Genomic DNA, 56,793 nt, shown 5'->3' with positions numbered 1-56,793 from the left:
CTCATGCTCATGATGGCCTCAGCGGTTGGCGTCAGAGTGAGTCATGGCGGTATAGAACAGCCAGGACACCAACAGGATGATCAGGAAGTACACCAACGAGAACGCGGCGGCCGGCCCCAGGTCGAACTGCCCGATCGCCATCTGCGTCAGGGTCTGGCTGAGGAAAGTGGTGGCATTGCCCGGCCCGCCCCCGGTCAGTACGAACGGCTCGGTGTAGATCATGAAACTGTCCATGAAGCGCAGCATCACGGCGATCAACAGCACGCTCTTGAGCTTGGGCAGCTGGATATGGCGGAACACCGCCCAGGCGGAAGCCCGGTCGATCCGCGCCGCCTGGTAATAAACATCCGGAATCGCCCGCAAGCCGGAAAAACACAACAGCGCCACCAGCGAGGTCCAATGCCAGACGTCCATCACCAGCACGGTGACCCAGGCGTCCATGGTGTTCGCCGCATAGTTGTAGTTGATGCCCATGGCCTTGAGGCTCGCCCCCAGCAGGCCGATGTCGGCCCGGCCGAAGATCTGCCAGATGGTGCCGACCACGTTCCACGGGATCAGCAAGGGGATCGCCAGGATGATCAGCACCACCGACGACCAGCGCCCCTTGGTCGGCATGGTCAGGGCAATCGCGATGCCCAGGGGGATTTCGATCAGCAGCACGCACGCCGAGTAGATGAACTGGCGCAGCAGTGAATCGTGCAGGCGTGGATCGAGCAGCACTTGTTTGTACCAGTCGGCACCGACGAAGTAGCGGCTGGACTGGTCGAAAATGTCCTGCACCGAGTAGTTGACCACGGTCATCATCGGGATCACCGCACTGAACGCCACCAGCAGGAACACCGGCAGCACCAGCCACCAGGCCTTGTTGTTCTGCACCTTGTTCATGGCTGCACCTCTTGGCTGGCATTGGCTTCGAGCAGGAAATCATCGGCATAGACCATCAGCCACTGCCCCGGAAAACTGATGTACGCCGTGCCTTCGGGCACCGGTTTGTCTTCGGCCAGGCGCACTTTCAGCGGCGCGCCGTCGAGGTTGAGAGTCATGATCTTGTAGGTGCCGAGGTCTTCGACGTGTACGACTTGTGCCCTCAGCGCGTCATCAAAAGGCTCGTCCCAGACATGGATGAACTCCGGGCGAATGCCGACTTTCAGGGTTTTCCACGTGGATTCGGCGATGCGTTTCTGCATGGCCTCGGACAAGGGCAGATGGGTCGAAGCAAAACCGACGCCACCCGGTTGCGGCCGGACTTCGATCAGGTTCATTCCCGGACTGCCGATGAAATAACCGACAAAGGTGTGGCTCGGCCGTTCGAACAGTTCCCGCGGCGTGCCGAACTGCACGATCTGCCCGCCGTACATCACCGCGATCTTGTCGGCGAAGGTCGAGGCCTCCAGCTGATCGTGGGTGACGTAGACCATGGTGATGTTGAACTGCTCGTGGATCTGCTTGAGCTTGCGCCGCAGCTTCCACTTCAGGTGCGGGTCGATCACCGTCAGCGGCTCGTCGAAGAGGATCGCCGAGACGTCATCGCGTACCAGCCCACGGCCCATGGAAACCTTCTGTTTTTCGTCGGCGGTGAGGTTGCTGGCTTTTTTGCTCAGCAGATTCTGCAGGTCGAGGACCTCGGCAATTTCCTGCACCTTGGTGTGAATCTTCGCCTCGGCCATGCCCTGGTTACGCAACGGAAAGGCCAGGTTGTCGAACACCGTCATGGTGTCGTAGACCACCGGAAACTGGAAAACCTGGGCGATGTTGCGCTTTTCCGGGGTCAGGTTGTTGACCGCCTTGCCATCGAACAACACATGTCCCTGGGACGGGCTGAGCAGGCCGGAAATGATGTTCAGCAGGGTCGACTTGCCGCAGCCCGACGGGCCGAGCAACGCATAGGCGCCGCCCTGCTCCCAGATGTGATCCATCTGGCGGATCGCGTAGTCCTCGGGACCGCTCGGCGTGCTGGTGTAGCTGTGGGCGAGGTTCTGCAAACGTATTTCGGCCATCAGGCAACCCTCGCGACGCGCCGGCCGGGCGCCTGGACCAGCCGCCCCTGCGCATCGAACACGAACAGTTTATGGGTCGGGATGTAGATGCGGATCGGCGCATCGACGTCGTATTCGTGAACGCCGGGCAAGTGCAGCACCAGCAGGAAGTGCTCGTTGCGCACGTGCAGGAAGGTTTCCGAGCCGCTGATTTCCGCGACTTCGACGGTCACCGCCAGTTCCAGGTCGTCGTCGTTGCTCGGCACCAGCGAGATGTGGCTGGGGCGCACGCCAAAACGGAACTCGCCCTCGCCCACCGGGCGCAAATCGACGTTGAGCGGGAAGTGCACGAAATTGGCGAAGCTCACTTCGTTGCCGGCAATGCGACCCGGCATCAGGTTGATCGGCGGCTCGGAGAACAACTCCGCCGCCAGCACGGTCTGCGGCTGGTGGTAGACCTCGGACGACAGGCCGCTCTGGATTACCCGGCCCTCATGCAGAATCGTGGTGGTGCCGCCCAGGGCCAAAGCTTCGTTGGGCTCGGTGGTGGCATAGATGGCGATGGTGTGGCGCGCCTTGAACAGCTCGCGCATTTCCTGGCGCAGCTCTTCGCGCAATTTGTAGTCGAGGTTGACCAGCGGCTCATCGAACAGGATCAGTTCGGCATCCTTGACCAGCGCCCGGGCCATGGCCGTGCGTTGCTGCTGGCCACCGGACAGTTCCAGGGGATAACGCTGCAGGAATTTCTCGATGCGCAGCATCTTCGCGGTTTCCAGCACCTTGCTCTGGATCTGCTCATTGGAGACACCGGCCTGGCGCAACGGCGAGGCGATGTTCTCGAAGACGGTCATGGTCGGGTAATTGATGAACTGCTGATACACCATCGACACGTTGCGAAGGCGCACCGGGCGCTGGGTGACATCGACGCCATTCATCAGGATGCGCCCGGTGTCGGGCTTGTCCAGCCCGGCCATCAGGCGCATGAGGCTGGTCTTGCCGGACAGCGTGCGCCCGAGCAGAACGTTGAAGGATCCGGGTTCGAAACGCAGGCACGCATCGTCGATCCAGGTCTGGCCCTCGACGGTGCGGCTGACATGCTCCAGGGTTAACGACATGGCTCGGCCTTTTTTATTTTTGGAGTCAAGCGACCTGGGTGACAGAGCGACTTTCGTGCCAGAAATTTCAAGCCATTGAGCGGATTGGAGTTTTTATAAAACCGCGAAGAACCGGCGTTCGTAGCTGAACAGAAATGAACAACCTGAAGTGAACAATTGAACAGCTCACCGATTGACAATGAACAATAGTGAACAACACTCTATGGACTGTTCACGACCCCTGTAGGAGCTGCCGCAGGCTGCGATCTTTTGATTTTGTTTTTCAAGATCAAAAGATCGCAGCCTGCGGCAGCTCCTACAGGGGATCGCATGCACCATAAAAACAATAAAAATGCTGATTCAGAGGCTGACTGTCATGGCCGTACCTGCCACCGCGCTATCCCACGACGCCATCATCCAGGACTCCTGGTCCCGCTGCCGCGCGTTCGGCCTCGATCACCAGAGCACCCCGGCGTTCGACCAACTGCCGGCTGAAGGCATCGCGCAGTTGCTGGAGAGCCAGCATTCGTTGGTGCAGACCACCCATCAGGAAGTGCTGCCGTATTACGAAAACATCCTCAGCAACTCCAACTGCCTGATCATGCTCGCCGACAATCAGGGCCAGGTGCTGACGTCCTGGGGCACCCAACGGTTTATCCAGCCGAGCCTGACCCGTGGCTTCAGCGCGGGCGCCAGCTGGATGGAGCGCTGCAGCGGGACCAATGCGATCGGTACCGCCCTGGCCTGCGAGCAGGCGGTGCACATCGAGCACGATGAACACTTCCTCAAGGCCAACCGCTTCATGACCGGCTCCGCCGCGCCGATTTTCGATGCCGAGCGCAAGGTCATCGCCGTGCTGGATGTATCCAGCGACAGCTACCTGCCGCCCTCCCATACCCTGGGCATGGTCAAGATGATGAGCCAGACCGTGGAAAACCGGCTGATCCTCAACCTGTTCCACGGCCAGCATTTTCAACTGACTTTCAACACCGGCCTGAACAACCTCGACAGCCAGTGGGCCGGCTTGCTGATTTTCGATGAGAGCGGCCAGGTGCTGTCCGCCAACCGCCGCGCCGACAACCTGCTTGGCGTGCGCCTGTCGCGGGTCAGCATCGAAAGCCTGTTCAAGGTCTCGCTGCTGGAGCTGCTGAACCAACCCGAAGGCCTGCCCTTCTCGCTCCAGGCCTCCGGACGCAATCGTTTCCAATGCTTGCTCAAACGTCCGAAACAGGTGCCGATCCAGGCCAGAGTGTTCGTTGAACCTGCCGTACAAGCACCGGCGGCGATCAGCCTCAATACTTTGCATTTTGGCGACAGCCGTGTAGAAAAAGCCGTACGCCAGGCCGAGCGCTTGCTGGAAAAAGACATTCCGTTGTTGATTCATGGCGAAACCGGGGTCGGCAAGGAAGTGTTCGTCAAAGCCCTGCACCAGGCCAGCTCGCGCAGCAAACAGGCGTTCATTGCCGTGAACTGCGCCGCGATCCCCGCAGAACTGGTGGAGTCAGAACTGTTCGGCTATGAAAAAGGCGCGTTCACCGGCGCCAACCAGAAAGGCAGTATCGGCCTGATCCGCAAGGCCGACAAAGGCACGCTGTTCCTCGATGAAATCGGCGACATGCCGCTGCCGACCCAGGCCCGTTTGCTTCGTGTGTTGCAGGAGCGATGCGTGCAGCCGGTGGGCAGCAGTGAGTTGTTCCCGGTGGACATCCGCATCATTTCCGCGACCAACCGATCGCTGCGCGAGCAGGTGCAACTGGGGCGTTTTCGCGAGGATTTGTACTACCGAATCGGCGGCCTGACCCTGGAACTGCCGGCGTTGAGAGAGCGCAGTGACAAGGAGGCGCTGTTCAAACGCTTGTGGGAACAGCACCGCGAGCCTTCGCAATGGGCGGGATTGAGCCGCGAAGTGCTGGAATTGTTCGTCCGTCATCCGTGGCCGGGGAATCTAAGGCAGGTCAGCAGCGTGATGCAGGTGGCGCTGGCCATGGCCGAGGAACAACCGGTGCGGCCGGAGCATTTGCCGGATGATTTCTTTGTCGATCTGGAGATGGAGCCGGTGGAGATGGCGGAGCCATTGGCGGTGGATCTCGATGATGCCGAGGCGTTGAATCGGCAGTTGCAGGCGGTCGGGGGGAATATTTCGCATCTGGCGCGGCGGTTGGGGGTTAGTCGCAATACCCTTTACAAGCGGTTGCGCCAGGCTGAGCGATGAGTTGGTCGGACGGGCCTCTTCGCTGGCAAGCCAGCTCCTACAGTGTCCGTGGTGTACGAAATGTTGGCGAACGACGCGACCCTGTAGGAGCTGGCTTGCCAGCGAAGGCGCCAGATCAAACACCACTGGAACCCGCCAATCTGCCCAAAAACAAAAACCCGCACAAGGCGGGTTTTGTCTGTAACGCAAGCAGCAATCAGTCAGCCAAACGCCAGGTCGTCCCGCCCTTGCCGTCTTCCAGAACCACGCCCATGGCGGTGAGCTGGTCGCGGATGCGGTCGGATTCGGCCCAGTCCTTGCCGGCACGTGCCGCCAGGCGCGCAGCGATCAGCGCTTCGACTTCAGCCGCATCCACACGCCCTTCGGCGCCGGCTTGCAGGAAGTCATCGGCTTCGAGCTGCAATACGCCCAACACGCTGGCCAGTTCTTTCAATCGGGCAGCCAGGCCGGCCGCTGCGTTGAGATCGCTCTCGCGCAGGCGGTTGATCTCGCGAACCATCTCGAACAGCACCGCGCAGGCTTCCGGCGTGCCGAAGTCGTCGTTCATCACCTGGGTGAATCGCTCGACGAAGGCTTCTCCACCAGCAGGAGCAACAGTCGGCAGGCCTTTCAACGCGTGGTAGAAACGCTCCAGGGCGCCCTTGGCGTCCTTGAGGTTGTCTTCCGAGTAGTTGATGGCGCTGCGGTAGTGGCTCGACACCAGCAGGTAACGCACGACTTCCGGGTGGTACTTGTCGAGCACATCGCGAATGGTGAAGAAGTTGTTCAAGGACTTGGACATCTTCTCGCCATTGATGCGGATCATGCCGCAATGCATCCACGCGTTGGCGTAGGTCTTGCCAGTGGCCGCTTCGCTCTGGGCGATTTCGTTTTCGTGGTGCGGGAACTCCAGGTCGCTGCCGCCGCCATGGATGTCGAAGGTCTCGCCCAGGCAGCAGGTCGACATCACCGAGCACTCGATGTGCCAGCCCGGACGCCCGGCGCCCCATGGCGATTCCCAGCTCGGCTCGCCCGGCTTGGCGGCTTTCCACAGCACGAAGTCCAGCGGGTCCTGCTTGGACTCGTCGACTTCGATGCGCGCGCCGATGCGCAGGTCTTCGATTTTCTTGCGCGACAGCTTGCCGTAGCCCATGAACTTGCCGACGCGGTAGTACACGTCGCCATTGCCCGGGGCGTAGGCGTAGCCCTTGTCGATCAGGGTCTGGATCATCGCGTGCATGCCAGGGATGTGGTCCGTGGCGCGCGGCTCCATGTCCGGCTTCTTGATGTTCAGGCGCGCTTCGTCTTCGTGCATCGCCGCGATCATGCGCTCGGTCAAGGCTTCGAACGACTCGCCGTTCTCATTGGCCCGGTTGATGATCTTGTCGTCGATGTCGGTGATGTTGCGCACATAGGTCAGGTCGTAGCCACTGAAGCGCAACCAGCGGGTCACCAGGTCGAACGCGACCATGCTGCGACCGTGCCCCAGGTGGCAGTAGTCGTACACGGTCATGCCGCACACGTACATGCGCACCTTGTTGCCATCGAGCGGCTTGAAGACTTCTTTGCTCTTGGTGAGCGTGTTGTAGATCGTAAGCACGTTATTTCCTTGAATCACTGGCCCCAGGAGTCACGCAGGGTCACGGTACGGTTGAACACCGGAGCGCCCGGTTTCGAGTCCTTGATATCCGCGACGAAGTAACCTTCGCGCTCGAACTGGAAACGGTCTTCCGGCTGTGCATTGCCCAGCGAGGGTTCAGCACGACAACCGGTGAGTACCTGCAGCGAGTCAGGGTTGATGTTGTCCAGGAAACTGGCGCTGTCTTCGGCCTTCTCAGGGTTGGCCGAACGGAAGAGACGATCGTACAGACGCACTTCGCACTCGACGCTGGCAGCGGCCGGCACCCAGTGCACCACGCCCTTGACCTTGCGGCCTTCAGGGTTCTTGCCCAGGGTGTCCGGATCGTAGGAGCAACGCAGTTCGACGATGTTGCCATCGGCGTCCTTGATCGCTTCGTCGGCGCGGATCACGTAGCTGCCGCGCAGGCGCACTTCGCCGTTCGGTTCCAGGCGCTTGTAGCCCTTTGGCGGCTCTTCCATGAAGTCTTCACGGTCGATGTAGATTTCCCGGGCGAACGGCAGGACGCGCACGCCCATGTCTTCTTTCGGGTGGCATGGCAGTTCGAGGTTCTCGACCTGGCTTTCCGGATAGTTGGTGATCACGACTTTCAGCGGACGCAGCACGCACATGGCGCGCGGGGCGCTGTGGTCGAGGTCGTCACGGATGCTGAATTCGAGCATGCCGAAGTCGACCACGCCGTCGGAGCGGTTGGTGCCGATCATTTCGCAGAAGTTGCGGATCGACTTCGGCGTGTAGCCACGGCGGCGGAAGCCCGACAGCGTGGACATGCGCGGGTCGTCCCAGCCGTTGACGTGCTTTTCATCGACCAGCTGCTTGAGCTTGCGCTTGCTGGTGATGGTGTAGTTCAGGTTCAGGCGGCTGAACTCGTACTGGCGCGGGTTGGCCGGTACTGGCAGGTTGTCGAGGAACCACTCGTACAGCGGACGGTGGCTTTCGAATTCCAGGGTGCAGATCGAGTGGGTGATGCCTTCGATGGCGTCCGACTGACCATGGGTGAAGTCGTAGTTCGGGTAGATGCACCACTTGTCACCGGTCTGGTGGTGATGCGCGTGACGGATGCGATACATGATCGGGTCACGCAGGTTCATGTTCGGCGAGGCCATGTCGATCTTGGCGCGAAGCACACGTGCACCGTCCGGGAACTCACCGGCGCGCATGCGGGCGAACCAGTCGAGGTTCTCTTCAACCGAACGGTCGCGGAACGGGCTGTTCTTGCCCGGCTCGGTCAGGCTGCCGCGGTATTCCTTGGCTTGTTCAGGGGTCAGGTCGTCGACATAGGCCTTGCCGGACTTGATCAACTCCACCGCCCAGTCGTGCAACTGGTCGAAATACTGCGAGGCGTAGCGCACTTCACCGGACCATTCGAAGCCCAGCCACTTGACGTCGCTTTCGATCGCGTCGATGTATTCCTGGTCTTCCTTGGCCGGGTTGGTGTCGTCGAAACGCAGGTGCGTGACGCCGCCGAACTCCTGGGCCAGGCCGAAGTTCACACAGATCGACTTGGCATGGCCGATGTGCAGGTAGCCGTTGGGCTCAGGCGGGAAACGGGTGACGATCTGCGTGTGCTTGCCCGAGTCCAGGTCTGCCTGGATGATCGGCCGCAGGAAGTTGACCGGCACGGCTGGGCCGGTCTTGGCATTCGAGGTAGGGTCGACAGTGGGCTTGCTCATAGGATCCTTGAACGTACTGGTGCGTGGCCGTAATGAAGGCCGGACAAAACAAAGCCGCTATCATAGCCGATGCCGTCAAGTACCTGACAGAGCGCACCCTGTAAACCGTCGTATTTAATAGGCCGTAAATGAAAAAACAGCCTCGAAATTCGCGCCTGTCACGCTAAACTGCGCACCTTGGCCGAGACTGGCTGAACCGGTTGCGGGACCCAATGTCCCAACACCACGAATTCCTCTTGATGAGTAACGATCATGACCCAAGTCAAACTGACTACCAACTTCGGCGACATCGTCCTCGAACTGAACGCCGACAAAGCCCCGATCACCGTGGCCAACTTCGTCGAGTACGTTAAAGCCGGTCACTACGAAAACACCGTTTTCCACCGTGTCATCGGTAACTTCATGATCCAGGGCGGCGGTTTCGAGCCAGGCATGAAAGAAAAGAAAGACAAGCGCCCAAGCATCCAGAACGAAGCCGACAACGGCCTTTCCAACGACAAGTACACCGTCGCCATGGCCCGCACCATGGAGCCGCATTCGGCTTCCGCGCAGTTCTTCATCAACGTGGCTGACAACAGCTTCCTCAACCACAGCGGCAAGAACGTGCAAGGCTGGGGCTACGCGGTATTCGGCAAAGTGACCGCCGGCACCGACGTTGTCGACAAGATCAAAGGCGTGGCCACCACTTCCAAGTCCGGCCACCAGGACGTACCGGCAGACGACGTGATCATCGAGAAAGCCGAGATCATTGAGTGATACTGCTGATTTCAGACTTGCATCTGGAAGAGGAGCGCCCGGACATTACCCGGGCGTTTCTGGATTTGCTCGCCGGACGCGCCCGTTCGGCGAGTGCTCTCTACATTCTGGGCGACTTTTTCGAGGCGTGGATTGGCGACGATGCCATGACGCCGTTCCAGCGTTCCATCTGCCAGGCCCTGCGCGAGTTGAGCGACAGCGGCACGGCGATTTTTCTGATGCACGGCAACCGCGACTTCATGCTGGGCAAGGCGTTCTGCAAACAGGCCGGCTGCACCCTGCTCAAGGATCCGACTGTCGTGCAATTCAATGGCGAACCCGTGCTGTTGATGCACGGCGACAGCCTCTGCACCCGCGACGAAGCCTACATGAAGCTACGTCGCTACCTGCGCAACCCGATCACCCTGTTTATCCTGCGGCACCTGCCGCTGCGTACCCGCCATAAGCTGGCGCGCAAGTTGCGTAGCGAAAGCCGCGCGCAGACGCGGATGAAGGCCAATGACATCGTCGACGTCACGCCCCTGGAGATTCCGCGGATCATGCAGCAATACGGCGTGAAAACCCTGATCCACGGCCATACCCACCGCCCCGCCATCCACAAGCTGCAGCTTGGCGAACAGGCGGCCCGGCGCATCGTGTTGGGGGATTGGGACAAGCAGGGTTGGGCGTTGCAGGTGGATGAGCAAGGGTTTGCGTTGGCGCCGTTTGATTTCGTAACACCGTAAAGATCAAAAGATCGCAGCCTTCGGCAGCTCCTACAGGTGTACACATAACCCTGTAGGAGCTGCCGAAGGCTGCGATCTTTTAGCAGTCAATGTCCTGCAGAAGCAGGCCCCGCCTTCGCCGCAAACGGCGGTTTCGCCAGCCAGACGATCACGATCAACCCCATGAACGCCCATCCCAGCAACGTGAAGTAATCCACGGTGGAGAGCATGTACGCCTGGCTGGTCAGCACATGATCGAGCTGCGCATACGCCTGGTTGCTCGCCCCACCCAATGAATGCAGGGCCTCGCGGGTTGCGGGCTCATAGGTGCTGATGCTCTCGCTCATGTACGCATGGTGCTGGTCGGCCCGGCGGATCCAGATCCACGTGGTCAACGACGCCGCGAAGCTGCCGCCCAGGGTCCGCAGGAAGGTCGCAAGGCCCGCGCCATCGGCGATCTGGTTCGGCGGCAGGTCCGACATCAGGATGCTCAGGGTCGGCATGAAGAACAACGCCACGCCAATCCCCATGAACAACTGCACCAGGGCGATGTGCTGGTAGTCCACTTCGTTGGTAAACCCGGCGCGCATGAAACAGCTCAAGCCGATGGCCAGGAACGCAATGCCCGCCAACAAGCGCAGGTCGAACTTGTGCGCGTATTTGCCGACAAACGGCGACATCAAGACCGGCAGGATCCCGATCGGCGCCACCGCCAGGCCGGCCCAGGTGGCCGTATAGCCCATCTGGGTTTGCAGCCATTGCGGCAGGATCAGGTTGATCCCGAAGAACCCGGCGTAGCCCAACACCAGCACCAGAGTGCCGATGCGGAAGTTGCGGTAGGCGAACAGCCGCAGGTTGACCACCGGGTGGCGGTCGGTCATTTCCCAGATCACGAACACCGCCAGGGCAATCAGCGAAATGGCCGCGCCAATGAGGATGAAGTTCGATTCGAACCAGTCGAGGTCGTTACCCTTGTCGAGGATGATCTGCAACGCCCCGACGCCGATGACCAGGCTGATCAAGCCGACGTAATCCATCGGCTGATAACTGGTCACCACCGGCCGCGCCTTGAGCTGCGAACGCACGACCATGACCGCGAAGATGCCGATTGGCACGTTGATGAAGAAGATCCACGGCCAGCTGTAGCTGTCGGTGATCCAGCCGCCGAGGATCGGACCTGCAATCGGCGCGACCACCGTGACCATCGCCAGCAACGCCAGGGCCATGCCGCGCCTGGCCGGTGGATAGACGGCGATCAGCAGCGTCTGGGTCATCGGGTACAACGGCCCGGCCACCAGGCCTTGCAGCACCCGGAAGCCGATCAGCTCCGGCATCGAGGTGGAAATACCGCAGAGAAACGAGGCCAGCACAAACAGCACGGTCGCCCACAGGAACAGCTTCACCTCACCGAACCGCCGGCTGAGCCAGCCGGTCAGCGGCAACGCGATGGCGTTGCTCACCGCAAAGGAGGTGATGACCCAGGTGCCCTGCTCCGAACTGACACCCAGGCTGCCGGAAATCGTCGGCAGCGCCACGTTGGCGATGGTGGTGTCGAGCACCTGCATGAAGGTCGCCAGCGACAGGCCGATGGTGCTCAGCACCAGGCTTGGGGGCGTGAAAGACGCGTTATTGCTCATCGCGAATCCTTTGAAACCTGTTGGGCGCTGCGCCTTTTACAGACGCAGCTGACCTTTGTGGGAGCGAGCCTGCTCGCGATGGAGTGTCAGTCGACGGTGATGTAGCTGACCCACCATCGCGAGCAAGCTCGCTCCTACAGGGGGGCGGGGTGATGGTGGATTGGCGAATCAGCGATGCACGGTCTTGCTGACCGCGGCGCTGTTGTCGTGGATCAACTGGGTGATCATGGCGTCGGCCTCGGTCAACTGGCGGTCATAGATGCCGGTGCTGAACGACGCCTTTTGCGGCGGCTGTTGCGCCAGCACCGGGCCGCTCTGGTCCCGCAGGTTCACATCGACCAGGGTCGACAGGCCAACGCGCAACGGATGCTCGGCCAGCTGCTGGGCGTTGATATGAATGCGCACCGGTACCCGCTGCACGATCTTGATCCAGTTGCCGGTGGCGTTCTGCGCCGGCAGCAAGGCGAAGGCGCTACCGGTGCCGGCACCGAGGCTGTCGACGGTGCCGCTGTATTTCACGCTGCTGCCGTAGAGATCGGCTTCGATGTCCACCGGTTGGCCGATACGCATGTCGCGCAGCTGGGTTTCCTTGAAGTTGGCGTCGATCCACAGTTGATCCAGAGGGATCACCGCCATCAGCGCCTCGCCCGGTTGCACCCGTTGCCCAAGCTGCACGCTACGCTTGGCCACATAGCCGGTGACCGGCGCGATCAGGGTGCTGCGGGCGTTGTTCAGGTAGGCCTGGCGCAATTGCGCCGCGGCGGCCATCACGTCCGGGTGCGAGGAAACCACGGTGTCATCCACCAGCGCGCTGGAAGTCTTGAGCTTCTGTTGCGCATTGGCCAGGGCGTTTTGTGCCGAGGTCAGGTCGTCACGGGCGTGGGACAGTTCCTCCTGGGAAATCGCCCCGCCGACCGCGAGATTTTTCCGCCGGTTGAAGTTGTCCTGGGCTTTTTGCACTTCGGCCTGTTGCGCGTTGACCTGGGCTTTCATGCCGTCGACGTCGCTGTACAGGCCGCGAACCTGACGCACGGTGCGGGCCAGGTTGGCCTGGGCACTTTGCAGGCCGACTTCGGCGTCATTCGGGTCGAAGTTCACCAGCACCTGGCCTTCGTGGACCAGATCGCCATCGTCGGCGCCGATGCTGACGACCGTACCGGTTACCAACGGGGTGATTTCCACCACGTTGCCGTTCACATAGGCGTCGTCGGTGCTTTCGCTCCAGCGCCCGTAGAACTCGTGGTAAGCCCAGACGCCCGCGCCGCCCAATACGACCACCGCGGCCAGGACCAGCAGCATGAACTTGCGCTTGCCCGAATCGGGATTGGCAGGTTGGGTTTCAGGGGTTGAAGTTGTATCGGCAGTGGCCATGACAAATACCTTGAATTAGTGGGTCAGCGTGGCTGGCGCGGCGTTGGCCGAGGCAATGGCCTCAGGCTGGAAACCGCCACCCAGCGCCTGTATCAGCTGGATCGACAGGTCGATCTGCTCGGCATTCAGGTTGGCCAACTGACGCTGGGCCTGAAGCAACTGCTGCTCGATGCTGAGCACGTCCAGGTAGTTACCGATGCCGGAACCGTAGCGCTGGACCACGGTGTTGTAGGAATCCTGGGCGATGTCGGTGGCGTGCTGCTGGGCAGCGATCTGCCGACCGATATCACGCAACTGGTTGATGCTGTCGCTGACGTCGCCCAGCGCCCTGACCAGGCTTTTGTTGTACTGCGCCACCGCCAGGTCGTAGTCGGCGTCGCGGGAATCGAGGTCGGCGCGCAGGCGGCCACCGTCGAAAATCGGCACGGAAATCGTTGGTGCGACATTGAAGAAGCGGCTGGCCGAACCAAACATCGCATCCCCCAACAGGGATTCGGCACCGGCCGCGGCGCTGAGGTTCAAGTTCGGATAAAACTGCGTCTTGCCGGCGTCGATATTCTTGCTCGCCGCCTCTACCCGCCAGCGCGCGGCCACCAGGTCCGGACGCCGTCCGAGCAGTTCGGCCGGCAGTACCGACGGCAAGGCCACGGCACCGGGCTTGAGAATGTTCGGCCGGGCGATTTCATTGCCGCGATCCGGGCCTTTGCCCAGCAGCACGGCTAGCGCTATCTTGGCGCTTTGCAGGCGTTTTTCGGCGTCAATCAGATTGGCCTGGGAGGTGGCTTCCAGGCTTTCGGTCTGCTGGAACTGATACTGGCTGTCGATCCCGGAGCTCAGGCGACGCTGGCTCAGGTCGAGCATTTGCCGGGTGCGCTTGAGGTCTTCGGCGGACAGGTCATGGACGATGTGCGCCTGGCCCAGATCGCTGTAGGCGCGGGCCACGTCGGCGGACAGGGTCAACTGCGCAGCCTGCTGATCGACTTCGGCGGCACGGGCCTGGCCCAGCGCGGCTTCCCAGGCATCACGCTGACCGCCCCAGAGGTCGAAGTTGTAATTGAAGGTGGCGCTGATGTTGCGCACGGTGGCGTAGTTGTCACCCTGCCCCAACGGGTCCTGGTCCCGGGCCAGACGCGAACGGCTGACGCCGGCGCTGGCATCCAGGGTCGGCATCCGCGCGGCGTCGGCGGCGTAGGCCGCGGCGCTGGCCTGGTGGGCGCGGGCGTCGGCGATCTGCATGTCGGGGCTGTCGCGCAGGGCTTCGCGGATCAGGCCGTCGAGCTGCGGATCGCCGAGACTGGTCCACCAGTTGCTTTTCGGCCAGGCCGCCGGCGACAGCGTCACGCCGCTGAGGGATTGCCCCGCCTTGAGGTTTTTCGCGTCGAGGCTGACGCCTTCGGTGGTCAGGCCACTGTAGCTGGCACAACCGGCCAGGCTCATGGCCAACAGCACCAGGCTCAGGCCGGTGCGCAAGGTTTTACTGTTCATTGGTCACCTACCCGCAGCAGGGTGATCGAGTCACCGGCCGCTATCAGGATTTTCTTGAGGATCGACTCCAGGGTTTTCAGTTCTTCCGGCGTGATGGCGCCGGCCAGTTCATTCATGGCCTGGGCGCCGATGTGCGGCAGACGATCAGCCAGTTTCTGGCCTTCGTCGGTCAGCACCAGCTGAACCTGACGACGGTCTGCTTCAGAGCGTTGGCGGGCGAGGAAACCTTTCTGTTCCAGACGATCGAGCATGCGGGTCATCGAACCGCTGTCCAGGGACAGGTGCCGGCACAGCTCGCCAGGCGAATCGACGCCGTACTGGGCGATGATGATCAACACCTTGAACTGCGCGGCGGTGATGCCGTGGGGTTCCATGTGCGTGTCGATGATGCGGTCCTTGAGCAGCGCGGCGCGCCCCAGCAGCAGGCCGAGGTGGCAATTATGGAAATCGTCTGGCGTGAAATGTTTCATCTGAACACCAATTAGCTGCCTAGGCAGTGAATGTATGTCGAGATATTACTGCCTAGGCAGTCAATGTCAACGTAATAGTTAGGTTGCTTTGTAATTAGTTGACCAATGGCGTAGGGTATTGCGCCATATAAAGGGACGTCGTCGCCCTGAAACCCGCTGGAAGCAAAACTACCTATCTGGTTAAACTACGCCGCCGCGGCTCCCGGAGCCCGCCTGAAGATCACGGGGACATCACAGTGGCCGTTAGACCGCCCAAGCATTCGCGACTCACACCGCGCTGGCCATCGTTGCGCCGCCTGTTCGACAAGGGATCGGCCGGAGCGGACCGTCACTGCGCGAATGCCCGGGTCATTCACGACTACTTCCACCACAAGGCCGGCTCCCAGGGCTACACCCTCAGCCACAGCCAGCAACGGGTGATCGACTGCATGGCGCAGCACGCCTCGACGCTGTTGGGCACCTCGGGCAAAAAACTGCCCGGGCTCTACCTGCATGGCGCTGTCGGGCGTGGCAAGAGCTGGCTGCTCGACGGTTTTTTCCAGGCGATCCCCCTCGCCCAGAAGCAGCGACTGCACTTCCACGGTTTTTTCGCCCGCCTGCACCAGGGCATGTTCAGCCATCGCGAGCAACCGGATGCGCTGGCGACCACACTGGATGAGTTGCTGAGCGATTGCCGGGTGCTGTGTTTCGACGAGTTTCACGTCCACGACATCGGCGATGCGATGCTGATCTCGCGGCTGTTCAAGGCGCTGTTCCAGCGCGGGATCCTGCTGCTGGTCACCTCCAACTACCCGCCGGAAGGCCTGCTGCCCAACCCGCTTTACCATGCGCGCTTCAAACCGGTGATCGACCTGATCAATGCGCGCATGCAGGTCATGGAAGTCGGCGGGCCGCACGACTATCGCAGTCAGGCCAGAACCCATGCGCATCAACTGTTCACCCAGGGCCGATACGTCTGGCCCGCGACGCTGGCGCAACGCCAAGCAGCGAACCTGCCAGCGCCGAACGGGCCGGCCATTGCCCTGCCGGTCGGCGCTCGCCATCTCTCGGCCCGCTACTGCGAAGGACGTACCGTCGGCTTCACCTTCGGCGACCTGTGCGATCACCCAACAGCGGTCATGGATTATCTGGAACTGTGCCGGCGCTTCGATCACTGGATCATCGACGACCTGCCCGACCTCGCCGACTGCACGATTGCCGCGCAGCAGCGTTTCATCAATCTGGTCGACGTGTTGTATGACCAGGACAAGCACCTGACTTTGCTGGGCCAACGTTCCCTGCGCGAAAGTTTGGGTGGTGACGCGATTGACCTGGCGCGTACGCGTAGCCGGTTGGGGCAGTTGGTGGAGGTGCGGGAGGGGGTTTGACTGGGGGAAACACACATCTGTAGGAGCCGGCTTGCTGGCGATGCGATGGTGGCCGTTATGCCGCCTTCGCTGGTCAGCCAGCTCCTACAGGTGATCGGGTTAGCTGCGAGAGATGTTTAGCCGGCCAGGCCGACAAACATATCCTGCACGTCGTCATGGTTATCGAGGCCTTCAAGGAAAGCTTCGACTTCAGCCATCTGCTCATCGCTCAAGCCGCTGACCGGGTTCTTCGGCTGGTAGCCCAGCTTGGCCGACAACACGGTGAAACCTTGCTCAGGCAGGGCTTTTTGCACGGCGTCCAGGTCCGTAGGTTCGGTCAGGAACAGCGTCGCGCCGTCTTCGCCCGGCTCGAAATCCTGGGCACCGGCTTCGATGGCGGCCATCTCCGGATCGGCGTCCGGGGTGTCCGGCGAGGCTTCGATCATGCCCACGTGGTTGAAGTCCCAGGCCACCGAACCGGAAGCGCCCAGTTGGCCCTTGCGGAAGGCCACGCGGATTTCAGCGACGGTACGGTTGATGTTGTCCGTCACGCACTCGACGATCAGCGGCACCTGGTGCGGCGCGAAGCCTTCATAGGTCACGCGATGGTATTGCACGGTCTCGCCCAACAGACCCGCACCCTTCTTGATGGCACGATCCAGTGTTTCCTTGGGCATCGAAGCTTTCTTGGCCTGTTCGACCACCAGACGCAGGTGTGCGTTGGTGGCGGTATCGGCACCGTTGCGCGCAGCAATGGTGATTTCCTTCACCAGTTTGCCGAAGATCTTGCCCTTGGCGTTGGCTGCCGCTTCTTTGTGTTTAACCTTCCACTGTGCGCCCATTACTCACTCTCTTGTCTATGGCGCCGAAACATCTATTGGCCGACGCATGCCGCCAAGTTTATACGGCCTAAAGTTGGCAATCGACCAAAAAATCTCATCCACGGATCGACATTTTTACCGATGGTTGTAGGGCGATTCTGAAATTTCGCTTAGCCATGTCCACAAGGCCTGCAGGTTTCGTACCCTCGCAGTCCCTACTCCATGGTAGAAGCGCGATCGATGCACAACGACAAGGAAAGTCCCTTCACCCTGACACTCCTCGACGACCACCTCAGTTTGCAAGTGGTGCAGTTCAGCGGTCGCGAGGCCCTCAACCAACCCTATCGATTCGATATCGAAGTGATCGGCCTGGCACCGACCCTCAACCTTGAACGGCTGCTGCAACAAGCGGCGCTGCTCGACCTTGGGCAAGGCCAGGGCATTCATGGCGTGCTGCATAGCGCCAGCTGCGAACATCGAGGACGTGGCCGGATAGGCTATAAACTGGTGCTGGTGCCGACCCTTCAAGCGCTGGACCGAATCCGATCGCGGCGGGTCTTCCAGCGTCTCAGCGTGCCCATGATCCTGGGCCAGCTGCTGGAGGAGCATGGCTTGTGCGCAGACAGCTATCGCCTGGACCTGGCAGACGGGCACTATCCCCTGCGGCCGTTTTGCATTCAGTACGAGGAAACCGACCTGGCCTTGCTGCAGCGCCTGTGCGAGGAAGAAGGCATTCACTACCACTTCGAACATTCCGCTCAGAGCCATGTGCTGGTGTTGGCCGACGACAACATGAGCTTTCCCCAGGAGCCGCTGCTGATGCCGTTCCAGGGTGATGACAGTGCTCAACCGGCGATCAGCGAGCTGTATCAGCGCCACGATGCACAAGCCGTTTTCCCACGAACGAATGCGAAAAATCGCGGTGCTTCGCAGGTCGGTGAAGGCGCAGCCAATCACGCTTTCACCCACACGAGCGCGCCCCGCTCCACTCAGGAGCAACGTCATCACGATCAACTCGACCGCCGCGATCTGCAGCGCATGCGTTGCCAGCAGTTGCAGCTTCACGGCCAAAGCAATCAGCCCCTGTTACGCAGCGCCTGCATCGTGCAAGTGGCAGATCACCCCGTGCCGGGGTTCAACGATCAATGGCTGGTCTGCGAGGCGCGACACCAGGGACAGCAGGGTTCGATCCTGGCTGAGAACAGCAGGCCCCGGCGCTATCACAATCAGTTCACGGCCATCCCCTGGTCGACGGTATTTCGTCCCCCTCTGGACCAGGCCAGGCCGCGCATCCCCGGCTTTCAGCCTGCACGGGTCTGTGGTCCGGCCGGACAGCACGCGGCACAGGATGATCAAGGTCGTTTGCAGGTAAGTTTGTGGCCCGACACGGATGTCGATCCCGCAGAGGGCCTCTGGCTACCTGTCGCACTGACAGTGTCCCAAGCCCCAACGGAACCGATCCAGCTGCCCATGGCCGGCAGCGATGGCTGGGTCAGTTTCCTCGACAGCGACCCCGACCGTCCGGTGTTCTGCGCCAGCACCGGACAGCGCCGCAGCCCGCCAGCGGTGCGCGCCGACACCCGCCACAGTGACACCCGCCTGCTGCTCGACTGGCTGATCAATCGCCCGGACGACTGAGCCTCAGCCCTTGTCCGCCTTGCCGGCCGCGGCGGCGAATTTCGCCAGGCGCACGTCCAGGTGCCGTGGCCGACGCCCGTGGTCCTCGGCGCGCTCCTTGCGGCGGATGGCGTTGCGCACCATCAACGAGCCGAGATAACGAATCGGTTCCGGCGGGAAAAAGCCCAGCGGTCCGCTTACCAGCGGCGAGCGGGTCCAGGGGTTGTCCAGGCCCTGGACCATCGAAGCGAGGATCTGCCCGCCCATGTGGCAAGGCCCCACCCCGCTGCCCGAATAACCAAAGCCGTAGAACACGTTGCCACTGGCGCTCATCTGCCCGAAGAACGGCAGCCCGGTCACCGAGCGGTCCGAAGGACCGTTCCAGGTCGCTTCGACCTTGACCTCGGCAAAGGCCGGGAAAAAATCCGCCAGGCTGTGCCGCAACAGGCCGGCATAGGGCGACGGTTGATCGAACACCGGCAGCATGCGCCCACCATAGGCGAAGGTGTTACCGCCCTTGCCGAGCATGATCCGGCCGTCCGGGGTGTTGTGGTAGTAGTGCACGAAAATCCGCGAATCGAGCACCGTGACGCCGCTGGTCAAACCGATTTCGCTGAGCAGGTCGGGCCGCGGCTCGGTGATCAGCATGTCACTGGAAACGATCGCCACGCTGCGTTCGAACTGCGGGAAGGCCCGGGCCATCCAGGCGTTCATCGCCAGCACCACCCGATCGGCGCGAATGGTCCCGTGCGGGGTCTGGATCCCTGCCGGCTTGCCCTCCTCCAACCCGGTCATGGCGGTGTTTTCGTGAATCCTCACGCCCAGTTGCAAGGCGACCCGGCGCAAGCCACGCACCAGCTTGCCCGGCTGCACACTGGCGGCCGCCGGGGAAAACCAGCCTTCCAGGTGCTTGACCGAACCGGCCATGCGCTGCACATCGGCCGCGGGGCGCTGGGTGAACGAGTTGATGCCGTGGCGTTCCAGCGCCGCAATCACCGCGTCGGTCGAGCCGCATTGCGCGCGATTGGTGGCGGTATAGAGGGTGCCGTCAAGACGATAATCGGCATCCACTCCATACTGCTCGCAGAAGGCGCCGATGGCATGGATGCTGCGTTCGGACTCCTTGACCAGCCGCACCGCCTCGTCAACGCCGAACAGTCGCTCGAGGGTGAAGTACTTTGCCGACCACGACAGCGCACATCCACCGTTGCGCCCACTGGCGCCGGCGCCGCAGATGTCCGCTTCGATCAGCACGATGTCCAGTTCCGGGTCCTGTTCCTTGAGCATGATCGCGGTCCACAAGCCGGTATAACCGCCGCCGACGATGCACACGTCCGCGCGGTTGTCGCCTTGCAGTGGCGGACAGGTTTCCGATGCATCCGCCTTCAAGGCCTGGTCCAGCCAAAAGGGTCTCATGGGTCAATCTCCAGTCAATTGTCCACACGCCAGCCTGCCGCAAGCGCAGCAGGCGACGCGGGAGAGGATTCAGGTACGCAGGGGTTTGATGGTCATCGCCCGGTTGGGGACGTAGGCAAAGTGAGTACCCAGGCCCCCGGGGCGGCTGTTCCAGTGGGGGACCAGCACCAGCGCCGAGAACAGCGCGCAGCCAGCGAAGACAATGAACACGGTGACGGTATCGAAGTAGCCTGGCAGCAATCCGCCGAGAATCGCCCCCACCGAACCGCATCCATTGACGAACCCGGCCGCCGTGGCGCCAGCCTTGGCGGTGCCGAAATCGATGGCGGCCGCGCCGCTGATCATCGAGTCAGGTCCGTAGAGCGTCAGGCCCATGACGAACAACAGCGCCACCACCAGCATCACGCTGCCGGTTTGCAGGGCGCCCATGAAGAAGGCGAGCGAGACGGTCAGCGCCAACAGGCTGATGACACAGGCCGGCATGCGCCGGGCGCCGAACAGCTTGTCCGAGGCCAGGCCGATCATGATCGGCCCGAGCAACCCGGCCAGTTCGAACGCCGTCGGAATGATCGCCGCGCCGACCTTGCCCACCGAGGGCATCTGTTCGAACACGATCACCGGGCCCCAGAGCAGGATCGCATAGCGCGCCGGTTTCAACATGAAGTACGCCAGGCCAAGGATCAGCACGGTGCGGTTGCGCAGGATTTCCTTCAGCGGCTCCAGCACGCTGATCTTGCTTTGGGCATAAGCCTCTTCAGCGCTCAGTTCGGGCTCCGGCTCCACGGCCGGCAAGCCCACATCTTCAGGTTTGTTGCGTTGGAAAATAAAAAACAGCACGGCGACCAGCCCAACCACCGCCGCACTGGAAATGAACGCTGCGTGCCAGGAGCCGATCAGCGTGTAGGCCCACCATCCGGCGAATGGCGATGCCACCAGTCCGCCAAAGGCGTAGCAGGAACTCCATAGACCCAGCACCCGCCCGCGTTGCTCGGACGGAAAGAAACTGCCGAGGTTCTTGCACAGCCCCGACCAACCGGTGGACTGCGCCAGGCCTTGAATCAGCATGCAGGTGGCGAAGATCGGCAAGGTGGCGAAACTGCCCATCACCAGCGCTGCCGCTGCCGATATCAGCAAGCCGCCAAGGACCACCACCCGCGGCCCGAAACGGTCGGCCAGGATGCCCCAGGTGAATTGGCCGATGGCGTAGGCGGTCAGGTAAATCGCGTCGAGGTTGGCCATGGCCATCTTGTCGAGCATGAACGTCGGGTCTTCGCCGATGCCGAGCTTGGCAACGGAAAACGCTTTGCGGGTGAAGTAGAAAGCGGCGTAGGCGAGCCAGGTGATCGCGAAGATCTGCACGCGCCAACGCTTGATGGTGCCGATGTGCTTGTTCATTGTGGTTCTGACCTCAGGGTGTGAGTGTGCCGGCAGAATTGGAAGAAAACGCCTGTGTTTTTATTGTTGAGCACTGCGAAATCACCTTGTCCCTGTGGGCGATTCCGGTCAGATGAGTCCTGTTGTTGCACGCACAGGCTCATGGCACCCGCGCTGTTCGACTGAGCAGTCACCGGGGCTGAGGTCGATCAAAACAATTACTGATTAATAAGTGAAATCGATTTATCGTATTTCCAAAATAAGCTCAGCTTGTTACTGGAGATTCCCATGTCGGTTTCCCACGCCCAGCTCAAAGCCTTCCATGCCGTGGCCGTGCATGGAAGCTTCACTAAAGCCGCCGAGCGTTTGTTTCTCACCCAGCCGGCGATTTCCGACCAAGTGCGCAAACTCGAAGAACGCTACGGCGTGTTGCTGTTCCACCGCAACAAACGCTCGGTACGCCTCACCGACCTGGGCGAGCGTTTGTTGAGCGTCACTCAGAAACTGTTCGTGATCGAAGCCGAGGCCCAGGAGCTGTTGCAGGATTCCCAGGCGTTGCAGACCGGCAGCCTGATCCTGGCGGTGGATGCGCCGGTGCATGTGCTGCCACAGATCGCCCGGTTCTGCGAGCGCTACCCCGGTATCAGCGTGAAGATCGAAACCGGCAACACCGATGAGTCGCTGTTCCGCCTGTTCAACTATCAGGCCGACCTGGCATTGCTCGGCCGCGAGGTGAGTGACGAGCGATTGATCTCGCTGCCGCTGCGCAATGACCCGATGGTGGCGTTCGTGTCGCGCAATCATCCGTGGGCGGATCGCGAGTCCATCACCCTCGCCGACCTCGACGATACGCCGCTGGTGCTGCGGGAAATCGGTTCGGTGACCCGCCAGACCCTGGAAGAAGAAATGGCCGGCGCGGGGTTTCGCATTCGCCCTGCGATTCAGGTCGAAGGTCGGGAAGCTGCGCGGGAGGCGGTGGTGGTGGGGATTGGTGTGGGCGTGGTGTCGGCGGCGGAGTTCGGTGCGGATTCGCGGGTGTGCGCGTTGCCGATTGTCGATTGCAAGCGGCGATTGACCGAGACGCTGGTGTGCTTGCGCGAGCAGAGTTCGCGGCGGGTGGTGGCGACGTTTTTGCAGATGGTTCGCGAGAGTCTTGTGTAGGCAGGTCTGGCCCTATCGCCAGCAGGCTGGCTCCCACAGGGATTTATGCTATTCACCCATCTTGTGTACGACGCAATACTCTGTGGGAGCCAGCCTGCTGGCGATGCAGGCAACGCGGTCTAACTGGCAGGCGCCAAGCCGAAAAACGCCTGAATCAGGCGCAAATCCCGCCGCCGCTCCATGCACCCCATCATGTGCCGATTGACCAACCCGTCACCAATGATCGGCACCGCCGCCACCCGCGGGTCATGGCTGACCTCCACCGACGACACCACCCCCACCCCCAACTCGGCAGCGACCGCCTCGGTCACCGCTTCCCGGCTGTCCAGCTCCAGCAACACCCGCGGATTGACCTGTGCCTGGAGGCAGGCTTCATCGAAGGTGCGTCGGGTGATCGAACTCGGCTCACGCAGCACCATGATCACCTGGTCCAGTTCCTTGAGCGGCACGCCTTGAGTGCGCCGCGCCCAGGGATGACCTTCGGGCACCAGGGCGCAGATCCGCGATTCGCTCAGGGCTTGCAAATGCAGGCCCTTGCGCGGCTCGACTTCGGTCAATACCGCCACGTCGGCATGCTCGGACAACAGCGCCGCCAGGGTTTCCTGGGCATTGCCCAGGCGCAGGTTGACGGTGATCCCCGGATAACGCGCGCGCAGGCTCGCGAGCATCGGCATGACCATGTGCGGGCCGTCCGCCGCCACTTCCAGGCGCCCGGTGAGCAACTGCCGGTTGGCCTCCAGCATCGCTTGCGCCTCCTCGGCCAGGCCGAACATCGCCCGGGTGATCGCCGCCAGCTTGGTGCCCTCCTCCGTCAACTCCACCCGTCGTGCGGTGCGGCGCAGCAGGGTGATCTGGTAGTGCTCTTCCAGCGACTTGATGTGCCCGGTGACCGCCGGCTGGCTGATGAACAACCGCGCGGCGGCGCGGGTGAAGCTGCCCTCCCGGGCCACGGCATCGAACGCGCGGAGCTGAAACAGGTTCATGAATAACTCTCACTGATGGCTGGCATAACAACAAACAATTTGATTGATAACTCGGCAAATTGCAATTTAAGCCCCGTAGCTTCATCCCATCGATTGCGAGGACACGAGAATGAGTACTGCCGCACCCATCCTGCTCACCCCCGGCCCGTTGACCACGTCGCCCCGCACCCGTCAGGCGATGATGGTTGACTGGGGTTCATGGGATGACCGCTTCAACCAGCTGACCGCCAGCCTCTGCGAACAACTGCTGGTGATCATCAACGGCGCCGCCAGCCACCACTGCGTGCCACTGCAAGGCAGCGGCACCTTCGCCGTCGAAGCGGCGATCGGCACCCTGGTGCCCCGTGACGGCAAGATCCTGGTGCTGATCAATGGCGCCTACGGCAAACGCCTGGCGAAGATCTGCGAAGTACTCGGGCGCTCGTTCAGCACCTTCGAAACCGCCGAAGACGAACCGACCACCGCCGCCGACGTCGACCGCCTCCTGCGCGCCGATACCGGCATCACCCACGTTGCCCTGATTCACTGCGAAACCAGCACCGGCATCCTCAACCCGTTGCCGGAAATCGCCCAGGTGGTCGAGCAGCACGGCAAGCGCCTGATCATCGATGCCATGAGCTCCTTCGGCGCGCTGCCGGTAGACGCTCAACAGGTGCCGTTCGATGCGCTGATCGCCGCTTCCGGCAAATGCCTGGAAGGCGTGCCGGGCATGGGTTTCGTGTTCGCTCGCAAAGAATCCCTGGCCAACGCCGCCGGCAACTCGCACTCCCTGGCGATGGACCTGCACGACCAGCACACCTACATGGCCAAGACCGGGCAATGGCGCTTCACCCCGCCGACCCACGTGGTCGCCGCGCTGCACGAAGCCCTGCTGCAATACAACGAAGAAGGCGGCCTGCCCGCCCGGCACCAGCGCTACGCCGCCAACTGCCAGGCCCTGATGAAAGAGATGGCCGGGCTGGGCCTGCGCAGCTTCCTGCCGGCCGCCATCCAGGCGCCGATCATCGCCACCTTCCATGCGCCGAAAGATCCGCGTTATCAGTTCAAGGAATTCTACGAACGAGTCAAGGCCAAGGGTTACATCCTCTACCCGGGCAAACTGACTCAGGTCGAGACGTTCCGTGTGGGCTGCATTGGTCATGTGCAACCTTCAGAAATGCGCGAAGCCGTCGCTGCTATCGGCGAAGTACTTCGCGAGATGGAAGTGCTCGAAATCTAAACCGCACCTCATTCCCCTGTGGGAGTGAGCCTGCTCGCGATAGCGGACTGTCAGCCAACACATGTGCTGAATGTCAGGGCCTCATCGCCAGCAGGCTGGCTCCCACAGTAAAAGCAGCCCCAATTAGCCAGTTGCCACAGGATCTGATCACCATGAACTACACCAACCCAACCAAGCTGCAAGCCGCCATCCTCGACTGGGCCGGCACCGTGGTCGACTTCGGCTCGTTCGCGCCGACGCAGATTTTCGTCGAGGCCTTCGCCGAGTTCGACGTCCAGGTCTCCATCGAAGAGGCCCGTGGCCCGATGGGCATGGGCAAGTGGGACCACATCCGCACCCTGTGCGACCAGCCGCAAGTCGCCGAGCGCTATCGCAATGTGTTCGGCCGTACGCCGACCGACGATGACGTCACCGCCATCTACCAGCGTTTCATGCCCCTGCAGATCGAGAAAATCGCCGAACACTCGGCGCTGATTCCCGGCGCCCTGGACACCATTGCCGGCTTGCGTGAACAGGGGATCAAGATCGGTTCCTGCTCCGGTTATCCGAAACAGGTCATGGACAAGGTCGTCGAACTGGCCGCCACCAACGGTTACGTGGCCGACCACGTGGTCGCCACCGACGAAGTGCCGAACGGCCGCCCATGGCCCGCCCAGGCATTGGCTAACGTGATCGCGCTGGGCATCGACGACGTCGCCGCGTGCGTGAAGATCGACGACACCGTGCCGGGCATCCTCGAAGGTCGTCGTGCCGGCATGTGGACCGTCGCGCTGATCTGCTCGGGCAACGCGCTGGGCCTGGACTATGAAGGCTACCGTGCCCTGGGCAGCGATGAACTGGCCAGCGAGCGCAAGCGCATCCACGCCCTGTTCGAAGGCTCGCGCCCGCACTACATGATCGACACCATCAGCGATTTGCCTGAAGTGATTGCCGATATCAACAAGCGCCTGGCCAAGGGCGAGATGCCGCAAACCAACTGACCAAACGCGTATCGCCCCCTGTAGGAGCTGCCGCAGGCTGCGATCTTTTGATCTTGTTTTCAAGATCAAAAGATCGCAGCCTGCGGCAGCTCCTACAGGGCATTCAGCGTCAGAGAGCCTTCAAGCAAACCCGGTGAAACAGGATTACAGTTAAAGCACACCGTCGATCAAGAACGGGTGGCTGCAAACCGGACCTGTGAGGAACACCGTATGCCGTGGAAAAACTCCGACTCGCGCTACAGCACCGTCTCGATCGCACTGCATTGGTTGATGCTGGTCCTGCTGGCGCTGGTTTACGCCTGTATCGAACTGCGCGGCCTGTTTCCCAAGGGCAGCGGTGGTCGAACACTGATCGTCGAATCGCACTTCATGCTCGGCCTGACCGTCTTCGTGCTGGTCTGGCTACGCCTGTTCGCCCGCAACCTTGGCCCGGCACCGCAGATCTTTCCGGCGTCACCCAAGTGGCAAACGCTGCTGGCCAGGTTGATGCACTGGGCGCTGTACCTCTTCATGATCGCCATGCCGATCCTGGGCTGGCTGGTCACCAGCGCCAAAGGTAACCAGGTGATGTTCTACGGCTTCGACCTGCCCCTGCTGGTCGCGCAAAACAAGGACCTGGCCAAGCAGATCCAGGGCTGGCACGAACTCGGTGGCACCCTCGGTTACTGGCTGATCGGCCTGCACGCCGTCGCCGGGCTGTATCACCACTATGTGGTGGGCGACAACACCCTGCTGCGAATGATGCCCAAGCGGGTCAACAGCAATACCGGAAGCTGACGCAAATCAAATGTGGGAGCGGGCTTGCTCGCGAAGGCAGTGTGTCAGTCAATCAATGATGCGACTGATGCACCGCCTTCGCGAGCAAGCCCGCTCCCACAATGGATTGCGGTGCTTTTCAGGTTTTGGAGCTGAAACCCCGGCGGCCTTGCAAACCACCGGTGTGGATAAAGATCAGCCGCGTGCCTGGGGCAAACTTGCCTGCCTCTACCTGCTGTTTCAGCGCCAGCAACGCCTTGCCGGTGTACAGCGGTTCCAGTGGAATGCCGCTGGCTTGTTCGGTCTGTTCGATGAATTCAAGCAATAGCGAATCGACCTTGGCAAAACCACCGCGGCTGGCGTCGAACAGTTCATAACACGGATGATTCACCCCCGCCTGCGCCAGGATGCGCTCGACCTGCTGTGCCACCCCATGATCGTCGGGCACCGCCAGCGCGCCGTAGACCGGGTGCTCGCCCGCTTCGGCCATCACCAGGCCGGCCAGGGTCGTGCCGGTGCCGCAGGCCAGCCACCAGCCGTCGTAGTCGTTCCAGCCCAGGTCATTGAGTTGCCGGCAGGCCAAGGCCTTGAGCGGCAGGCAGCCCTGTGCACCCGGCAACCCGCCGCCGCCTTCAGGCACCGCCAGCAAGTCGGGATACTGCGCCTGCCATGGCTCCCAGAAACCCGCCTCATGCCGCGCCCGATAGCCGGCAAAACCGAGCCAGTGCAGGTGCATGCCGAACGCCTGCAAATCGTTCACCGTCGGTGTTTGCTGAGGGTGCCCGCGCAACAGGCCGACCGTGGTAAAACCGAAGCGTTTGCCGGCAGCGGCCAGGGCATGCAGGTGATTGGAATGGGCGCCGCCGAGGCTGATGATGCCCTCGGCGCCTGCCTGGTCAGCGGCTTTGAGGTGTTCGGTGAGCTTGAACCATTTGTTGCCGCTGATCAGCGGGTCGATCTGGTCCAGGCGCAGGATGGCGAGTTCGATGTTGGCTGCGGTGAGCCAATCAAGGTGGAGGCGATCGAGTGGGGCTTGGGGTAGCCAGTCGGAAGGAACAATCATCAGCGCTGGGCGACCTGAAAAACCCCATTCTACCAGCCGATAAAAAACCCTGTAGGAGCTGTCGAGTGAAACGAGGCTGCGATCTTTTGATTTTTACAAGCAAGATCAAAAGATCGCAGCCTTCGGCAGCTCCTACAGTTCAGCAGCCAGTCGCGAACCCTGGTTGATCGCCCGCTTGGCATCCAGCTCCGCCGCGACATCCGCGCCGCCGATCAGATGCACGTTCTGCCCCGCCGCCACCAGGCCTTCCTGCAACTCGCGCAGCGGGTCCTGCCCGGCGCAGATCACAATGTTGTCCACCGGCAGCACCTGCGACTCACCGGTTTCGCCGATGCGGATGTGCAGGCCTTCGTCGTCGATCTTCAGGTACTCGACGCTGTTGAGCATCTGCACCTGCTTGTTCTTCAGACCGGTGCGGTGAATCCAGCCGGTGGTCTTGCCCAGGCCGTCGCCGACCTTGGATTTCTTGCGCTGCAGCAGGAACACTTCGCGGGCCGGTGCATGGGGCGCCGCCTTGATGCCGGCGACACCGCCGCGGGCTTCCAGGTGAGTGTCGATGCCCCACTCCTTCCAGAATTCATCGCGGTTCAGGCTGGTGGCCTGGCCCTGGTGAACCAGGAATTCCGAGACGTCGAAGCCGATACCGCCAGCGCCGATCACCGCGACTCGCTTGCCCACCGGTTTGCGCTCGAGCAGCACGTCCAGGTAGCTCAGCACCTTGGCATTTTCCACCCCCGGAATCGCCGGCAAGCGCGGCGCAATACCGGTCGCCAGGATGATCTCGTCGTAGCCGCCCTCGACCAGTTTCGCCACATCGACGCGGGTGTTCAGGCACACCTCGACGTTAGTGGTCTGCAGCTTGCGACCGAAGTAACGCAGGGTCTCGAAGAACTCTTCCTTGCCCGGTACCCGCTTGGCCACGTTGAACTGACCGCCGATTTCGCTGGCCGAATCGAACAGCGTCACCGCATGGCCACGCTCGGCCGCCACGGTGGCGACGGACAACCCCGCAGGCCCGGCACCGACCACGGCGATTTTCTTGATCTGCTGCACCGGCACATAGTTGAGTTCGGTTTCGTGGCAGGCGCGCGGGTTGACCAGGCAACTGGTCAGCTTGCCGCCGAAGGTGTGGTCCAGGCACGCCTGGTTGCAGCCGATGCAGGTATTGATTTCATCGGCGCGGCCTTCGGCGGCCTTGTTGACGAAGTCCGGGTCGGCGAGGAACGGCCGCGCCATGGAGACCATGTCGGCATCGCCCTCGGCAAGGATCTGCTCGGCGACTTCCGGGGTGTTGATGCGGTTGGTGGTGATCAGCGGAATGTTCACCGAGCCGCGCAGCTTGGCCGTGACCTTGCTGAAGGCCGCGCGCGGCACCTTGGTGGCAATGGTCGGGATTCGCGCTTCGTGCCAGCCGATGCCGGTGTTGATGATCGTCGCACCAGCCTGCTCGATGGCCTTGGCCAACAGCACGATTTCGTCCCAGGTGCTGCCGCCCTCGACCAGGTCGAGCATCGACAGACGGAAAATGATGATGAAGTTCGGGCCAACCGCCTCACGCACGCGACGCACGATTTCCACCGGCAGGCGCATGCGGTTTTCGTAGCTGCCGCCCCAGCGGTCGGTGCGGTGGTTGGTGTGGGCGGCGAGGAACTGGTTAATGAAATAACCTTCGGAACCCATGATCTCGACGCCGTCGTACTCGGCCTGCTGGGCCAGGGTCGAGCAGGTGACGAAATCGCTGATCTGCTTCTCGATGCCTTCCTCGTCCAGCTCCTTGGGCTTGAACGGGTTGATCGGCGCCTGGATCGCGCTCGGCGCAACCTGTTTCGGGCTGTAGGCATAACGACCGGCGTGGAGGATCTGCATGCAGATCTTGCCGCCCGCCTCGTGCACCGCGCGGGTGACGATGCGGTGCTTGAGCGCTTCTTCTTCGGTGGTCAGCTTGGCCGCGCCGGAATACACGCCGCCCTCGTCGTTCGGGCCGATACCGCCGGTGACCATCAGGCCGACACCGCCACGGGCACGCTCGGCGAAGTACGCCGCCATGCGCTCGAAACCGCCGGGCTTTTCCTCAAGGCCGGTGTGCATCGAACCCATCAGGGTGCGGTTGCGCAACGTGGTGAATCCCAGGTCCAGCGGGGCCAACAGGTGCGGGTAATGGGCGGCGGTCATCGGTAACTCCACAGCGAGCGATCACGGAAAAAGCGGAAGCTCTACGGCCCCCGTCAGTCATGTTCGACAGACTAAGAGCCGCGCAGCTGCGGCTCAATGACCGAAACTGACAACTTAATGATCGAAATGTGCAGCGACGCTCAAGCCGGTGCTCCCAGCAACTGGCTCAGCACGGCGCGCAACTTGCCGGGTTTCACCGGTTTGTTCAGCAGCGGCGCTTCGAGCCGTTGCAACGAGCGCAGGCACTGGTCCGTACGGTCCGCTGTGATGATCACCGCAGGAATGGCCTGGCGGTAATGCTCGCGCAAATGCCTGACCACATCACAGCCCACCACGCCGTGGTCCAGGTGATAATCGGCCAGGATCAGTTCCGGCGCCTGACCGGCCAGGGCCGCCAGCGCCGAGTGTTCATCGGTGGCGGTGACCACGTCGCAGCCCCACTGCCCGAGCAACGCACTCATGCTTTCGAGGATGCTCACTTCATTGTCCAGCACCAGCAATCGCCGGCCCGGCAGCGGATTACCCGTGCCCGGTTGCGGTGCCGCGAGGCTGATGGGCAAAGGCACCTCGCGGGATATCGGTACCTCGATGCTGAACATCGATCCGCGGCCCGGAAGCGAGTGCACCTGGATGCGGTAGTCGAGGATTTTCGCGATGCGCTCGACGATCGCCAGCCCCAGCCCCACGCCCTTGCGGTCGGCGGCGCGGCCCACATCCAGCTGATTGAATTCGAGGAAGATGGAGTCCAGGCGATCGGCGGGAATGCCGCGTCCGGTGTCCCACACTTCCAGGCGCAGCTTGTCGCCCCGGCAACGGGCCCCCAGCAGGATGCTGCCTTCGTCGGTGTAGCGACAGGCGTTACTGAGGAAGTTGCGCAGGATCCGGGTCATCAGGCGCAAGTCGGTGCGAATGGCGTAATCGCCCATGTGCACGCGCAACCGCAAGCCGGCGGCCTGGGCCACGGACTGGAACTCCGAGACCAGTGGCCCGAGCAATTCGTCGAGGCGATACAGCGCGACATCCGGCTTGACCGCCGCTTGATCGAGGCGGGAGATGTCCAGCAAGTCGGTGAGCAGGTCCTCGGCGCCTTCCAGCGCCTGATGGGTACGTTCAACCAGCACCTGCTCGACCTCGGGCAGCTTGCGCTCACGCAAGGTCGAGATCAGCAACCGCGCGGCGTTGAGCGGTTGCAACAGGTCATGACTCGCCGCAGCGAGGTATTTGTCCTTGCTGCGGTTGGCGGCCTGCGCGGCGTCCCGGGCATCGCGCAGGGCTTCGGCGATCTGTTTACGCTGGGTGATCTGTTGTTGCAGGTTGCGGTTGGCTTCCAGCAGTTCGTCGGTGCGCGCGGTCACGCGCTGTTCCAGTTGGTCGTTGAGTTGCTGCAGGCGTTCCTGGGCAAGCTTGCGTTCGGTGATGTCGGCGACGAAACCTTCCACCAGCCCTTCCTGGTCGGGCTTGAGCAGCAGGTTCATCAGCACGTCGAGATGGCTGCCGTCCTTGCGCCGCAACTGGGTTTCATAGCCGTGCAGGCTGCCCTGGTGGGTGAGGATTTCGCCGATGTCTTCCAGCTCCTGGGCACCGCCGACAAACAGGTTGCTCGCCAGGTCCGCCAGGGAGAACAGCACCTCCTGCGGGTCCTGATAACCAAGCATGCGCGCCAGGGCCGGGTTGGCGGCGCGCATGCCGTCGTGCAGGCTGGCCTGGAAAATCCCGTGGACCGCGTTTTCGAACAACCATTTGTAGCGGTTGCGCTCGGCTTCCAGTTCGTCGAGGCGCGCGGCCAGTTCCGGGTAATGGCTCTTGCGCGCCGAATGACTGCCTAATCCGAGTAATCCGGCCAGCGCCCGTTGTTGCTCGTCAGAGGGCTTCGCCATAGACGACCTCGACATCACGCTGACTGGATTCGCGCGGGTTGGTGAGGATGCACGGGTCATCCATGGCGTGTTGCGACAGGAATGGAATGTCCGAGGTCCTGACCCCATGCAGCCCGAGGGTTTCGTGGAAACCGATGGCATGCTTGAGAGCGATCAGGTGCTCGACCAGGCGCCCGCAGATCTGCCGGTGATTGAGGCCGCGGCAGTCGATGCCGAACGTCTCGGCGATGACCTTGAAGCGGTCCGGCGCCGAGTCGTAGTTGAACGCCACGACGTGCTCCACCAGCACCGCGTTGCACAGGCCATGGGGCAGGTCGAGAAAGCCTCCGAGGCTGTGGGACATGGCATGCACCGCGCCAAGGATCGCGTTGGAGAACGCCAGCCCGGCCTGCATGCTGCCGAGCATGATTTTCTCGCGCAGGGCGATGTCCGTCGGGTTGGCGATCATCTGCACCAGGTTGCCGTTGATCAGGCGCATGGCTTCCAGCGCATGGGGATCGGTCAGCGGCCCGTGCCCGGTCGACACGAAGGCTTCGATGGCATGCACCAGCGCGTCGATGCCGGTACAGGCCGACAGGAACGGGTCCATGCTCAGGGTGGTTTCCGGGTCGATCAGCGACACGTCCGGCACCACCGCCTTGCTGACGATGGAGAACTTCATGCGTTCCTGCTGATTGGAAATGATCACGAACTGCGAGACGTCGGCCGAGGTGCCGGCGGTGGTCGGAATCAGGATCAGCGGCGGGCTGGGCACGCGGATGGTGTCCACGCCTTCGAACTCGAGGATGCTGCGGCCATGGGCGACGACAATGCCGATGCCTTTACCGCAATCCATCGGGCTGCCACCGCCGACGGCAACGATCACATCGCAGTGGTTTTCCCGGTACAGCTCGGCACCGAGCATCACCTCTTCCACTCGCGGGTTGGGCGAAACGCCGCTGTACAGGCAGTATTCGATGCCCAGGGCTTGCAGGCTGGCTTCGACATCCGCCACCCATCCGGCGGCAATCACCCCCGGGTCGCTGACCACCAGCACCTTGCGCGCGCCAAAGGTCTTGGCGTAGTTGCCGACGTTGTGCCGGCAACCGGCACCGAAGATGATTTCAGGCGAAACGAATTTACGCAGCTGACTGAGACTCTGGCTCATTGGAAAGCCTGTTTTTATTGTTTTGGAAGGTAAGGTCCACACTAAAGCATCCGGCTGCGAATGCAATCAGACCAATGGCTGGGTTCACCGCAGGTCCCCTGTAGGAGCGAGCTTGCTCGCGATGGTCGTCAACGATAACGCTGGGAGCCTGACACTCAGCGGCGCTCTCGGGTTCTTCGCGAGCAAGCTCGCTCCTACAGGGGGGGTGTTGCCAGGGTCATCCGCGGTAGATCAGCTGCGAAGCCTTCGCATTGCGCAACGTCAGGTGCTCCATGCCCTGCCCCGGCGCTTCTGCTTCTTCGCGGGCCTTGAGGATCACCCCGTGATGGGGCGACTTGCTGCACACAGGGTCGGCATTGGCCGCGTCGCCGGTGAGCATGAACGCCTGGCAGCGGCAGCCCCCCAGGTCCTTGTGTTTTTCATCGCAGGAACGACACGGCTCCTTCATCCAGTCATCGCCACGAAAACGGTTGAAACCCAACGATTGGTTCCAGATGTGCTCGATGCTGTGCTCGCGCACGTTGGGAAACTGCACCGGCAATTGCCGGGCGCTGTGGCAAGGCAGCGCCGTGCCGTCCGGGGTGATGTCGAGAAACAGGTTGGCCCAGCCGTTCATGCAAGTCTTGGGACGTTCTTCGTAGTAATCGGGGGTGACGAAAATCAGCTTGCAGGGATGCCCCTGGGCCTCAAGACGCTCGCGATATTCATTGGTGATGCGCTCGGCCCGTTGCAGTTGCTCCCGGGTCGGCAACAGGCCGACGCGGTTGAGCTCGGCCCAGCCATAGAACTGGCAGGTGGCCAATTCGACGAAATCCGCTTCCAGCTCCAGGCACAGATCAATGATCCTGGCGATGTCATCGATGTTGTGCCGATGGGTGACGAAGTTCAGCACCATCGGATAACCCTGGGCTTTCACCGCCCGGGCCATCGCCAGCTTCTGCGCAAAGGCCTTGCGCGAGCCGGCGAGCATGTTGTTCACCGCTTCGTCGGCGGCCTGGAAACTGATCTGGATGTGATCGAGCCCGGCGACCTTGAAGTCACGCACCTTCTGTTCGGTCAGGCCGATGCCCGAGGTGATCAGGTTGGTGTAGTAACCCATGTCCCGCGCGGCCTTGATCAACTCGGCCAGGTCGGGCCGCACCAACGGTTCGCCACCGGAAAAGCCCAATTGCGCGGCGCCCATTTCGCGCGCCTCACGGAACACGCGAATCCATTCCTCGGTGTCCAGTTCCTCGCCGTGGCGGGCGAAATCCAGGGGATTGGAGCAATACGGACACTGCAACGGACAGCGATAGGTCAGCTCCGCCAGCAGCCACAACGGCGGCCCCGGCAGCGCGTCACTCGATCCAGAATTGCGCATGGGCCACCTCCAGGAAAGCCAGCACGTCCTCGTCGATGCCCGGCACCTCAGGAAAACTCGCGGTCAGCCGGTCGATGATCGCCGCGACGCTGCGCTGGCCGTCCAGCAGCTCGAGAATCTGCCCTGCACTGGCGTTGAGCTTGATCATGCCTTCGGGGTAGAGCAACACGTGGCAGTCCTGGCGCGGCTCCCACTGCAAGCGAAAACCCGGGCGCAGCGTCGGTGAATGCGCGCGTTTGACCAGGCTCACAGCGCGATCCCCCGATGCCAGACGCGCTCGGTTGTCACCGTGTGATACGGCGGGCGCTCCAGCTCATAGGCCATGCTCATGGCGTCGAGCATGCTCCACAGCACGTCGAGCTTGAATTGAAGGATCTGTAGCATGCGTTGCTGGGCCTCGAGGGTGACGTAGTGAGCCAGGGTGATGCGCAAGCCGTGTTCGACATCCCGTCGGGCCTGGCTCAGGCGCGTGCGGAAGTAGTCGTAGCCGGCGGGGTCGATCCATGGGTAATGGGTCGGCCAGGCATCGAGTCGCGACTGATGGATCTGCGGCGCGAACAGCTCGGTCAACGAGCTGCTGGCCGCTTCCTGCCAGCAGGCACGCCGGGCGAAATTGACGTAGGCATCCACGGCAAAACGTACGCCGGGGAGCACCAGTTCCTGGGAGAGGATCTGCTCGCGGTCGAGCCCCACCGCCTCGCCCAGGCGCAGCCAGGCTTCGATGCCGCCCTCGCTGCCAGGCGTACCGTCATGATCGATGATCCGTTGCAGCCATTCCCGGCGCACTTCGCGGTCCGGGCAGTTGGCCAGGATCGCCGCGTCCTTGAGCGGGATGTTGAGCTGGTAGTAGAAGCGATTGGCGACCCAGCCCTGGATCTGTGCGCGGCTGGCGCGGCCGGCGTACATGGCTTGGTGGAAGGGGTGATGGATGTGGTAGCAGGCGCCCTTGGCGCGCAGGGCCTGCTCGAATTCGCTGGGGGTCATGGGGGTGTCGGTCATTGCCGGTCTCCGGATTTGGCGGTGTCTGAACTGACGCCTTCGCGAGCAAGCCCGCTCCCACAGGGGGAATGCGTTTCATTGTGGGAGCGGGCTTGCTCGCGAAGGGGCCATTAGCTACAACACAATGCTCATGCCGTCATAAGCCACTTCAATCCCCCGCCGCTCCAGCAGGGCCCGCTCGGCCGAGTCTTCATCGAGGATCGGATTGGTGTTGTTGATGTGGATCAGCACCTTGCGCTGGCCGGGGAAACCCTCCAGCACTTCCAGCATGCCGCCGGGCCCACTTTGCGCCAGGTGGCCCATTTCGCGGCCCAGGTTCTGCCCGACTTCGCAAATACGCATCTCGTCGTCGCGCCACAGGGTGCCGTCGAGCAACAGGCAATCGGCGCGCTGCATCCAGGCCAGCACCTCATCGTCGATCTGCCCAAGGCCCGGCGCGTAGAACAGCGAGGCGCCGCTAAGCGGGTCTTCGATGAACAAACCGATGGTGTCGCCCGGTTGCGGGTTGCCGCGATTGGGTGAATACGGCGGCGCGTTACTGACCAATGGAATCGCGCGAAACTGCAACTGCGCGCAGGCCGCGATCTGGAAGGGCTCGCGGTCCAGTCCGACCGGTTGCCACTGCAAGCCGCCGTTCCAGTGACCGAGCATGGTGAACAACGGGAAGCCGCTGCTGAGGTCCTGATGAACCCGCTCGGTGCACCACACGTCATGCGGGCAGCCTTCACGCAGGCTCAGCAGCCCGGTGCAGTGATCGATCTGGCTGTCCAGCAGCACCACGCCGGCGATGGCGCTGTCGCGCAAACGTCGCGCCGGCTGCAGCGGCGCAAAACTGTCGAGTTGTGCGCGGATGTCCGGTGAAGCATTGCACAGCACCCAGTCCACACCGTTGTCGCTCAGGGCGATCGACGACTGCGTGCGACGCTGGGCCCGCACACTGCCATTGCGCACACCGGCGCACTGGCGGCAGTTGCAGTTCCACTGCGGGAAACCACCGCCGGCGGCGGAACCGAGAACGCGGATGTGCATGGGCAATGCTCCAGAAGGCAGGCCCGGCCAACGCCACGGCTGGCCGGGTGATCAATCAACGGTTGGCGAAATACATCGTCACTTCGAAGCCAATGCGCAGATCGGTAAACGCGGGTTTAGTCCACATGGGTCATTCCTCTTCTTGTGCCGGGCGATTCCGGTAGAGCCATTAATGCACGGTGGGCCGGGGGGTCGAATGCTACTTTCGAAGGAGATTTGGGGGTGATTTGGTAGGGGGGGGGTGACACAAATTTCCAATACCCCACATACCCATGTGGGAGCGGGCTTGCTCGCGAAGGCGGCGTCACATTCAACAAGATGGTTGACTGACACTCCGCTTTCGCGAGCAAGCCCGCTCCCACATTTTGTTTCGCGGTGAATTCAAGGGATCAGAAGAACCCCAACGGATTGATGTCGTAGCTCACCAGCAGGTTCTTGGTCTGCTGGTAATGGTCGAGCATCATCTTGTGGTTCTCCCGGCCGACACCGGACTTCTTGTACCCGCCGAACGCCGCATGCGCCGGGTACAGGTGGTAGCAATTGGTCCACACGCGCCCGGCCTTGATCGCCCGGCCCATGCGGTAGGCGCGGTTGATGTCGCGGGTCCACAGGCCGGCACCGAGGCCGAACTCGCTGTCGTTGGCGATGGCCAGTGCCTCGGCTTCGTCCTTGAACGTGGTGACGCCCACCACCGGCCCGAAGATTTCCTCCTGGAACACGCGCATCTTGTTGTGGCCCTTGAGCAGCGTCGGCTGGATGTAATAGCCGCTGGACAGGTCGCCCTCCAGACGCTCGGCCGCGCCGCCGGTGAGCAGTTCGGCGCCCTCCTCCTGGGCGATGGCCAGGTACGAGAGGATCTTGTCGTATTGCTGTTCGGAAGCCTGGGCGCCAACCATGGTCTCGGTGTCCAGCGGGTTGCCGCGCTTGATCTTGACGATCTTCTTCATGACTTCGGCCATGAAGGGTTCGTAGATCGACTCCTGCACCAGGGCCCGGGACGGACAGGTGCACACTTCGCCCTGGTTGAAGAACGCCAGCACCAGGCCTTCGGCGGCTTTTTCGATGAACGCAGGTTCCGCGTTCATGATGTCTTCGAAGAAGATGTTCGGCGACTTGCCGCCCAGCTCAACGGTGCTCGGAATGATGTTCTCGGCGGCGCAATGCATGATGTGCGCGCCCACAGGGGTCGAGCCGGTGAAGGCGATCTTGGCGATGCGCTTGCTGGTGGCGAGGGCCTCCCCGGCTTCGCGACCGAAACCCTGGACGATGTTCAGCACGCCGGCAGGCAGCAGGTCGGCGATCAGTTCGGCGAAGACCATGATCGACAGCGGCGTTTGTTCTGCGGGCTTGAGCACGATGCAGTTGCCTGCCGCCAATGCTGGCGCGAGTTTCCAGGCAGCCATCAGCAGCGGGAAGTTCCACGGAATGATCTGCCCCACCACGCCCAGGGGTTCGTGGAAGTGATAGGCGGTGGTCAGTTCGTTGATCTCGGCGGCGCCGCCTTCCTGGGCGCGGATGCAGCCGGCGAAGTAACGGAAATGGTCGGCCGCCAGGGGCACGTCGGCGTTGAGGGTTTCGCGCACGGCCTTGCCGTTGTCCCAGGTTTCGGTGACGGCGAGGATTTCCAGGTTCTGCTCGATGCGGTCGGCGATTTTCAACAGCACCAGGGAGCGGTCCTGGGCCGAGGTCTTGCCCCAGGCATCGGCGGCGGCATGGGCGGCGTCCAGGGCCTTGTCGATGTCGGCGGCGCTTGAGCGCGGGAATTCGGCGATCACTTCGCCGTTGACTGGCGAGGTGTTGGTGAAGTACTCGCCATTGACCGGCGCGACGAATTCGCCACCGATGAAGTTGCCGTAGCGTGGCTTGAACGTCACGACGGCGCCAGGTGTTCCGGGTTGGGCGTAGATCATGGTGGGCCTCTGTCTGGGTCGATGCCTGTCGTGCCGACAGGCGATGCACCGATACTAGTGAGCCCCGCACGCCAGACGAATGCATCGTTGGCAGGAGGAGCTCTCGTCATTTGGTCGTAGGCGTTGCACACACCCAAATGTGGGGGGGGTTATGCGGTGGATTCGGGATTAGTGTCTGGCAACGAGGTCTTTGGGCAACTTGAAGGTCCAGAGCATGCCGCCCTGGTTGAAGTCCTTGACCCGCTTGGCCACTTCGCCGCCCCACAGCGGCACGGCGCCGCCCCAGCCGGAGAGCACCGAGACGTACTGTTCGCCGTCCATTTCCCAGGTCACGGGCGAGCCGAGCACGCCGGAGCCGGTCTGGAATTCCCAGACCTTCTCGCCGGTCTTGGCATTGAACGCCTGCAGGAAGCCTTCCGGCGTGCCGGTGAACACCAGGTTGCCCTTGGTGGTCAGCACACCGCCCCACAGCGGCGCGAAGTTCTTGTGGCGCCAGACTTCCTTGCCGGTTTTCGGGTCGATCGCCCGCAGCACGCCGATGTAGTCTTCATTCAACGGCTTGATGGTGAAACCGGCACCGAGGAACGCCGCGCCTTTCTTGTAGGCGATGCCTTCGTTCCAGATGTCCATGCCCCATTCGTTGGACGGCACGTAGAACAAGCCGGTGTCGCGGTTGTAGGCCATCGGCATCCAGTTTTTCGCGCCGAGGAAGGCCGGCGCGACGAACACCGAGCTGCCCTTGGCTTCCGTGCCCGGTGCGCCAGGACGGCTGGCTTCGTTGTAGATCGGCCGACCGGTCTTATCCAGGCCGGTGGCCCAGGTGATCTTGTCCACGAACGGGAAGCCGCGGATGAATTTGCCGTTGGTGCGGTCCAGCACGTAGAAGAAACCGTTGCGGTCAGCGGTGGCCGCCGCCTTGATTTCCTTGCCGCCCTCGGTGTAGTTGAACGACACCAACTCGTTGACGCCGTCATAGTCCCAGCCGTCGTGGGGCGTGCTCTGGAAGTGCCACTTGATGGTGCCGTCGTCCGGGTTGAGCGCCAGGCGCGACGACGAGTAGAGGTTGTCGCCAGGGCGCAGGTGCGAGTTCCAGGGCGCCGGGTTGCCGGTGCCGAACAACAGCAGGTTGGTTTCCGGGTCGTAATAACCGCCCAGCCAAGGCGCGGCGCCGCCGGTCTTCCACAGGTCGCCCGGCCAGGTCTTGCCCGCTTCGCCGCCGGAGATGCCGTTTTCCACGGCCTTGCCGTCCTTGTAGACGTAACCCATGTGGCCTTCCACCGTTGGCCGGCTCCACAGCAAAGTACCGTTCTTCGGGTCGTAGGCTTCGATCTTGCCGACCACGCCGAATTCGCCACCGGCCACGCCGGTGATCAGCTTGCCGTTGATCACCAGCGGCGCGGCGCTGATCGAGTAGCCTTCCTTGTGGTCGGCGACTTTCTTGCTCCAGACCACCTTGCCGGTGTCCTTGTTCAGCGCCACGAGCTTGGCGTCGAGGGTGCCGAAGATCACCAGGTCGCCGTACAGCGCGACGCCACGGTTGATCACGTCGCAGCAGGGGCGGATGTCATCCGGCAGGCGCGCATCGTATTGCCAGAGCTTCTTGCCGGTACGCGCATCCACGGCGAACACCCGCGAATAGGAGCCGGTCATGTACATCACGCCGTCCTTGATCATCGGCTGCGCCTGCTGGCCGCGCTGCTTTTCCCCGCCGAAGGAGAACGCCCACACCGGTCGCAGCTCCTTGACGTTGTCGACGTTGAGGATCTCCAGCGGGCTGTAGCGCTGACCCTGTACGCCGAGGCCGTTGGTGACGATCTGCTCGGGGTTCTTGGGATCCTGGAGAATGTCCTGGTCGGAAACCCCGGCCAAGGCCTGGCCGGACAACAGCATGGCACTGAGCAGCAGGCTCAAGACGAAGGGCTGGCGACGTGCGGGTTGAGTCATGACGGCTTCCTCTGCAGTTTTTGTTATTTCCGGGAAATTTTCCCGGTCTGGTGCAGATTCTTGGGCGCCGCCGCCCGGACAACAATTGCCCGCAATGTGGAGTTTTCTAGTTCCTTGGTACAGGGTCGGATGCCGACCAACACCCCCTGTGGGAGCGGGCTTGCTCGCGAAGAGGCCTTTACATTCAACATATGTATTGCCTGACACACCGCCTTCGCGAGCAAGCCCGCTTCCACAGGGGGATTTGGGTGGGTCAGTTGTTTGAGTTGGAGTCGACTCGGGTCATCTGCACTCGCTCGTAACGCGGGTACAAATGACTGACGCTGCGGATCAATTCGTAGCGGCTGAGGTTGATCCCGGCAAAGCGCTCGGGAATCGGGCTGCGGATCATCTCGCTCATGTCGCTGCCGTTGGCCGCGCCGTCGCGCATCAACTGATCGAGCCAGCCCAGGTAGTCGCGCATTTGCGCGAAGGGCTGCGGATCGCTGGCGACCGGGCCGTGGCCGGGCACGATCAGTGTCCAGGGTAAAGCCTGCAGGGTCGCGATGTCGGCCAGCCACACCGCCAGCCCCGGACTGTTGGGCGTGGTCAGCGCCCGCTGATAAAACACCAGGTCCCCGGCGAATAGCACGCCGGTTTTCTGGTCGAGAATAGCCAGATCCGCACCTGTATGCCCACCCAGGCTCAGCAGGCGCAAATCGTGATTCCCAAAACTTTCCACACCCGGCGTCAGCGCCTGCGTCGGCAACACCACTTCGGTGCCGCGCATCCAGTCGCCCACCAGCCGGTACATGTTCTCGGCCATGGCATCGCCCTGTTTTTGCAGCAGCTCGCTGGTGCCGGCCAGTGCGCCAATCGGCACGTCGGTAAACGCCTGGTTGCCCAGCACATGGTCGGGGTGATGATGGGTCAACAGCACCTGGATCACCGGCTTGTCGGTGGTCGCCGCGATGGCCCGGCGCATGGCCTCGCCATAACGCCTGGACGGTCCGGTATCGATCACCACCACGCCCCGCTCGGTCACGATGAACGCCGTGTTGACGATGTTGCCACCGTTATCCCTGGCGAAATTGTCGGTGCTGCCTTCGAGCAGCCAGGTGTCTTCGGCGATCTGCCTGGGCTTGAGCGAGTACTCGAGTTCGGCCATGGCCGGCAGGCCCAGGCCGATCAACAACAGCAGCATCCAGCGCATGACAGACTCCTTGGATTCAGGGGATCGACGCATCGAACCGATTGCCGCTGTTATCGCGCAACAACAGGCGCGTCGGCCCTGCCCCTTCGATATCAAAGGCCAGGCTGGGGTTTTCGCTGACGGCGGGGAACAGCTCGAGGCGGGCCAAAAGCTGATCGTGCTGATTGCGCAACTCGGCATGGTTGAGGAAAAATTCCGGGATGCCGCTGACCATGCCGTTGTCCATTGGATGCGCCACCTGCAGGCGCACGCGGCTGAATGCCTCCCGCGGGTAACGGCCGCCCAGCACTTCGCCGATGTGTTCTTCCCAGCCCGCCTGGGTGCGTACCACGCTGGGCGCGGTGCAACCGCCGCCTGCCGCGTCGATCAGGGTCGAACCGACATGCCACACCCCGTCACGGGTCAACACCGCCGCGCGCAAGGGCGTGGCCTGTTCGACGCGGATGCGGATCGACAGCCACGGCAACACACCATCCAGCGGTTCGAAATCGACGATTTTCGGCAGGGGATTGAGTTCCGCCCAGGCAAGGATTTTCACCACCTCGCCCTTGAACGCCCGGGCGTCGATTTCCAGGGGCACTTGCCGGGCATCTTCGGCGAATGGCGGCGCCAGCAGCTTGACCCGCTGGTCGAACACGAACGGCGCATCGCCCAGCATCTGCTTGTGATAGAAGGCCCACATCACCGACGGTACCGGATCCTGGCCCGGATCGATGTCCACCGCCCGGGCGGCCGGGCTCAGGATCAGCCACACGACCAACAGACAACTCCCTCGCCAGATCATCCCTTGCTCCTATTGGTACATCTCGGGCACGTCGTAACGCAGGCCGTAATGGCCATAGATGGTTTTCACCGAGCCTTCGCGGATCAGGCCTTCCAGCGCCTCCTCCACGGCATAGGCCAATTGCCGGTTGCTTTCGTGCACCGCCATGCCGATTTCCCAGAGTTGCTTGCCCATGTTCGGGTAGGCGTTTTCCGCCAGGGTCAACTGCGGGTCGGCCGCTTCATGCACTTGCCAGTCGATCTCGCCGCGCATGGCCATGACCGCGTCGACCTCGCCGGCCTTCATCGCCGCAAACGCCTGGGGCACGCCCGGGTAGTGACGGGTCTTGCCGGCGAGCATGCCGTTGAACACCGAGGTCAGGTAGAACGACGGCACGCTGTCGACCTCGACGCCGATCGGGTGTTGCTCGAACACCGCGACGCTGGCCACCTTGTCCAGCCGTCGACGGTCGTAGGCGACCTGCCACTGCTCGTTCTGGTATGGGCCGAACATCACCACATGGCCGTTTTCCATCTCGCCGAATTCGTTGCGTTTCTGCGCGTAATCGCGGTCGTACGGCACCCGCATCATCAGGTCGGCCAGTTGCTGGTTGTGCAGCGGGCTGGCCCGCCAGATGTAATCGCGCAGGTCGTCGTCGAGCTTTTCCCCGGCGGGCGCCCAGATCAGCGTCAGGCGCACGCCCAGCGCCTTGGCCAGCGCCTGGGCCAGTTCGACATCGACACCCCGGGGCTGACCGGCGTCTTCAAAACTGTAAGGGGCAAAATCCCTGTAGACCGCCACTTTCAGCTCCCCGGCGGCGATCATTTCGTCATAGTTGCGAACCTGCGCCTGCACCGACTGGCAGCACAGCCACACAGCGCCGATCAACACCGCGAGCAGGCGCATGGGTCACTCCTCGACGTGGACGCTGTCCAGGTAACTGCGCACCGCCCACAGGGCTTCCTGGCTCAGGTAGTCGGCCATCTTCGGCATATACACGCGGCCGTCACGCACCGCGCCATGGCGCACCCGTTCGACGAACCATTCATCGCCCGCCTCGCCGACATCGAGCATGCGCAAGTCCGGCGCGATACCACCGGACTTGGCTTCCAGGCCATGGCAGGCCGCACAGTTCTGGTTGTAGGCCGACGAGCCGATTTCCACTGCCTTGTCGTGCTCCGGGGAACTGCGGTAAGGGTTCACGGCGGCCCAGCCGTCGCCATCCACCTGGACGCCGGCATCCTTGATCGGGGTCAGGCCTTTGGTCTCAACGGCTTGTGGCACCACATTGCCGTGGGCCCATACGGAACCTGCACTGATAAAGCCGGCCAGCAGTCCGGCAACGAGCAAGGCGTTGCGTTTTGTTGTCATTGTTATGCCCTCTGGATTGCACGCAAGACCTCTTGGCAGAGGCTATGGCAACCATCTTAGGAACCCCGACGCGCTGACCCCATGCTGCTTTGGTGGCCGCCGTCTAGTCCCTTGGTAGTAAGGCCTTGGAGGGACGCCCAAATCAGGTGGCCCCTGGGAATTTTTCCCGGCAACGGCGGGACATTTTCCGTATCCGCCACACGGCGGGCGCCCCACCCTGTGCAGGCCAAAACCTCCACTGGGAACTGCCACCATGACAATAAGATCGCTACCCGCCCTTTCCCCCCTGACCGTCGCCGTGCAGACATTTTTGCTGGCCGCCAGCCTGTCCCTGAGTGCTACTGGTCATGCCGAGTCCACCCCGGCCACCGCTGGCAAAAACGTCAGTTGGGAAGACATTGCCAACGACCACCTGACGACGAAAGACGTGCTGCAATACGGCATGGGCACCAATGCCCAGCGCTGGAGTCCCCTGGCCCAGGTCAACGACAAGAACGTGTTCAAGCTGACCCCGGCCTGGTCCTATTCCTTCGGTGACGAGAAGCAGCGCGGCCAGGAATCCCAGGCCATCGTCAGGGACGGCGTGGTCTATGTCACCGGCTCGTATTCGCGGGTATTCGCCCTGGATGCCAAGACCGGCAAACGCCTGTGGACCTACAACCACCGCCTGCCGGACAACATTCGTCCGTGCTGCGACGTGGTCAACCGCGGCGCGGCGATCTATGGCGACAAGATCTACTTCGGCACCCTCGATGCGCGGCTGATCGCCCTGGACAAGAACACCGGCAAAGTGGTGTGGAACAAGAAGTTCGGCGACCACGCCGCGGGCTACACCATGACTGGCGCCCCGGTGCTGATCAAGGACAAGACCAGCGGCAAGGTGCTGCTGATCCACGGCAGTTCCGGTGATGAATTCGGCGTGGTCGGCCAGCTCTACGCCCGCGACCCGGACACCGGCGAAGAAGTCTGGATGCGGCCTTTCGTCGAAGGCCACATGGGCCGCCTGAACGGCAAGGACAGCACCCCCACCGGCGACGTCAAGGCGCCGTCGTGGCCGAACGATCCGACCACCGAGACCGGAAAGGTCGAAGCCTGGAGCCATGGCGGCGGCGCACCCTGGCAGAGCGCCAGTTTCGATGCCGACACCAACACCATCATCGTCGGCGCCGGCAATCCGGGCCCCTGGAACACCTGGGCGCGCACCTCGAAGGACGGCAACCCGCACGATTACGACAGCCTCTACACCTCCGGCCAGGTGGGCGTCGACCCGAGCACCGGCGAGGTCAAATGGTTCTACCAGCACACGCCGAACGATGCCTGGGACTTCTCCGGCAACAACGAGCTGGTGCTGTTCGACTACAAAGACAAGGACGGCAAGACGGTCAAGGCCACCGGCCACGCCGACCGCAACGGTTTCTTCTACGTGGTCGACCGCAACAACGGCAAATTGCAGAACGCCTTCCCCTTCGTCGACAACATCACCTGGGCCAGCCACATCGACCTCAAGACCGGCCGCCCGGTGGAGAACGAAGGCCAGCGCCCGGTCAAGCCATTGCCGGGGGAGACAAAGGGCAAGCCGGTGGAAGTCTCGCCGCCGTTCCTCGGCGGCAAGAACTGGAACCCCATGGCCTACAGCCAGGACACCGGGCTGTTCTACATTCCGGGCAACCAATGGAAAGAGGAATACTGGACCGAAGAGGTCAACTACAAGAAAGGCTCGGCCTACCTGGGCATGGGGTTTCGCATCAAGCGCATGTACGACGATCACGTCGGCACCCTGCGGGCGATGAACCCGACCACCGGCAAGGTGGTCTGGGAGCACAAGGAACACCTGCCGCTGTGGGCCGGCGTGCTGGCGACCAAGGGCAACCTGGTGTTCACCGGTACCGGCGACGGTTTCTTCAAGGCCTTCGATGCGAAAACCGGCAAGGAGCTGTGGAAATTCCAGACCGGTAGCGGCATCGTCTCGCCGCCGATCACCTGGGAACAGGACGGCGAGCAGTACATCGGCGTGACCGTCGGCTACGGCGGCGCGGTGCCGTTGTGGGGCGGCGACATGGCGGAGTTGACCAAGCCGGTGGCCCAGGGCGGCTCGTTCTGGGTGTTCAAGATCCCGAGCTGGGATAACCAGACGGCGAAACGCTGATCCCCACCGCCAGCAACCTGCGCCTACAACGCGAACCTGTAGGAGCCGGCTTGCTGGCGATTGCGCCCCTCCTCACAACGAGACGCCCGCCATGAAGTACCTTCCCCTGCTGCTATTGCTAAGCGCCCTCCCGACCCACGCCGACAACGGCGACGAGACCCCCCTGATCATCAACGGCTGCACCATCGCCGAACACAGCCAGTGCCCCGGCGCCAACCTCAAGGGCGCCAACCTGAGCAACCAGGACCTGCGCAACATGAACCTCAGCGGCGCCGACCTGCGCGAGGCCGACCTGCGCCACGCCCGCCTCGACCTCGCCAACCTGGAAAAGGCCCGCCTACAGGGTGCTAATCTGACCCGCGCGAGCCTGCAGCAAAGCAATGCGCGCCTGGCGGATTTCACCGGCGCCACGCTGGTGGCGATCCAGGGCTGGGGGATGTTCGCCCAGGGCGCGCAATTCGCCAACGCCGACCTCAGCGCCGCCTACCTGCAATTCGCCCGCCTCTCCGGCGCCAGATTGCACAACAGCAACCTGCGCGCCGCCGACCTGGAGATGACCTGGCTGAGCAAGGCCGACCTCAAGGATGCCAACCTGAGCGACGCCAACCTGCAGGAGGCCAAGTTGGGTGAAAGCAACCTGGAGCACGCCAACCTCAGCGGCTCGCGCCAGCACTATGCGAATTTTCAGGATGCGAACATGGAGGGCTGTACGGGGTGCCCGACGACTTGGGACAAATGACCAGAATGCAACACACCCCCCCTGTGGGAGCGGGCTTGCTCGCGAAAGCGGAGTGTCATTGAGCATTTTCGTGACTGACACACCGTCTTCGCGAGCAAGCCCGCTCCCACAGGGGATGGGTGTTGAATGGACGAGCGAGTCACCCCGCCTTGCGCACCACCCCCATATCAATCCCCAGATGCACCAGCTCGGCATGGGAGCTCACCTGCAACTTGCTCTTGAGCAACGTCAGGTGATTGGAAACCGTCTTGCTGCTGATGCTCAGTTGCTCGGCTATCTGCCGCGCCGGGGTGCCCTTGGCGAGCATCACGAAAATCTCCAGCTCGCGCTGGGTCATGCTCTGCAGGCGCGGGTCGCTGGCGTCCTGTTGCGCATGGCAAGCCAGTTGCGTAGCCAGCGGCTGTTCGATGTAGGCGTGCCCGGCAAGCACGCGCCGCACCGCCTCGATCAACACTTCTGGCGCCGAGCTTTTGGTCAGGTAACCCGCGGCCCCGGCGTCCAGTGCCTGGCGCACCAGCGGCAGTTCATCGTGCATGCTGAAAAACAGCACCCGCAGTTGCGGCAAGCGCTGGCGCAAGCGCCGGGTGGTTTCCAGGCCGCTGATGCCGGGCAAGCCGAAATCCATGATCACCAGCTGCGGCACGCTCTCCTGAACGCGCAGCAACGCTTCCTCCCCCGTTGCCGCCTCACGCACCTGCAGCGCCGGCAACAGGGCGCGCAACAGGCTGGCGTAGCCCTGGCGGACTACCGCATGGTCATCGACCAGCAAAATACTCATGAAACCTCCAGGGGCATGCTCAAGGCCAGCGCCCAACCGGCGCCGGGGTGACTGATGATGCGCAACTCGCCGCCCAGGCTACGGGCGCGTTCGCGCATCGAATACAAGCCGACGCCGGGGCGCTGGGGTTGCGCGGCGCCGCGACCGTTATCGCGCACCAGCAGGCGCAGGCGCGCGCCCTGATGTTGCAGGCGCACCCGCACCTGGCTGGCGTCGGCATGCCGGGCGATGTTGGTCAGGGCTTCCTGCAGCAAGCGGTACAGATGGGTCTTGTCTGGCGCCGACAGCGTTGGTAACTGCGCACTGAGGCGCAGTCGACAATCGATGCCCTGGCGGCCCTGCCATTGCTCCACCAGCAAGCGGATGGCGTCGGCCAGCGACAGGTGTTGCAGGACCACCGGATAGAGGTTGTGCACCAATGCCCGAAAGCCCTGTTGCAGGTGTTCGCAGTTGTGCTCCAGTTCCACCATGGTGCGCTCGACGGTTGCCGGCTGATCGGCCACCAGGCGCAGCAGACAAGCCTGGGCACGGATGCCGGCCAGGTACTGACCGAGATCGTCGTGCAGGGTCTGGGCCAGTTGGGTGCGCTCCTGTTCCTGTACGGCCAGCAAGGCCTGGGTCAGCCGGGCGTTGTCGCTGCCGGCCTGTTCCAGCGCCGCGGTCATGCGGTTGAAATGCACCGCCAGTTGGCGAGCCTCGGGCACCCCTTGGGTGCGCAGGCGCACCTTGAGCTGGCCGGCGCACACCTGCTGCAGCGCCCGCAGCAACTCATCGAGCAAGCCCATGCCGCGGCGCACGGCCCAGCGGATGGTCAACAGACTGACCAGCAGGGCCATCGCGCACAGGCTGAGCAGCTGTTGCAGGGAATCCCGGACTTCGTCGATTTCATCCCGCGGGTCGACTGCGATCTGCACCCGTCGGCCATCGGCCAGATCGAGAACGCTTGCGCCGTGTCGGCCCTCAGTGAACAACAAGCGTGCGAGCCAGGCATCGAGCCCGTCCTGCACGGCTGGCCGGGGTTGTTCATCCGCCACCAGCCAGTGCACACGCACATGGCGCAGGCCTTGGGTCAGCCGTGGTTGCAGGCTGACCGGGTCACGGGCGGCGGTTTCGCTCAGGTACTCGACCACCGCTTCGGCCGATTGCAGTTCACGCTCCACATCCGCCAGCGCCTGATGCACCAGCAACGCCGTGCACGCCAGGGTGACCAGCGCGAAAAAGCCGCAGACCCACAGGTTGATCCGCCACAGGGCCGACATGCCTAGCGCCCCGGTGTCGCGGGCATCACCTGCATAGGTGCGGGACGCGGGCCATGGAGCCGGTCGACGCCGATCAGGGTGAGAATCAGCAGGAGCGGCAACAGCAGTGCCTTGACGATACGCATGCCCAGTCCCCTCCAGAGTCGTGGCCTTTATTGCCCATGCTAAAACCGCGCCGCCCGGTACGGGCTACTACCTTGGTACTGGCTGGTTGGTACTTTCTGCATATTTCCACGCCTGCCCGGGCTTCCTATGCTGGCGCTACCTGTAATGGAGTGCCCTATGCGCCAGCTTGCCCCTTACGCCTTGATCTACCTGCTGGCGATTGCCTGCGCCGCCGGGTTGGTCACCCAGAGCCAGGCGGCGGACGCGCCCTTGCAGGTGCGCATCGGCTACCTGGGTTATCGCCCGGACCCTGGCCCGCTGCTGTCGAACGTCATTGCCGAACCCACCGATGCCGGGCTGCGCGGCGCCGAACTGGCGATCACCGACAGCAACAGCACTGGGCGTTTTCTCAATCACGCCTACAGTCTGGTCAGCGCCAGTGTCGACAACCCGCAAGCCTTGCTCGAAGCGGCAAAATCCCAGCATGAACAAGGCCTGCGCTTGTTCGTGGTGAACGCACCGGCCAGCAGCCTGCGCCAACTCAGTGCTGCGCTGCCCGACAGCCTGCTGTTCAACGCCGGCAGCCCCGACGACAGCCTGCGCAGCACCGATTGCCTGCCCAACGTGCTGCACAGCCTGCCGAGCCGGGCGATGCTCGCCGATGCGCTGGCGCAATTTCTGGTAGTGCGCAAATGGCAACGAGCGCTGCTGATCGTCGGCCCGACCACCGACGATCAAGCCTACGCCGCCGCCCTGCGCCGAGCGGCCAAGCGCTTCGGCCTGCAACTGGTGGCGGAGAAAGCCTGGAGTTTCGACAACGATCAACGGCGCAGCGCCCAGGCCGACATGCCGCTGTTCACCCAGACCGCCGAATACGATGTGGTGCTGGTGGCCGATGAGCGCGGCGATTTCGGCGAATACGTGCCCTACCAGACCTGGTACCCGCGCCCGGTCGCCGGGACTCAGGGCCTGACCCCGGTGGGTTGGCACAAGACCGTGGAAACCTACGGCGCCGCCCAGCTGCAGAAGCGCTTCGAAGCCCTGGCCGGCCGCTGGATGAACGACCGCGACTTCGCCGCGTGGATGGCCGTGCGCAGCATCGCCAGCGCCGTGAGCAAATCGCGCCAGACCGAGCCGATGGCGATCCGCGACCTGGAAATCAGCGACCAGTTGCCGCTGGACGGTTTCAAGGGCCGCAAGCTCAGCTACCGCCCCTGGAACGGCCAACTGCGCCAACCGATTCCGATCGTGCAGCCGCGGGCGCTGGTCAGCACCTCGCCCCAGGACGGTTTCCTGCACCCGTTCAACGAGATGGACAGCCTGGGTTACGACAAGCCCGAGGTCAGCTGCCGCTTTCCCTGAATACAACAACTACAACAAGGAAACTGCCATGCGCCGCACTCTTCTTTCCTGCGCCCTGCTGCTCGCCGCCAGCCACGCCGTCGCCAGCACCGCCTGGGTCTCCAATGAAAAGGACAACAGCCTCAGCCTGATCGACATGCAGACCCTGCAAGTCACCGACACCCTGCCCGTCGGCCAACGCCCCCGTGGTCTGCTGCTGTCCCACGACAACAAGCTGCTGTACATCTGCGCCAGCGACTCGGACCGGGTCCAGGTGATGGACGTGGCCACCCGCAAGATCATCAAGGAACTGCCCTCGGGCAAGGACCCCGAGCAATTCGCCCTGCACCCCAACAATCGCTGGCTGTATGTCTCCAACGAAGACGATGCGCTGGTCACGGTGATCGACACCGAGACGTCCAAAGTCCTCGGCCAGATCAACGTCGGCGTCGAGCCCGAAGGCATGGCCGTCAGCCCCGACGGCAAGTGGGCGGTGAACACCAGCGAAACCACCAACATGCTGCACTGGATCGACACCAGCACCCAGACCCTGGCCGACAGCACGCTGGTGGATCAGCGCCCGCGCTTCGTCGAGTTCTCGCCGGACGGTTCACAGCTGTGGGCTTCAGCGGAAATCGGCGGCACCGTGACCATCCTCGACGTCGCCAGCCGCAAGATCCTCAAGACCCTGAACTTCCAGATCAAGGGCGTGCATCCGGACAAGGTCCAACCCGTGGGCGTCAAGCTCAGTGCCGACGGCAAGTACGGCTTCGTCGCGCTCGGCCCGGCCAATCATGTGGCGGTGATCGATGCCAAAACTTTCGAGATTCTCGACTACCTGTTGGTGGGTCGACGGGTCTGGCAGATGGCATTCACCCCGGATCAAAAGCAGCTGCTGGCCACCAACGGCGTCAGCGGTGACGTTTCGGTGATCGATGTCGACAGCCTCAAGGTCAGCAAATCGGTGAAGGTCGGACGATATCCGTGGGGCGTGGTGGTGACCCCATGAACGCCCTGGAAGTCAGCGACCTGAGCTTTGCCTACGGCCCTCGGGAGGCCCTGCGCCAGGTGAACTTCAGCCTGGCGCCCGGGCGTTTCGCCGCGCTGCTGGGGCCCAACGGCGCCGGCAAATCCACCCTGATCGCGCTGCTGACAAGGCTCTATGACCTGCAGCACGGGGATATCCGGGTCGGCGGCTGTTCATTGCGCAGCGCCCCGCGCCCGGCGCTGAAACAACTGGGCGTGGTGTTCCAGCAAAGCACCCTGGACCTGGACCTCAGCGTCGAGCAGAACCTGCGTTATCACGCCGCGCTGCATGGCTTGTCCCGGCGCCAGACGCGCCTGCGGGTCGACGCGGAACTGGCCCGCCAGGCCCTTTGCGAGCGCCGTGGCGAACGGGTGCGCGAACTCAATGGTGGCCATCGCCGTCGAGTGGAAATTGCCCGTGCACTGCTGCACGAGCCGCGCCTGTTGCTGCTCGACGAAGCCAGCGCCGGCCTCGACCCGGCCAGTCGCCTGGCGCTCAACCAGCACATTCGCAAGCTGTGCCACGAGCAGCACATCAGCGTGCTCTGGACCACCCACCTACTCGACGAAGTACAGGCCAGCGACGACCTGTTGATCCTCCATCAGGGCCGCCTGGTGGCCAGCGGACAGGCCGACGCACTGAGCCTGGAGCACGGCGGCGACCTGGACTCGGCCTTCACCCGACTGACCACCTCAGGAGCTGCCCAATGAACGCGTACTGGCAATGTTTGCGCGGCATCGTGCTGCGCGAATGGCTGCGTTTCGTGATGCAACGCACGCGGTTTCTCAGCGCCCTGGTGCGGCCATTGCTATGGCTGCTGGTGTTCGCCGCGGGCTTTCGCGCCGCGCTGGGCATCGCCATCATCGAACCCTACGACACCTACATCCCGTACGAGGTCTACATTATCCCCGGGCTGGCCTGCATGATCCTGCTGTTCAACGGCATGCAGGGCTCACTGTCGATGGTCTACGACCGCGAGATGGGTAGCATGCGCGTCCTGCTCACCAGTCCCCTGCCCCGCACCTTCCTGCTGTACAGCAAGCTGTTGGCCACCTCGCTGATTTCGCTGCTGCAGGTGTATGCCTTCCTGGCGATTGCCTGGCTCTACGGCGTGCAGCCGCCGGTCATGGGGTTGCTGCTGGCCCTGCCAGTGTTGCTGCTGGTGGCCTTGATGCTCAGCGCCCTGGGCCTGTTGCTGTCGAACGCGATCCGCCAGCTGGAGAACTTCGCCGGGGTGATGAACTTCGTGATCTTCCCGCTGTTTTTCCTGTCATCGGCGCTCTATCCGCTGTGGAAAATGCGCGAGGCCAGCGAGTGGCTGTACTGGTTGTGCGCGCTGAACCCGTTTTCCCATGCGGTAGAGCTGGTGCGTTTTGCCTTGTATGAGCGGTTCAATCTGCTGGCGTTGGCGGTGTGCGTGGGCCTGACCCTGCTGTTTTCGCTACTGGCCGTACTCACCTTCAACCCTCAACATGCCGCCCTGCGCAAATCCACCTGACCAGGAAATTGAGCATGGAAAATTAATACTTTAGTACTGGTCCTACCTGTCTATCGTCGCATTCCCAACGCCTCGCGACTGGCATGTAATGGCTGCATAACTATAAGGACCAGACCCCATGCCGCGTGCCTCACGTCACCTGCTGCGTCCCACTCTCGCTGCGCTGTCGCTGGGCCTGTGGCTGGGCGGTGCACAGGCGCAAGCCCCGCTGTTTTCCCCCGATGGCTATCGCATCGACCTGTACCGCAGCCCCACGCCGGAACAACTGCCAGGCGCGACCATCATCGACACCCCAGGCCTGCAAGCGCTGCTCGGGCAAAAGCCGCGCCCGCTGCTGATCGACGTCTACCGTCGCCAATGGCTGCAAGGCCGCTTCATCGAAGACCAGCCCCACGAAAACCTGCCCGGCAGCCACTGGCTGGCGAACACCGGCGACGGAGAGCTGACGGCGCAATGGCAGGACTACTTCGCCGACCACCTGAAAAAGCTGACCGCCGGCGACCCGGCGCAACCGTTGGTCTTTTACTGCCGGGCCGACTGCTGGTTGAGCTGGAACGCCGTCAAGCGCGCAGCCTCTTTGGGCTATAAGACACTGTATTGGTACCGCGATGGCCTCGACGCCTGGCAAGCCGCCAGCCTGCCGGTCGCACCCGCTTTGCCCGAACCCTTTCCCTGAGCTTTACGCGTGCCTGCAGTTGCCACACCATAATCAAAATAATGAGGTGAAAGGCCATGTACAAAATTCTGATTGCCGACGATCACCCGCTGTTTCGCGAAGCCATACACAACGTCATCAGCGATGGTTTTGCCGGTAGCGAGGTGATGGAAACCGCCGACCTGGACAGCGCCCTGGCGTTGACCCAGGAGCACGATGACCTGGACCTGATCCTGCTCGACCTGAACATGCCCGGCATGCACGGGCTCAATGGCCTGATCAACCTGCGCAACGAAGCGCCGACCATTCCGGTGGTGATCGTCTCCGCCGAGCAGGACAAGCAGGTCGTCCTGCAGGCCATCACCTACGGCGCCGTGGGTTTCATCACCAAGTCCTCGCCCCGTGCCCAGATGACCGAGGCCATCCAGCAGATTCTCAATGGCAATGTCTACCTGCCCCCGGACATTATCCGCACCACCAAAAGCAGCACCCACCGGCGCATGAACGATGCCCCGAGCTTCCCGCCGGAACTGTTGCAGGCCCTGACCCGCAAGCAGCTGCAGGTGCTGGAGCGGATGACCAAGGGTGAATCGAACAAGCAGATCGCCTACACCCTGGAAATCGCCGAAACCACGGTCAAGGCCCATGTCTCGGCAATCCTGCGCAAACTCAACGTGCACAACCGGGTGCAGGCGATCCTGAGTGCCGGGGATATTGATTTCGGGTCTTATTTGCGGCGTTGAAACAGAAGACCGCGTCGTTCCCATCGCCGGCAGGCCGGCTCCCACAGGGGATTTGTGTACGACGCAGATCCCTGTAGGAGCTGGCTTGCCAGCGAAGAGGCCCTCACAAACACCAAATAACTCAAGGCCTGGCGAGCAAATGACTCATCGCCGTCTTCAGCTTCATCGGCCGCACCGGCTTGTGCATCAGGGTATGCCCCAGTTCGCGGATCTGCTGCTTGAGCTCGTTGCTGTAATTGGCGGTGATCATCATGGCCGGGATCGCGCAGGCGCGGCGGGCGTTGATCCGCGCGACAGCATCGACGCCGTTCTGGTCGTTGTCCAGGTGATAGTCGGCAATCAACAGGTCGGCTCCGGCATGGTAGTTGTCCACTTGCCGCGCCAGGTCATCTTCCGACAACGCCGTCACCACCCGACAGCCCCATCCCTCCAGCAACGTACGCATGCCGGCGCAAATGGTCGCATCGTTGTCCAGCACCCAGACCCGCGCCCCGCGCAGCCGTTCGAGCATCGGTTCGCTCATCGGAAGGCTCGGCAATGGCTTGGGCGCGGTGGCGCTGATCGGCACCTCCACTGCGAACATCGAGCCCCTGCCCGGCCATGAACGCACGTGGATGCGGTGCCCGAGGATGCCGGCGATTTTCTCGACAATCGCCAGCCCCAGGCCCAACCCACGATCCTGATCCGGACGTTGCACGTCGCCGCGCTTGAACTCCTGGAAGATTTCTTCCAGGCGATTTTCGGCAATGCCCATGCCGCTGTCCCAGACCTCGATCGACAGGCTGCTTTGATGCCGCCGACAACCCAGCACCACACGACCGCTGTAGGTGTAGCGAATGGCGTTGCTCAACAGATTGCGCAGGATGCGCGCCAGTAACTGGATGTCGCTGCGAACCAGTGCCGAACAGGGGATGAAATGCAGTTGCAGGCCCTCGCTGCGCGCCACCTCGGTGTATTCGGCGGCGAGATTTTCCAGCAGTTCGCTCAAGGCGAACGGCGCCACATCGGCCTTGATCACGCCGGCATCGAGCTTGGAAATATCCACCAGGGTGCCCAGCAGACTCTCCACATCTTCCAGGGAATTGCTGACATTGCGCACCAGATGCTCGTTGGCGATCGGCTCGCGGCGCTCCAGCAAGGCGCTGGTGAACAACCGCGCGGCGTTCAGCGGTTGCAGCAGGTCGTGACTGACCGCGGCGAGGAACTTGGTCTTCGACAGGTTGGCCTGTTCCGCCTCCAGTTTGGCCTCACGCAAGCGTGACTCGACCCGCCGGCGCTCGTCGATTTCACGCAGCAACTGGTCGTTTAGCTGGGTCAGTTCGGCGGTGCGTTCGCGCACCCGCAGTTCGAGGTTCTGATAGGCCTGGTGCAGCGCTTCGGCGGTACGCCGGCGTTCGGTGATGTCGCGGATCAACACGAAGATCCCCACCACCTCGCCACTGGCCAGGCGATTGGGCACGTAGGAGCGCAACATGTAGCGCTCCTGGTTGTTGACGTTGGTCTCGGCGAATTCGAAGGTCACGCTCTCCCCGGCCAGCGCCCTGGCCACGTAGGACTCCAGGCGCTGGTAATGCTGCTCGCTGTGCACCTGGCGCAGGCTCTGGCCGAGCATCACGCCGCGCGGCCAGCAGTACCATTCTTCGTAGACCTTGTTGGTGAACTCGTAGACCAGGTCGGCATTGAGGTAGGCGATCAGCGCGGGCACATGGTCGGTGATCAGGCGAATCCAGCGCTCGCTTTCGCTCAGGGCCTGGGCGTGCTGGTAGCGCTCAGTGATGTCGGTGAAGGTGTTGACGAAACCACCGGCCGGCAGTGGATGGGTGCGAATTTCCAGGACCCGGCCATCGTACAGGCGCTGTTCGCAATCCTGCACGGGACGCCCGTTCGCGCCACGACTGGCCGGGGTCAGCAGGGTCAACTCGCTGTCGGCGATGACTTCGGCAAAGGGCCGATGGGCCGCCACCGGCGCCAGGCCGCTGAGTTCCAGGAACCGCCGGTTCCACAGCTCCAGGATGCCCTCGGCGTTGACCATGGCCACGCCTTGGGACAGGTTGTCCACCGCCCGTTGCAGCAAGTGCGACTTCTGCGCCACCGCCTGCTCGCGGCGCATGGTTTCGCTCTGCTTGACGTCGGTGATGTCGGTGAACAGGATCACCCGCCCGCCCTCCTGGGTCGGCCGCTCGCTGACCTGCAGCCAGCGCCCGTCCTGCAGGCGATACAGCAGGTTCTCATCGGCGTGCCCGCGCGGCTCCTCGGTAAACGGCCCGTTGTTCATCATCAGGCGCTTGACCTCGCCCAGGCGCATGCCGGCGTTGATCCGCACCCGGCTGTGGGTCCAGAACGCCCTGAAGCGGCTGTTAAACAGGACAATGCGTTGATCGGCATCGAACAGCACGAAGGCATCGGAAATGCTCTCGATGGCGTCGATCAGGTGTTGATGGGCGGTTTCGGCACGCAGGCGGGCTTCGCTGAGCAGGTGGTTGCCCGCCTTGAGCTCGGCCATGGCCTGGTTCAAGGCATCGGTGCGTTCACGCACCTGCTCGGCCAGCACCACCGAATGCTGGAACGCGGCATAGGGATCGTTGCCGCGGGTGATGCCGGACTCGATGCGCTCGATCAGCGCCGCGTTGATGCGCTGCAGTTTCTGATTATCGTGCTGCAGGACGGCGATTTGCGCCCGCAGTTCAGCGCTGTCCAAGGGAGCGGCCGCGGGCAATGGCAACGCCGGTGAAGGTCTGGTTGATGTGCATGCCATTGAACTGTTCTCCGTAGGTGTTGAAGCCCATCACCCGCTGTTCGCGCAGGAAACTGCCGATCTGCTCCAGGCTGCCGGCGTCTTCCAGCTCCAGGCGCCTGAGGAAACAGTCACAACCGATGGTCAGCAACAGGTCGCCGAGGCGCTCCTGCAAGCCGTCGAACAGGCGCTGCAGGTTCGGCAGCATCGGCCCCGGGGTCATGGCGGTGAGGACGATGCCGTTCTCTACGGCGCAATAAAAACTCAGGCTC

51 protein-coding genes (2 of these 51 running past the window's edge) are annotated in these 56,793 nt (G+C 62.7%); 17 read left to right on the top strand and 34 right to left on the bottom strand.

Annotated elements, in window-relative coordinates; translation table 11 throughout:
* The 4 genes in view from ACM6I6_RS01735 to ACM6I6_RS01720 are tightly spaced (at most 7 nt apart) and all read right to left on the bottom strand, a layout consistent with a single transcriptional unit that may run on beyond the window.
* Positions 1–11: the beginning of a carbohydrate ABC transporter permease gene (locus ACM6I6_RS01735; protein WP_274074748.1), read on the bottom strand. Its footprint begins 790 nt before the window's first position; the window shows 11 of its 801 coding nt (coding positions 1–11); it begins with the start codon at positions 9–11; the stop codon falls past the left edge of the window.
* A 7-nt stretch (positions 12–18) separates the two neighbouring features.
* A complete protein-coding gene (locus ACM6I6_RS01730; RefSeq protein ID WP_020801179.1) occupies positions 19–885 on the bottom strand; it encodes a carbohydrate ABC transporter permease in 867 nt (288 codons plus the stop codon).
* Positions 882–1,997 carry an ABC transporter ATP-binding protein gene (locus tag ACM6I6_RS01725; protein WP_414919277.1) on the bottom strand — a complete coding sequence of 372 codons (1,116 nt, stop codon included), beginning with the start codon at positions 1,995–1,997 and terminating at the stop codon, positions 882–884. The genes ACM6I6_RS01730 and ACM6I6_RS01725 overlap by 4 nt, the downstream gene beginning before the upstream one ends.
* Positions 1,997–3,091: an ABC transporter ATP-binding protein gene (locus ACM6I6_RS01720; protein WP_274074746.1), complete on the bottom strand. Its 1,095-nt coding sequence runs from the start codon at positions 3,089–3,091 to the stop codon at positions 1,997–1,999. Before ACM6I6_RS01720 ends, ACM6I6_RS01725 begins: the two co-directional genes overlap by 1 nt.
* A 355-nt stretch (positions 3,092–3,446) precedes the next feature.
* Between ACM6I6_RS01720 and ACM6I6_RS01715 the strand changes: the two genes are divergently transcribed.
* Complete coding sequence (locus ACM6I6_RS01715; RefSeq protein WP_414919276.1) at positions 3,447–5,282, top strand: sigma-54-dependent Fis family transcriptional regulator; 1,836 nt, start codon at positions 3,447–3,449, stop codon at positions 5,280–5,282.
* Positions 5,283–5,478: 196 nt separating this feature from the next.
* Here ACM6I6_RS01715 and cysS read toward each other — a convergent pair whose 3' ends face one another.
* Together cysS and ACM6I6_RS01705 are read right to left on the bottom strand one after the other, a co-directional pair.
* Positions 5,479–6,861, bottom strand: coding sequence for a cysteine--tRNA ligase (cysS, locus tag ACM6I6_RS01710; protein WP_077185927.1), 1,383 nt, complete (start codon positions 6,859–6,861; stop codon positions 5,479–5,481).
* Between the two features lie 14 nt (positions 6,862–6,875).
* Positions 6,876–8,573, bottom strand: coding sequence for a glutamine--tRNA ligase/YqeY domain fusion protein (locus ACM6I6_RS01705; RefSeq protein WP_323608868.1), 1,698 nt, complete (start codon positions 8,571–8,573; stop codon positions 6,876–6,878).
* Between the two features lie 252 nt (positions 8,574–8,825).
* Between ACM6I6_RS01705 and ACM6I6_RS01700 the strand changes: the two genes are divergently transcribed.
* Positions 8,826–9,329, top strand: coding sequence for a peptidylprolyl isomerase (locus tag ACM6I6_RS01700; protein ID WP_008053603.1), 504 nt, complete (start codon positions 8,826–8,828; stop codon positions 9,327–9,329).
* Positions 9,326–10,054 carry a UDP-2,3-diacylglucosamine diphosphatase gene (gene lpxH / locus ACM6I6_RS01695; RefSeq protein ID WP_274074743.1) on the top strand — a complete coding sequence of 243 codons (729 nt, stop codon included), beginning with the start codon at positions 9,326–9,328 and terminating at the stop codon, positions 10,052–10,054. Before ACM6I6_RS01700 ends, lpxH begins: the two co-directional genes overlap by 4 nt.
* An 86-nt stretch (positions 10,055–10,140) precedes the next feature.
* On the opposite strand, the gene ACM6I6_RS01690 is transcribed toward lpxH, so the two are convergent.
* From ACM6I6_RS01690 to ACM6I6_RS01675, 4 genes are all read right to left on the bottom strand, one after another.
* Positions 10,141–11,670 (bottom strand): DHA2 family efflux MFS transporter permease subunit, encoded by a 1,530-nt coding sequence (locus tag ACM6I6_RS01690; protein WP_406592921.1) that lies wholly within the window; start codon positions 11,668–11,670, stop codon positions 10,141–10,143.
* A 168-nt stretch (positions 11,671–11,838) separates the two neighbouring features.
* The gene (locus tag ACM6I6_RS01685) at positions 11,839–13,041 is read right to left on the bottom strand and encodes an efflux RND transporter periplasmic adaptor subunit (RefSeq protein WP_274074741.1); all 1,203 of its coding nucleotides are present in this window, start codon (positions 13,039–13,041) and stop codon (positions 11,839–11,841) included.
* A 15-nt stretch (positions 13,042–13,056) separates the two neighbouring features.
* Entirely contained in the window at positions 13,057–14,526 is a 1,470-nt protein-coding gene (locus ACM6I6_RS01680) for an efflux transporter outer membrane subunit (protein ID WP_274074740.1), read from the bottom strand.
* Positions 14,523–14,996, bottom strand: a complete 474-nt coding sequence (locus ACM6I6_RS01675) for a MarR family transcriptional regulator (RefSeq protein WP_323608863.1) — start codon at positions 14,994–14,996, stop codon at positions 14,523–14,525. Before ACM6I6_RS01675 ends, ACM6I6_RS01680 begins: the two co-directional genes overlap by 4 nt.
* A 236-nt stretch (positions 14,997–15,232) precedes the next feature.
* Here ACM6I6_RS01675 and zapE point away from each other — a divergent pair, with 236 nt between their 5' ends.
* Positions 15,233–16,363, top strand: coding sequence for a cell division protein ZapE (gene zapE, locus ACM6I6_RS01670; RefSeq protein ID WP_406592925.1), 1,131 nt, complete (start codon positions 15,233–15,235; stop codon positions 16,361–16,363).
* A gap of 116 nt (positions 16,364–16,479) precedes the next feature.
* On the opposite strand, the gene ACM6I6_RS01665 is transcribed toward zapE, so the two are convergent.
* A complete protein-coding gene (locus ACM6I6_RS01665) occupies positions 16,480–17,184 on the bottom strand; it encodes a YebC/PmpR family DNA-binding transcriptional regulator (protein WP_008063883.1) in 705 nt (234 codons plus the stop codon).
* A gap of 219 nt (positions 17,185–17,403) precedes the next feature.
* On the opposite strand from ACM6I6_RS01665, the gene ACM6I6_RS01660 reads away from it, so the two are divergent.
* On the top strand, positions 17,404–18,801 hold the full coding sequence (locus ACM6I6_RS01660; protein ID WP_414919275.1) for a type VI secretion system Vgr family protein: 1,398 nt from the start codon (positions 17,404–17,406) through the stop codon (positions 18,799–18,801).
* A gap of 3 nt (positions 18,802–18,804) precedes the next feature.
* Here ACM6I6_RS01660 and ACM6I6_RS01655 read toward each other — a convergent pair whose 3' ends face one another.
* Together ACM6I6_RS01655 and ACM6I6_RS01650 are read right to left on the bottom strand one after the other, a co-directional pair.
* Positions 18,805–20,196: an FAD-dependent oxidoreductase gene (locus tag ACM6I6_RS01655; protein WP_414919274.1), complete on the bottom strand. Its 1,392-nt coding sequence runs from the start codon at positions 20,194–20,196 to the stop codon at positions 18,805–18,807.
* Positions 20,197–20,265: 69 nt separating this feature from the next.
* On the bottom strand, positions 20,266–21,591 hold the full coding sequence (locus ACM6I6_RS01650) for an MFS transporter (protein WP_323608860.1): 1,326 nt from the start codon (positions 21,589–21,591) through the stop codon (positions 20,266–20,268).
* Between the two features lie 267 nt (positions 21,592–21,858).
* On the opposite strand from ACM6I6_RS01650, the gene ACM6I6_RS01645 reads away from it, so the two are divergent.
* Complete coding sequence (locus ACM6I6_RS01645) at positions 21,859–22,731, top strand: LysR family transcriptional regulator (RefSeq protein WP_323628686.1); 873 nt, start codon at positions 21,859–21,861, stop codon at positions 22,729–22,731.
* A gap of 119 nt (positions 22,732–22,850) precedes the next feature.
* Here ACM6I6_RS01645 and ACM6I6_RS01640 read toward each other — a convergent pair whose 3' ends face one another.
* Positions 22,851–23,714, bottom strand: a complete 864-nt coding sequence (locus tag ACM6I6_RS01640) for a LysR substrate-binding domain-containing protein (protein WP_406592928.1) — start codon at positions 23,712–23,714, stop codon at positions 22,851–22,853.
* Positions 23,715–23,823: 109 nt separating this feature from the next.
* On the opposite strand from ACM6I6_RS01640, the gene ACM6I6_RS01635 reads away from it, so the two are divergent.
* The 3 genes from ACM6I6_RS01635 to ACM6I6_RS01625 all read left to right on the top strand — a co-directional run bounded on the left by ACM6I6_RS01635 (position 23,824) and on the right by ACM6I6_RS01625 (position 26,690).
* Positions 23,824–24,933, top strand: a complete 1,110-nt coding sequence (locus ACM6I6_RS01635) for a 2-aminoethylphosphonate--pyruvate transaminase (protein ID WP_414919273.1) — start codon at positions 23,824–23,826, stop codon at positions 24,931–24,933.
* 152 nt (positions 24,934–25,085) lie between these two features.
* On the top strand, positions 25,086–25,913 hold the full coding sequence (gene phnX, locus ACM6I6_RS01630; protein ID WP_274074732.1) for a phosphonoacetaldehyde hydrolase: 828 nt from the start codon (positions 25,086–25,088) through the stop codon (positions 25,911–25,913).
* A 210-nt stretch (positions 25,914–26,123) separates the two neighbouring features.
* A complete protein-coding gene (locus ACM6I6_RS01625) occupies positions 26,124–26,690 on the top strand; it encodes a cytochrome b (RefSeq protein WP_414919272.1) in 567 nt (188 codons plus the stop codon).
* Positions 26,691–26,808: 118 nt separating this feature from the next.
* On the opposite strand, the gene ACM6I6_RS01620 is transcribed toward ACM6I6_RS01625, so the two are convergent.
* The 15 genes from ACM6I6_RS01620 to pedF form a co-directional block, all read right to left on the bottom strand.
* On the bottom strand, positions 26,809–27,732 hold the full coding sequence (locus tag ACM6I6_RS01620; protein WP_414919271.1) for a 1-aminocyclopropane-1-carboxylate deaminase/D-cysteine desulfhydrase: 924 nt from the start codon (positions 27,730–27,732) through the stop codon (positions 26,809–26,811).
* A 132-nt stretch (positions 27,733–27,864) separates the two neighbouring features.
* Positions 27,865–29,904: an NADPH-dependent 2,4-dienoyl-CoA reductase gene (locus ACM6I6_RS01615; protein WP_274074730.1), complete on the bottom strand. Its 2,040-nt coding sequence runs from the start codon at positions 29,902–29,904 to the stop codon at positions 27,865–27,867.
* Positions 29,905–30,044: 140 nt separating this feature from the next.
* Positions 30,045–31,781 (bottom strand): NahK/ErcS family hybrid sensor histidine kinase/response regulator, encoded by a 1,737-nt coding sequence (locus ACM6I6_RS01610; protein WP_414919270.1) that lies wholly within the window; start codon positions 31,779–31,781, stop codon positions 30,045–30,047.
* The gene (ercA, locus tag ACM6I6_RS01605; protein WP_274074728.1) at positions 31,765–32,928 is read right to left on the bottom strand and encodes an alcohol dehydrogenase-like regulatory protein ErcA; all 1,164 of its coding nucleotides are present in this window, start codon (positions 32,926–32,928) and stop codon (positions 31,765–31,767) included. The genes ACM6I6_RS01610 and ercA overlap by 17 nt, the downstream gene beginning before the upstream one ends.
* Before the next feature lie 217 nt (positions 32,929–33,145).
* A complete protein-coding gene (pqqE, locus tag ACM6I6_RS01600; RefSeq protein ID WP_274074727.1) occupies positions 33,146–34,288 on the bottom strand; it encodes a pyrroloquinoline quinone biosynthesis protein PqqE in 1,143 nt (380 codons plus the stop codon).
* Positions 34,266–34,538 carry a pyrroloquinoline quinone biosynthesis peptide chaperone PqqD gene (gene pqqD / locus ACM6I6_RS01595; protein WP_274074726.1) on the bottom strand — a complete coding sequence of 91 codons (273 nt, stop codon included), beginning with the start codon at positions 34,536–34,538 and terminating at the stop codon, positions 34,266–34,268. Before pqqD ends, pqqE begins: the two co-directional genes overlap by 23 nt.
* On the bottom strand, positions 34,535–35,287 hold the full coding sequence (gene pqqC, locus ACM6I6_RS01590) for a pyrroloquinoline-quinone synthase PqqC (RefSeq protein WP_406592647.1): 753 nt from the start codon (positions 35,285–35,287) through the stop codon (positions 34,535–34,537). The genes pqqD and pqqC overlap by 4 nt, the downstream gene beginning before the upstream one ends.
* Before the next feature lie 114 nt (positions 35,288–35,401).
* Entirely contained in the window at positions 35,402–36,316 is a 915-nt protein-coding gene (pqqB, locus tag ACM6I6_RS01585; RefSeq protein ID WP_406592648.1) for a pyrroloquinoline quinone biosynthesis protein PqqB, read from the bottom strand.
* A gap of 55 nt (positions 36,317–36,371) precedes the next feature.
* On the bottom strand, positions 36,372–36,443 hold the full coding sequence (pqqA, locus tag ACM6I6_RS01580; protein ID WP_003253598.1) for a pyrroloquinoline quinone precursor peptide PqqA: 72 nt from the start codon (positions 36,441–36,443) through the stop codon (positions 36,372–36,374).
* 262 nt (positions 36,444–36,705) lie between these two features.
* A complete protein-coding gene (locus ACM6I6_RS01575) occupies positions 36,706–38,226 on the bottom strand; it encodes an aldehyde dehydrogenase family protein (protein ID WP_274074723.1) in 1,521 nt (506 codons plus the stop codon).
* 168 nt (positions 38,227–38,394) lie between these two features.
* The gene (locus ACM6I6_RS01570) at positions 38,395–40,170 is read right to left on the bottom strand and encodes a PQQ-dependent methanol/ethanol family dehydrogenase (protein ID WP_323628920.1); all 1,776 of its coding nucleotides are present in this window, start codon (positions 40,168–40,170) and stop codon (positions 38,395–38,397) included.
* Between the two features lie 253 nt (positions 40,171–40,423).
* Positions 40,424–41,362 carry a quinoprotein relay system zinc metallohydrolase 1 gene (locus ACM6I6_RS01565; protein ID WP_274074721.1) on the bottom strand — a complete coding sequence of 313 codons (939 nt, stop codon included), beginning with the start codon at positions 41,360–41,362 and terminating at the stop codon, positions 40,424–40,426.
* 16 nt (positions 41,363–41,378) lie between these two features.
* A complete protein-coding gene (locus tag ACM6I6_RS01560) occupies positions 41,379–42,146 on the bottom strand; it encodes a quinoprotein dehydrogenase-associated SoxYZ-like carrier (protein WP_274074720.1) in 768 nt (255 codons plus the stop codon).
* A 9-nt stretch (positions 42,147–42,155) separates the two neighbouring features.
* Positions 42,156–43,031 (bottom strand): substrate-binding periplasmic protein, encoded by an 876-nt coding sequence (locus ACM6I6_RS01555; protein WP_414919269.1) that lies wholly within the window; start codon positions 43,029–43,031, stop codon positions 42,156–42,158.
* A gap of 3 nt (positions 43,032–43,034) precedes the next feature.
* Complete coding sequence (gene pedF, locus ACM6I6_RS01550) at positions 43,035–43,496, bottom strand: cytochrome c-550 PedF (RefSeq protein ID WP_274074718.1); 462 nt, start codon at positions 43,494–43,496, stop codon at positions 43,035–43,037.
* 253 nt (positions 43,497–43,749) lie between these two features.
* Here pedF and exaA point away from each other — a divergent pair, with 253 nt between their 5' ends.
* Together exaA and ACM6I6_RS01540 are read left to right on the top strand one after the other, a co-directional pair.
* Complete coding sequence (gene exaA, locus ACM6I6_RS01545) at positions 43,750–45,642, top strand: quinoprotein ethanol dehydrogenase (RefSeq protein ID WP_274074717.1); 1,893 nt, start codon at positions 43,750–43,752, stop codon at positions 45,640–45,642.
* 91 nt (positions 45,643–45,733) lie between these two features.
* Positions 45,734–46,381 carry a pentapeptide repeat-containing protein gene (locus ACM6I6_RS01540; RefSeq protein WP_274074716.1) on the top strand — a complete coding sequence of 216 codons (648 nt, stop codon included), beginning with the start codon at positions 45,734–45,736 and terminating at the stop codon, positions 46,379–46,381.
* A 139-nt stretch (positions 46,382–46,520) separates the two neighbouring features.
* Here ACM6I6_RS01540 and ACM6I6_RS01535 read toward each other — a convergent pair whose 3' ends face one another.
* From ACM6I6_RS01535 to ACM6I6_RS01525, 3 genes are read right to left on the bottom strand one after another with little or no spacing between them, the layout of a single operon-like run.
* On the bottom strand, positions 46,521–47,159 hold the full coding sequence (locus tag ACM6I6_RS01535) for a response regulator transcription factor (RefSeq protein WP_274074715.1): 639 nt from the start codon (positions 47,157–47,159) through the stop codon (positions 46,521–46,523).
* Entirely contained in the window at positions 47,156–48,418 is a 1,263-nt protein-coding gene (locus ACM6I6_RS01530) for a histidine kinase (protein WP_406592652.1), read from the bottom strand. Before ACM6I6_RS01530 ends, ACM6I6_RS01535 begins: the two co-directional genes overlap by 4 nt.
* 2 nt (positions 48,419–48,420) lie before the next feature.
* Positions 48,421–48,543, bottom strand: a complete 123-nt coding sequence (locus ACM6I6_RS01525) for a hypothetical protein (RefSeq protein ID WP_274074713.1) — start codon at positions 48,541–48,543, stop codon at positions 48,421–48,423.
* 157 nt (positions 48,544–48,700) lie between these two features.
* Between ACM6I6_RS01525 and ACM6I6_RS01520 the strand changes: the two genes are divergently transcribed.
* From ACM6I6_RS01520 to ACM6I6_RS01495, 6 genes are all read left to right on the top strand, one after another.
* Positions 48,701–49,885 carry an ABC transporter substrate-binding protein gene (locus ACM6I6_RS01520; protein WP_406592653.1) on the top strand — a complete coding sequence of 395 codons (1,185 nt, stop codon included), beginning with the start codon at positions 48,701–48,703 and terminating at the stop codon, positions 49,883–49,885.
* A 28-nt stretch (positions 49,886–49,913) separates the two neighbouring features.
* Positions 49,914–50,873, top strand: coding sequence for a YVTN family beta-propeller repeat protein (locus tag ACM6I6_RS01515; RefSeq protein ID WP_274074711.1), 960 nt, complete (start codon positions 49,914–49,916; stop codon positions 50,871–50,873).
* Positions 50,870–51,601 (top strand): ABC transporter ATP-binding protein, encoded by a 732-nt coding sequence (locus ACM6I6_RS01510; RefSeq protein ID WP_414919268.1) that lies wholly within the window; start codon positions 50,870–50,872, stop codon positions 51,599–51,601. The genes ACM6I6_RS01515 and ACM6I6_RS01510 overlap by 4 nt, the downstream gene beginning before the upstream one ends.
* Positions 51,598–52,389, top strand: coding sequence for an ABC transporter permease (locus ACM6I6_RS01505; protein WP_414919267.1), 792 nt, complete (start codon positions 51,598–51,600; stop codon positions 52,387–52,389). The genes ACM6I6_RS01510 and ACM6I6_RS01505 overlap by 4 nt, the downstream gene beginning before the upstream one ends.
* A 118-nt stretch (positions 52,390–52,507) precedes the next feature.
* Entirely contained in the window at positions 52,508–53,065 is a 558-nt protein-coding gene (locus tag ACM6I6_RS01500) for a PQQ-dependent catabolism-associated CXXCW motif protein (RefSeq protein WP_274074708.1), read from the top strand.
* 56 nt (positions 53,066–53,121) lie between these two features.
* Positions 53,122–53,787, top strand: coding sequence for a response regulator (locus ACM6I6_RS01495; RefSeq protein ID WP_414919266.1), 666 nt, complete (start codon positions 53,122–53,124; stop codon positions 53,785–53,787).
* A gap of 121 nt (positions 53,788–53,908) precedes the next feature.
* Here the strand turns inward: ACM6I6_RS01495 and nahK are convergent, their stop codons facing one another.
* Positions 53,909–56,503 carry a hybrid sensor histidine kinase/response regulator NahK/ErcS' gene (nahK, locus tag ACM6I6_RS01490; RefSeq protein ID WP_274074800.1) on the bottom strand — a complete coding sequence of 865 codons (2,595 nt, stop codon included), beginning with the start codon at positions 56,501–56,503 and terminating at the stop codon, positions 53,909–53,911.
* Positions 56,472–56,793 carry the final stretch of a nitric oxide-sensing protein NosP gene (gene nosP / locus ACM6I6_RS01485; protein ID WP_408597549.1) on the bottom strand. 842 nt of this gene lie beyond the right edge of the window, so 322 of the gene's 1,164 nt are visible here — the last part of the coding sequence; its start codon lies off the right edge, out of view; the stop codon is at positions 56,472–56,474. Before nosP ends, nahK begins: the two co-directional genes overlap by 32 nt.

The organism is Pseudomonas sp. IT-P218 (genome assembly GCF_949767605.1).
GTDB lineage: Bacteria > Pseudomonadota > Gammaproteobacteria > Pseudomonadales > Pseudomonadaceae > Aquipseudomonas > Aquipseudomonas putida_AE.
This window is presented reverse-complemented; position numbering and strand designations above follow the sequence as displayed.

Bases quoted from the DNA above. Each gene is read 5' to 3' on its own strand.
- ACM6I6_RS01730 (WP_020801179.1), bottom strand. From the start codon at position 885: ATGAACAAGGTGCAGAACAACAAGGCCTGGTGGCTGGTGCTGCCGGTG.
- ACM6I6_RS01725 (WP_414919277.1), bottom strand. From the start codon at position 1,997: ATGGCCGAAATACGTTTGCAGAACCTCGCCCACAGCTACACCAGCACG.
- ACM6I6_RS01720 (WP_274074746.1), bottom strand. From the start codon at position 3,091: ATGTCGTTAACCCTGGAGCATGTCAGCCGCACCGTCGAGGGCCAGACC.
- ACM6I6_RS01715 (WP_414919276.1), top strand. From the start codon at position 3,447: ATGGCCGTACCTGCCACCGCGCTATCCCACGACGCCATCATCCAGGAC.
- ACM6I6_RS01705 (WP_323608868.1), bottom strand. From the start codon at position 8,573: ATGAGCAAGCCCACTGTCGACCCTACCTCGAATGCCAAGACCGGCCCA.
- ACM6I6_RS01700 (WP_008053603.1), top strand. From the start codon at position 8,826: ATGACCCAAGTCAAACTGACTACCAACTTCGGCGACATCGTCCTCGAA.
- ACM6I6_RS01690 (WP_406592921.1), bottom strand. From the start codon at position 11,670: ATGAGCAATAACGCGTCTTTCACGCCCCCAAGCCTGGTGCTGAGCACC.
- ACM6I6_RS01685 (WP_274074741.1), bottom strand. From the start codon at position 13,041: ATGGCCACTGCCGATACAACTTCAACCCCTGAAACCCAACCTGCCAAT.
- ACM6I6_RS01680 (WP_274074740.1), bottom strand. From the start codon at position 14,526: ATGAACAGTAAAACCTTGCGCACCGGCCTGAGCCTGGTGCTGTTGGCC.
- ACM6I6_RS01675 (WP_323608863.1), bottom strand. From the start codon at position 14,996: ATGAAACATTTCACGCCAGACGATTTCCATAATTGCCACCTCGGCCTG.
- ACM6I6_RS01665 (WP_008063883.1), bottom strand. From the start codon at position 17,184: ATGGGCGCACAGTGGAAGGTTAAACACAAAGAAGCGGCAGCCAACGCC.
- ACM6I6_RS01660 (WP_414919275.1), top strand. From the start codon at position 17,404: ATGCACAACGACAAGGAAAGTCCCTTCACCCTGACACTCCTCGACGAC.
- ACM6I6_RS01655 (WP_414919274.1), bottom strand. From the start codon at position 20,196: ATGAGACCCTTTTGGCTGGACCAGGCCTTGAAGGCGGATGCATCGGAA.
- ACM6I6_RS01650 (WP_323608860.1), bottom strand. From the start codon at position 21,591: ATGAACAAGCACATCGGCACCATCAAGCGTTGGCGCGTGCAGATCTTC.
- ACM6I6_RS01645 (WP_323628686.1), top strand. From the start codon at position 21,859: ATGTCGGTTTCCCACGCCCAGCTCAAAGCCTTCCATGCCGTGGCCGTG.
- ACM6I6_RS01640 (WP_406592928.1), bottom strand. From the start codon at position 23,714: ATGAACCTGTTTCAGCTCCGCGCGTTCGATGCCGTGGCCCGGGAGGGC.
- ACM6I6_RS01635 (WP_414919273.1), top strand. From the start codon at position 23,824: ATGAGTACTGCCGCACCCATCCTGCTCACCCCCGGCCCGTTGACCACG.
- phnX (WP_274074732.1), top strand. From the start codon at position 25,086: ATGAACTACACCAACCCAACCAAGCTGCAAGCCGCCATCCTCGACTGG.
- ACM6I6_RS01625 (WP_414919272.1), top strand. From the start codon at position 26,124: ATGCCGTGGAAAAACTCCGACTCGCGCTACAGCACCGTCTCGATCGCA.
- ACM6I6_RS01620 (WP_414919271.1), bottom strand. From the start codon at position 27,732: ATGATTGTTCCTTCCGACTGGCTACCCCAAGCCCCACTCGATCGCCTC.
- ACM6I6_RS01615 (WP_274074730.1), bottom strand. From the start codon at position 29,904: ATGACCGCCGCCCATTACCCGCACCTGTTGGCCCCGCTGGACCTGGGA.
- ACM6I6_RS01610 (WP_414919270.1), bottom strand. From the start codon at position 31,781: ATGGCGAAGCCCTCTGACGAGCAACAACGGGCGCTGGCCGGATTACTC.
- ercA (WP_274074728.1), bottom strand. From the start codon at position 32,928: ATGAGCCAGAGTCTCAGTCAGCTGCGTAAATTCGTTTCGCCTGAAATC.
- pqqE (WP_274074727.1), bottom strand. From the start codon at position 34,288: ATGCGCAATTCTGGATCGAGTGACGCGCTGCCGGGGCCGCCGTTGTGG.
- pqqC (WP_406592647.1), bottom strand. From the start codon at position 35,287: ATGACCGACACCCCCATGACCCCCAGCGAATTCGAGCAGGCCCTGCGC.
- pqqB (WP_406592648.1), bottom strand. From the start codon at position 36,316: ATGCACATCCGCGTTCTCGGTTCCGCCGCCGGCGGTGGTTTCCCGCAG.
- ACM6I6_RS01575 (WP_274074723.1), bottom strand. From the start codon at position 38,226: ATGATCTACGCCCAACCCGGAACACCTGGCGCCGTCGTGACGTTCAAG.
- ACM6I6_RS01570 (WP_323628920.1), bottom strand. From the start codon at position 40,170: ATGACTCAACCCGCACGTCGCCAGCCCTTCGTCTTGAGCCTGCTGCTC.
- ACM6I6_RS01565 (WP_274074721.1), bottom strand. From the start codon at position 41,362: ATGCGCTGGATGCTGCTGTTGTTGATCGGCCTGGGCCTGCCGGCCATG.
- ACM6I6_RS01560 (WP_274074720.1), bottom strand. From the start codon at position 42,146: ATGATCTGGCGAGGGAGTTGTCTGTTGGTCGTGTGGCTGATCCTGAGC.
- ACM6I6_RS01555 (WP_414919269.1), bottom strand. From the start codon at position 43,031: ATGCGCCTGCTCGCGGTGTTGATCGGCGCTGTGTGGCTGTGCTGCCAG.
- pedF (WP_274074718.1), bottom strand. From the start codon at position 43,496: ATGACAACAAAACGCAACGCCTTGCTCGTTGCCGGACTGCTGGCCGGC.
- exaA (WP_274074717.1), top strand. From the start codon at position 43,750: ATGACAATAAGATCGCTACCCGCCCTTTCCCCCCTGACCGTCGCCGTG.
- ACM6I6_RS01540 (WP_274074716.1), top strand. From the start codon at position 45,734: ATGAAGTACCTTCCCCTGCTGCTATTGCTAAGCGCCCTCCCGACCCAC.
- ACM6I6_RS01535 (WP_274074715.1), bottom strand. From the start codon at position 47,159: ATGAGTATTTTGCTGGTCGATGACCATGCGGTAGTCCGCCAGGGCTAC.
- ACM6I6_RS01530 (WP_406592652.1), bottom strand. From the start codon at position 48,418: ATGTCGGCCCTGTGGCGGATCAACCTGTGGGTCTGCGGCTTTTTCGCG.
- ACM6I6_RS01525 (WP_274074713.1), bottom strand. From the start codon at position 48,543: ATGCGTATCGTCAAGGCACTGCTGTTGCCGCTCCTGCTGATTCTCACC.
- ACM6I6_RS01520 (WP_406592653.1), top strand. From the start codon at position 48,701: ATGCGCCAGCTTGCCCCTTACGCCTTGATCTACCTGCTGGCGATTGCC.
- ACM6I6_RS01515 (WP_274074711.1), top strand. From the start codon at position 49,914: ATGCGCCGCACTCTTCTTTCCTGCGCCCTGCTGCTCGCCGCCAGCCAC.
- ACM6I6_RS01510 (WP_414919268.1), top strand. From the start codon at position 50,870: ATGAACGCCCTGGAAGTCAGCGACCTGAGCTTTGCCTACGGCCCTCGG.
- ACM6I6_RS01505 (WP_414919267.1), top strand. From the start codon at position 51,598: ATGAACGCGTACTGGCAATGTTTGCGCGGCATCGTGCTGCGCGAATGG.
- ACM6I6_RS01500 (WP_274074708.1), top strand. From the start codon at position 52,508: ATGCCGCGTGCCTCACGTCACCTGCTGCGTCCCACTCTCGCTGCGCTG.
- ACM6I6_RS01495 (WP_414919266.1), top strand. From the start codon at position 53,122: ATGTACAAAATTCTGATTGCCGACGATCACCCGCTGTTTCGCGAAGCC.